Source organism: Brevibacillus sp. RS1.1, from assembly GCF_013284365.1.
Classification (GTDB): Bacteria; Bacillota; Bacilli; order Brevibacillales; family Brevibacillaceae; genus Brevibacillus; species Brevibacillus brevis_D.
Genome location: NZ_JABSVA010000005.1, coordinates 115,344 through 172,713, shown reverse-complemented (window position 1 = coordinate 172,713; position 57,370 = coordinate 115,344). Strand labels below are relative to the sequence as shown.

The following is a 57,370-nucleotide window of genomic DNA, read 5'->3' as shown; positions in this document are numbered from 1 at the left end:
CTTCGCAAAAAAGGATATCGGATGTTTTAAAACAAGCACAAGCAGGCCGTCGTTTCGGGCCTGTTTTTCTTTTGGCATTGGATTGGAAAAATGGGCAACAGACAGAATATTTCTATAATCAACCAAAATTTGTGTATACTTTCCTCCTCGTCGGGACATGACTAGAAACGAGAGGAGGTTTACCAAGAAATGAATGGAAAGCAGTTCGTAAGTATCGTCGCGCTGTTCATCCTGGTCTTGACGGCCTTCGCAAGCGATGGATACAGCTATAATGTTGTGGGAGACTACGGTGTCTCATCCACTTTTGGAATCAAGGAAACGAAAGAGGGGCAACGTGTCGTCAAAAAACGGACGGTATCTGCCAGTTCTCTTACTCAAGTGATTGATAAAGCGGATGTATTTCACGATCAATATCCAAAAGTACGTGTAGTGGCGACAGGCTACTATGCCGGATACGAATCGACGGGCAAAAATCCATCTCACCCGTCCTATGGCATTACCTATTCAGGTGTAAAAGTACGTAGAGACGACTATTCCACGATTGCAGCTGATTTGCGCGTTTTCCCGCTGGGGACCATTTTGTACATTCCCGGTTATGGATATGGTGTGGTAGCTGACAAGGGTGGAGCGATTCGCGGCCATAAGATTGACCTGTATTTCGAGACCAAGCAGGACGTATTCTCGCAATGGGGGAAAAAGTCGGTGGACGTGTATATCGTAAAAAAAGGCGAAGGCAAAGTAACGGAAGCTTTTCTGAATAGCTTGAATGAAAAAGGAATCGCAGCCATGGCGGAACCCGTCAGCGGCCAACAACAAACTGAATAGCAACGAATGAAAACCAATGGATGCCGCATCGGTGGCATGAAAGAAAAAAGAAAAAACGTTCAAGGCACAAGCTTTGAACGTTTTTTGTGTCATTTTGTATGAATCAAATCAACCAGCTTCTCCAATCCTTCCAAAATGCGAGGAGAAGGGCGGCAATAGAGGCCTTCTTCCAACAAGTGGACCTGATTGTTTCGAATCGCGGTCATATTCACCCACTCTGGGCGATTGGTGATCAGATCAGGCTTGATTCGCTTCAGTTCAATTCCGCACCAGACGACGCAAATATGATCCGGATTGCGTTCCATAACCATTTCCCGCGTAGCCTTGACGTTCGCGACAGGATAGTCTGCAAAAATATTGATGGCACCCGCAATGTCACTTACATCGGTCAACCAGTTTTCCTGACCCGGTGTGTAGATGGGATTCGGCCACCATTCCCAGTACAGCTTCGGGCGTTGCTCGTACGTCGCTGCCTTTTGCCGGATGCTTTCAATGGTTTCGTCAAATTGGATCGCAAGCTGCTCGGCTTGCCTCTGTGTTCCTGTCGCCTCACCGACGAGTCGGATATCATGAGCGATATCCCCGATGCGGGAAGGGTTCAGGACGATATGCGGAATGTCTCTGTTGCCCAGAGCTTCTATATTCTTCTCCATGCCAGGAACAGAGAGGGACGCTACGACCAGATCCGGTTGGAGAGCAGCGACCCGGTCCATATCGATTGTCAAATCGGGTCCAACCCGGGGGAGATGCTGCCACTCCAGCGGCCAGTCAGAGTGATCATCCAAACCGACGACATGCTCATGCAGGCCTAAATAATACAGGATTTCGGTATTGCTGGGACAGATGGAAACAATGCGCATGGGAGCCCTCCTTTAAAAAAACGGATGGAGCAATAACGCAATCATGACGCCTAACCAACCGCCGATCAATACCTCGATCGGTTGATGACCGAGCAGTTCTTTCAGTTTTTTCGCTTTTTCCTGGCTAGGGCGTACTTTTAACGATTTCATACCTTCTAGCAGGTGGTTGAATTCATCGACCAGCTTGTTTAAGACAACGGCTTGCATACCGGCATGGCGGCGGACACCTGCGGCATCAAACATCACGATCACACCGAGAATCGCGGAAATAGCGAACATGTTGCTGCCAAAGCCCTCACGCAGTCCCACGGCTGTGGATAGGGCTGTCACGGCAGAAGAGTGAGAGCTGGGCATACCGCCTGTACTCATGAGCAATGACCATTGCCACGTTTTTGTGGCAAAAAAATGAAGGGGAATTTTGATAAATTGGGCGATCCCTATGGCTAGCAGTGCTGCCCATAAGGGGAAGTTTTCAAAAAAATCCGCCACGGAAAATCCATTCCTTTCTACTGTGCGCTTATCTCTAGGATTATTGTAACAGAAGGGCGTTGTCTTAATCCGTGAAGTTTTTGTTTGGATGTAAAGTGACTGCCAATCTGTGTTACCATGAAGATGGAAGGTTCGAAACGGAGGCATGCATCCATGGGATATCCTGAGCAGTATTTGCAGTTCATTGAAAAATTCAATGATGGAGAATACTATGAATGCCACGATCTGTTGGAAGACATCTGGATGGAAGACAAGTCAGACAAGTTTTTGCAAGGATTGCTGCAATTGTCAGTCGGACTGTACCACCAAGAGTACGGCAATATCAAAGGTGCTCGCTGGATGTTAGGCAATGCACGAAAGTATTTGACTCGTTACCAGCCAGTTCATTGGGGACTGGACGTAACAAGAGTTCTTCGTTACATAGATGAATGCGAGAAATTGTTGCCGGAAAAGGATGTCATTTCTTACACAGAGGCAAAAGCCATGACGTTTCCATCCTTGCGCTTATATGTCGACACATCCTGTTAAACAAATGTGCCCATATAGTATCCTACCACACAGAAAGAGGGAAGAGTATATGAAAGTAGCAGTAGAAAATCGCATACAGCTTGTAAATATCGCGTGTGATGAACTGATTGTCCCGCTATGGAAGGGTGAGGAGCTTTCGCAAGTATACCCGGAATTGGACGAAGCTTTTGGGGGCAGTCTGAGTGGCTTGCAGCAGGACAAGGAAGTTACAGGTGAGGTAAAAGAAATTACGGTTGTCCACGGAATGAACAAGGTAGCCGCAAAAAAACTGTTGATCGTCGGGATGGGTGAACCGGGGAAATTTGATTTCGTCGCAGCCCGAAATGCATGGGGACGTGCAGCCAAAACGGTTGTAGGAAAAGGCAACGGGAAAACAGTCGTGATTGATTTGCCAACAACAGAGCATATGAGTGCCGACCGTCTGGCGCAGGCAGTTACGGAAGCCTTTGGACTTGCCGAATACAATTACGAGGGCTACCGCCAAAAGGCAAAGCGCGAGTTTGACCCAATTGCGACGGTGCAGATTTTGGCAGCAGATGCCGATGCTTCATTGGTACAGGCGGGTGTTGCTCGTGGTTCGGCGCTCGTATCCGGAACGAATCTGGCGCGTACGCTCGTTAATGAACCAGCTAACTACTTGACTCCACGCGCTTTGAAGAACGCAATGGTCGAGGTAGCAGAGCGCTATGGCATGACTGTGGAAGTCATGGAAAAAGCGAAGCTGGAAGAGCTGGGAATGGGCGGAGTGCTCTCTGTTGCACAAGGCAGCGAGCTCGAGCCATATGTCGTCGCAGTTAAATATCAAGGAAGAGACACGTGGGACGATGTCATTGGCTTGATCGGTAAAGGCGTGACGTTTGATACAGGTGGGATCTCCATCAAGCCAGTAGCAGGCATGGAAGACATGAAGTCGGACATGGGCGGAGCAGCTACGATGATCGGCGCATTGGAGGCACTGGGGCAGATTAAACCAAAGGTAAACGTACTGGCTGTCGTCGGTACCGTGGAAAACATGCCATCCGGAACGGCCTTCCGTCCAGGCGATGTCATCACGACCATGAGCGGCAAAACGGTGGAGATCATTACGACAGACGCAGAAGGTCGTCTCGTACTGGCTGATTGCATCACCTATGCAAAAGAGCAAGGAGTGTCTTGCCTGGTGGATGCCGCTACCTTGACAGGTGGTATCGTGGTCGCACTCGGTCATTTCTGCTCTGGTGCTATGACCAACGACAAAGCACTGTTGGATGAGCTGATGAACGCAGCAGACGTGGCGGGTGAGCGCTTGTGGCAGCTGCCTACCTTCGATGAGTATCGCAGCCTGAACAAGAGCCGTTTTGCCGATTTGAAAAACTCTGGTGGACGTTATGGCCACGGTATCATCGGCGGTGTTTTCCTGCAAGAATTCGTTGGCGATACACCGTGGGTACATCTGGACATCGCAGGTACGGCGTACACAGCAAGTGCTGGCGACATGCAACCAGCTGGCGGTACCGGAGCGATGACGCGCACCATTGTTGAGTTTGTTTCAAGCCGGAGTGAATAAGAGGTAGTTCAATTTCCCATTTCAATATAAAAAAGGAGTGTTTTCACATGGCACAAAATCCAAGCAACGAAGTACGCCGTCAACTGCTGGAAGATGCAAAAACGATCGCTGTAGTGGGGCTGTCCAACAAGCCGGACCGCACCAGCTATATGGTATCGCAAGCTATGCAGAACGTGGGCTACAAGATCATCCCGGTCAATCCTGTCATCGCGGGTGAAACGGTTTTGGGTGAAAAAGTGGTTGCCAGCCTGTCTGAGATCGATCAGCCAGTCGACATCGTCGATGTGTTCCGCCGCAGCGAAGACATGATGCCTGTTGCGGAAGATGCACTGAAAATGCAGCAAAAGCCAAAAGTGTTCTGGATGCAACAAGGCATTGCCAACGAAGACGCGGCAAAATTGGTTGCAGATCAAGGCATCGAGGTTGTCCAGGACATGTGCATCAAGGTAGATCACGCCCTTTTGCGGGTTGGAAAATAAGAGACTGAACAATCGGGGAGTGGAAACAACATGTTTATCAACCCAGCGGCTGATACCAAGCGCGATCGCATTCCACCGAATCAAAAACAGACGACAGGCTTTCCTGTCCTGCACTACGGAGAGGTTCCCGAATATACAGATCTCTCTACAGAGTGGAGCTTTCGCCTTTTCGGTCTCGTCGAAGAAGAAGTAACATTGACCTACGAACAAATGATGGCCCTGCCAAAAGGTGGCACCACCAACGATATTCACTGTGTTACAGGCTGGAGCAAGCTGGACAATGAATGGGAAGGCATTCCGGTGGAGGAAGTTCTGAAGCTGGTCAAGGTGAAGCCAGAAGCGAAGTATGTCATGCTGCATGCTGAGCACGGATGGACGGTGAACATTCCGCTTGTCGACTTCATGAAAAATGGCAACCTGTTCGCTACAAAACATAACGGCGAGGATTTGACCCCTGAGCACGGCTGGCCGCTACGCTTTGTCATCCTGCATCTTTACTTCTGGAAAAGTGCCAAGTGGGTGCGTGGGATTGAGTTTATGGAGAAAGACAAGCAAGGGTTTTGGGAGAAGAATGGATATAATATGTATGGAGATCCCTGGAAAGAACAGAGGTTTGCTTGGGATTGATTGGGGAAAAGAGGCGGTGATTATCCGTCTCTTTTTTTGTTTTCATGGGCTTACAATGCGAACCGAGGCGCTGAACGGCCTGAAAAAAGGCGATATTGTCGAGCATATAAAATGCCATCGCAGTCAATGGAAACATTTGAATTTCGGTAACGTGTAGATGGTGATGGTGTGTCTTTGTCTTAATACCCAGTCCAATCTTCAGCATTATAAGACTGGATTCCAAGTCATTCTCATTTGAGAGTAATGTTAGTGTACACAACAAAATTTAAGACTCCTATTAGAATCTGGATGCAAAGGGAAGCAGCAGCAATATATAAAGCTGTTCGTCCTACACTTTTAAATTGCTGATTTTGGTTAAAAAATGAAGCGATCCATACGATTCGTCCGATGGGAAAGAAAATAAAGCTAAAGAAATAAACAATTCCTTTTTCGAATTTGTTCATTTGGATTAACACCACTTAGTTTTTAGAACATTTTACAATATTTGGATTCAATTAACAAACCACACGATTTGTTAACGGTATCGGTCTTCGGAAATTCGTTTCAGAGCATGAGTGCTTAGTTCATCGTTATTATCATGACTCAGTATTTGTAGAGCTTTAAAAGTAGCTTTCTTGTTATAAGCAATACGTTGTCGAACAAAAAATTCGGGATCGCTGGCAAGAATGCTTAGAATCTCAACAGGTACCGATTTATTTTGAGCAACCCAAAAAGACATGTCTGGATATTTTTGAATGACTTCTTGCCAAACATCCAATGGGGCTTCATCCCAAGCTGGAATATAGGAAAGCCTAATCTTCCCAGAAAGAAAAGATATCAACTCCATCACACCATTTTTTGTAATCAAAAAGTTCTGGGTTTTGAATGAGTTGAAACGATCGAGAAACCCATTGTTGGATGTAGTAATTTCGATTGGATGAAGCTTGCTCTACAAAAAGTCGGACTTCCTCAAGGTGTGTTGTATCTTTTACTATTCCCACTGCATAGAAAGACTTTTCGTTTATGCTTTGCTACTTCCGGATTAATTGATAGTGCTAATAGTAAAGGAGCAGTACTTATATCAATAATAAAAAGGTCCCAATCTTGATGAGGAAACAATGATACAAGATTATTATCTATGATTATTGAGCAAGATTAGGCGAATGCCCCAACGAACAAGTTGAACTCATGCGTATCTTAAGGGGTACTGTAATATAGGAGATGGGAGTACACTCTTCAACGGAATCTGTGAAGGGTGTTTTTGTCTCTTATCTGCAAAAAACGAAATTCATTGTCACGAAATCCCTCCGGCTGGATCAAATAAGTGATCTGAAAATAGAAGGGATGTCAACGAAATGAAAAAACAAACGTTTTTTGCCGTTAGTATGATGACAGTGCTGTTGTCAGCAGCAGTTCCATTTGCGAGCATGCCAGCACCAGCTTATGCAGACACTCAGACGAAATTGGCCCCTGAACCAATGAAGAAACTCGCACAATTGGACAAAAATGTCGTAGAGGCTGCCAAACAAGCCATGCAGAAGGAGGCGGGCAGTCTGCCGATCGAGTTGGATGAGATTACAGGGATGAACGCCGATTGCTGGGCGATCTCAGCCAAAGACAACAGAGGCGAGGTTCTGGTTACCAAAAAAGAGGGAACGGTCGTATCTGTACATGTTAACTTCAAGTTCAGCGAAGTGGCTACAGATTTGCAAAATACGATCATGAGCACGTTGAAAAGCATGGATGGTACCCAGGCTTTTAGAATTGATCAGGTAGATCGAATTAGCTCGGATGTAGAAAACAGTTGGGTGTTTAAGGGGGAGAATGTAACGGCATCCATCGACGCGACAACAGGGAAGCTCAGCGTTGTTTCGATAAAATATACAAGCCAAAAAATTAACCCCAAGGTGGTCGATACAGCACAAAAGGCAATGAAGACACTATCAAACGGAAAAGCATCAGCATTGCTCCCTGAGGTTTCGCTCCTGAAAAACTCGGACAATCACCTGGATCAGGTGTGGAGCTTCATGGATCGTGACCATACATATAGTGTCTTCATCGGGGCGAAAACAGGGAAAGTTGTTTCAGCCATCAACTACAATGAATTCAGAGATAGCAACTATCTTTCGGACGAAGATATTCCAAAAGTGTTTGCCAAACCGTTCTATACGAAAGAAAAAGCGATTGCTGCCGCAAATCCAATGGTGAAGAAAATCTTTCATATGGATTTGGCAGGATACAATGTTTCAACGAAATACAACGAGTATACCTTTACGAAAAAGGGAAAACCGACCGTTACGGCATCGATCAATAAAACAGGGGTTTTCTATGATTTTACCGTCACTCCGGAAAACGGCATGATCAACTAAATCGTTGATCCCAACAGGATGTGGAGGTTGGATTGCGGAAGCTCCCGCCAGGCGAAATGTCTAGGCGGGTTCTCTGCTTTATTTGCTATATTCTATATTGAAGTTGTATAAGTAAGTATTTTTTAAAAGGAAAAAATTTACACAAAAACGAAATCACTATACAATTGGTAACAAACCCCATTCGATACAGAAAGAATCATGCGTAAAGTATTTTTTTATTCAAACGAAAGAGCCATAAAGGAGGGAAAGTATGCCAGCTCCTTAATTGGTTACTACTCATTGTGTTATTAATTGGAAGTGGCATTCAACTATTTCTTAATTTGCTTATGGGCGCAGATATTCCGGTAGTACTAAATGAAGGGGAGTTTATTCGGTTTATAAAGTATTCTGGCGTATTGTTTTCACTATTTGTGGTTTTCTTATCGTTACAACGAAAAATCTCTATACTGATCATCAATACTTTTGTTCAAATCATTATATTTGGTTGGTGGTCAACCAGCCTAGAATCATCATTAGAAATGGAAACAAGAGTAGACGAGTTAATTTATAGTAGCCTAACGGGATTGGGCAGTTCGATGCTAATCATTACTTATTCCCTTGTTCTTTTCGTTAAATTACTGAAGGAAACCGTGAAAATCAAACTATAATGACTTTAATACTTATCCACCGATTTCATGTCGATCATCTCTATAATTTCATCATAAGTCATTTTTTTAATCACATTGTAGTCAAGTGCCCTAAAAATAAATTGACGACGTAATTCCTCTTGTTCATTTTTAGGCTCAGGAAGATTTTCTCCAGTAGCTATAGTGTTAAAACGAGGATTAAAAGTTTCCATATTGTCGTCTACATTAAGCTCTACCCAAATCTCTTTCGATGAGCCATCATTTAGTGTGAGAAGGTAACATGCTTTTACGAGATAACCGTCATTATCGGTGTTTCTTTCAGCCATAATATTTTTTACATGTACTTCCTTTGCGGGAAGAATGCCTTTCTTCTGCATTTCCAAGTATGTTGCGAGTTCTTTATGGGTTGTAGTTAATTCTTTCTTTACTCGTTCTTTTTCGTCTGGACGTAAATTCCAAGTGAGATAAAAGTATGTATTCCATAGATCCTCTTCATTCTTTTGTGTAAATAAATGATGCCATTCAATTGTTAGTATTTCCGTCATTCGACTTAAGGTAGTGTCGTGGTTCTCTAATCGATCAAGAATTTCTAGCTTTTTATTATAGTCGACCAATTGAGGCTGGGGACTTGCTTGCATGGATAACGCATTGTTATTAGTAGTACATCCAGCTATTGTAACGACAGAAAGCAACAAGAATACTCTTAACTTTTTGTACAAGTAAATTACCACCCTTTTCTTAGTCTAGCTCTCGCAATATCAGCCATTGTCAGTACGGGGAACGGAACTACTTACGCATAGGCATAAATCCATATGACGATTTTAATTAACAGTAGAGGAAAAGAAATTGCGGTATCTGGTAATACAGGTACAGATACTACTGGACCCCATTTACATATCGATACAAATAATAAAGGGAAGTATGACGGGAAGTATATTACCTATTCAAATACGGATAGACCCTAAATACTTCTGGCCTAGCTACTTTGATGGCCCAACCTTTGCGCTACATGAAGAGCATCAAACTGAAGATGAATGATTACGTAAATTTGACAGTGAAGAATACTTTTTTGAAGACACCCTTATAAAGTATGTAGGGGAAATTGAAAAGAGGCGGGAAACCGCCTCTTAATTTGTATCAAATGAAATAATTTTGCGTGCTGCTCTTCTACCAGGCCCCCCAACAGCTTCATCATATGTATCTGTTACGATTCTGGAGAATACAGTTTGCATAATTACTTTCTTGTGATCAAGTTCAAGATGTGGCCAGTTTTCCTTTTTGCTCTTTGCAAATGTCATGATCATTTTCTTCATGTATGTGGAGTTTGAGGTCATCTAGGCTAATAACATCATTAGCAAAAGCCATCTGCCATTTTTGCCATGAACCATCTAAATTGATCTGGTGCCAGTAAGGCAGCAAGGACTCTGGAATTGGGGGAAGGGAACGGTTTACTTCTCAAATAGGTGGCAAGGAATGGGCGTTCTAGTGGAGGAAGCTGAAAAGCAAGGGATTTACCTTGAATACGAGCATTTTCGGAAAGGCTGATACCTTGGCCGAGTTTGGAAATACTTCGAAGAATCTGAGGACTGGGTGAGCATGCCAAAGGACAGTGCGATAAAGCCACTTGTCACCGAAACTGTGCCTCACGCGGTAAGCTTAGCATTCCTGAAGCACAAAGGGATCACTATTTAACAACAGAGAAATTGATTCTGGTGAAATCCTCTTTGAAAAAAGTTTAGGTTTATGGTGTAGTGACTGAAATAGTCCCAGAAGTTCGGCCACGCTGTTTGCTTTTATAACGAATGAAATATTCGCCAGCAGGTAGTGGTTTACTAGTTGTGAAGCTAAAAGAGCCATTTCCTTTGATGTTTGAAGAGCCATAGGAGGTTGTAGTACCATCTGGGAGGTATGTAACAATTGAATAGTACATGTAAGCTGTTTTCGTACTATGGTTCTGTGTCACATTAACTGTAACATAGCCAGGTGTAGTTACATTGAAGGTTGCAGAATTCCCGCTCGGATCATTTGATCCTAGGTTTGAGTAATCTTCTACTTGTTTGGTTGAAGCAGGTACAACCGTATTAGAAGTTTGTTTAGAACTTCCGGCTTCTGCCCCTGTTGGAATAACAAAAGATGCAGTGAGTAATGCAAGCAAAGCTGCTTGAGCAAACTTTTTCACATCTGTCATCTCCTAGTTTTCGGATCACACTAAATGTTACATGTATATACAAAATTTAACAACATATTTCTGCAAGAAATACCTTATTTAATAGTTAAAACATGAATAAACTGACCCAACAATTGTTTGTTGCAGATACTCTGTAGTTCAACTTAACTTACTATTTCAAGTGGAGAGTGGACAAGCAAGTTGCGGAGACGTTAGGGGGGGAACCTTATCTCGATGAAGATTTCACTGACTGGACCACAGACGGTAATGGATGGGTGCCGAAGTTCTTCACGTCAGGGGGAGGAATGTTAAGACTAATCGAGGAAGCGCGGAAACAAGGCATTTTGATCGACATTGATACCATGAATGAACTTTTAAAACGTTGAAATGGCACCAATATAGGAAAAAAGAGGCCTTCTGGTGAAAGCCTCTTTGAAAAAAGTTTAGGTTTATGGTGTAGTGACTGAAATAGTCCCAGAAGTTCGGCCACGCTGTTTGCTGTTATAACGGATGTAATACTCGCCAGCAGGTAGTGGTTTACTACTTGTGAAGCTAAAAGAGCCATTTCCTTCGATGTTTGAAGAGCCATAGGAGGTTGTAGTACCATCCGGGAGGTCTGTAACAATTGCATAGTACATGTAAGCTGTTTCCGTACTATGGTTCTGTGTCACATTAACTGTAACATAGCCAGGTGTAGTTACATTGAAGGTTGAAGACTTCTTAGTCGGATCATTTGATCCAAGGTTTGAGTAATCTGCTACTTGTTTGGTTGAAGCAGGTGCAACCGTATTAGAAGTTTGTTGAGAACTTGCAGCTTCTGCTCCTGTTGGAATAACAAAAGATGCAGTGAGTAATGCGAGCAAAGCTGCTTGAGCAAACTTTTTCAAATCTATCATCTCCTAGTTTTTGGATTTAATTAAAGGTTACATTTACATACAAAAAATTACAATATTTTCTACTGCGAAATACCAAATAGTTAAAGCATAAATAAACTAACCCAACTATTTGGCTCTCCAACAAAGATAAACAAAAGCGAAACAAACAATTGTTCTAATCAAAGCCATGTCTGTAATTTCAGATGATAAGTGGATTTCAGGCACAGCAATACCTCTTCCTCAACCATATCCTTAATATCGTAGCCAGTTATATATTTTCCATTGTTGTCTTGAAACCTAACTACAAAACTTTGATTGATATAATCTTTAATAATGACCTTAAAACTATCGATTGTTTGTGCGGAAGAAAAGTGAGAAGTTATGGATTCAGTTATTGTTGTATTATTTATTCCTGCTTGCAACGTTACTCCTGTACTCAATTCAGAGTCAGTAACAGGGGAAGTTTGAAACTTGCACAATTGGACAAAAATGTCGTAGAGGCTGCCAAACAAGCCATGCAGAAGGAGGCGGGCAGTCTGCCGATCGAGTTGGATGAGATTACAGGGATGAACGTCGATTGCTGGGCGATCTCAGCCAAAGACAACAGAGGCGAGGTTCTGGTTTCAAAAAAAGAGGGAACGGTCGTATCTGTACATGTTAACTTCAAGTTCAGCGAAGTGGCTACAGATTTGCAAAATACGATCATGAGCACGTTGAAAAGCATGGATGGCACACAGGCTTTTAGAATTGATCAGGTAGATCGAATCAGCTCGGATGTAGAAAACAGTTGGGTGTTTAGGGGGGAGAATGTAACGCCATCCATCGACGCGACAACAGGGAAGCTCAGCGTTGTTTCGATAAAATATACAAGCCAAAAAATTAACCCCAACTTGGTCGATACAGCGCAAAAGGCAATGAAGGCACTATCAAACGGAAAAGCATCAGCATTGCTCCCTGAGGTCTCGCCCGTTGATTCCAACAGGATGTGGAGGTTCGCTCAATGATTTTTTACACACGGGCCTTTGTAGAAGACGAGGACTATTATCAGGGGAAAAGAGGCGGTGATTATCCGTCTCTTTTTTTGTTTTCATTGGGCTTACACTTAGTGACACAAGTTTACACTTCCGGCGTTTTCAGTGAGCAAAAAAATATTCGGTAAAATAGAATTAGAAAATTAATAACTAGGGCAGCAGCGGAGTTTGTCCACAGAAAGCCCAGACCTGAAAGCGAGGGATGAAGTGCATTACACAGCAGACTCATTGAGAGGAGGATGGAATTCTAAGAACTTTGCAAGTGCAACTTAACTGTGCTGTTTTAAGGAACTTATACAAGGAGCATCAAAATAAATACAAATCACCTTTTGGATGGATTTTTTTATCATATTTGGAAGGTAATAAACTAAAAAAATATTAAATCATAACTCAAAGGAGATAATCATGAAAAAGATCAAAAAATTATCAGTAAGTCTTCTAGTTTCCGCTTTGCTGTTGATGCCTGTAGGACAAGCATTTGCATGTGAAGACCACGAAAAGATTGAGTTAGTAAGTGCTGGTATTTATCACTCACTTGCTCTTAAATCAGATGGAACAGTATGGGCTTGGGGGCATAATTTATTCGGACAATTAGGGGATGGCTCCACTAACGAGAGTACAGTCCCAAAACAAGTTTCTGGACTAGATAATGTATTAAAAATTGATGCGGGTTCTGGATCACATTCACTGGCATTAAAGAAAGATGGAACGGTATGGGCTTGGGGGGCTAATGGACAGTGGCAAGTTGGTAGTGCAAATGGAAGCACCATAACTGCACCTGTTCAAATTGAAGGACTTAATGAAGTAAAAGATATCACAGCGGGATCTGAATTTAACTTGGCTTTGAAAGAGAACGGAACGGTATGGGCTTGGGGAAAAAATGAACTAGGGCTAGGTGACAAAGCTTTAACTAAAGCTTCCAAGATTCCTGTTGAGGTTGCAAATCTTGATGATGTGAAAAAAATCAAAGCAGGGAGTTTCCATTCACTTGCTTTAAAAAATGATGGAACTGTATGGGCATGGGGAAACAATCAATACGGCCAATCCGGTCTGGGGAAAAATACTTATAATTCAAAGGTACCTGTGCAAATCGAAGGAATGACGGATATTATTGATATTTCAACAGGTTACAATTATTCCTTGGCCTTGAAAAGTGATGGGACAGTATGGGCTTGGGGAGAGAATTCATATGAACAATTAGGTATTAATAATAAGACCACCCAATATACTCCAGTACAAGTTATGAATCTTGAAAATGTAACAGAAGTTGAAGCTGGTAGTTTTTATTCTTTTGCCAAAAAAGAGGATGGAACAGTATGGGCGTGGGGCGGCAATGGGCATGGAGGATTTGGTAATGGAGAGATAACTAATTACTCCTTACCGGTTGAAATTACTAATTTAAAGGGTTATAAAACTTTATCGTCTGGAAATATTCATTCTTTGGGTGTAAGTGCAGAAGGAGCTGCTTTCGGATGGGGAGGCAATTCTTTCGGACAAATTGGAGATGGAACTAAAAATATCCAAAAACAACCAATTAAAGTTTTAGGTCAATAAATGTTTTTAAAGAGTACTAAATTTATATAGCCCTCCTTCGGAGTGATGATATGCCCCCCTAAAGTTCATAGGTAAAACCACGGGGGGTCCAATATTTACTTTAAGGGGGGCACTTCACAATTTGCTTAAAGCGGTTGGGGACTTTTTTATTTCGGGGTGACCATATGTTTATTTCCCCAATGCTTCTCCAGGTGCTGATAAACCATTTTCGGACGGTCGCTACGTCTTCGATCCTAAAAATGACGGAATGATCTCCAAGCCTGAAGACGAACGATACCATGCGGCTAAGCGAACAGACGATTTCATCAAGCTCATCAACTATTAGCCACATCACATTTAACATAAAAACAAAAAATCCGCCCAGAAATCTGAGCGGATTCAGGTTTTCGAGAAAAACATAGTCAGGGGTACTTTTTTATCATTTCTTGGACGTATCAATAGGTGAAATACTCCAATATATTTATTGGAAAGACGAATTATTTATATACTTCACTGTGTATGTTCCAGGCTGAAGGCAAAAGTTTTTCTCATACGTGCCTATCCCAGTTATCCCGTCAAAGGAATAGATTTGCCCATTGTTCCCTAGCAGATTCACCGATGTGTTTAAAAACCCGCTATTTTGGGAATTTGCTGGAACTTGATTGACATTTAGCTTCCCGCACACAGTTGAATTGAGATTCACCTGAAAAGGGGCATCCTTCCAATAGCTGTTGGCTTCCAAACCATTATGCCAAAAATTAAATAAATAATTTTGATTTGCCTGGTTAACCTTGCTTACTTCATTTGATGCGGCTTGTGTTGAACTAGCTAGTGTAAATACCATCATTACTGCCATCATACCTTTTACAAACCTTTTCTTAAACATCGTACCACTCCTTAGATTAGTTAGGGTTTTCCTTACACTTCCATAAATCTAACCTGTTCACTTTTTGTGTATTAATTTCATTACATCCTCCCTTTCCCTTTATTTGAAAAAAGCATGGGCAATAAGTCATAGAGGTCGAGACAAGCATGTTTTTATATAAAAATACGGATTTATTGGAAAAAAATACAAATCATTATGAAAATTTAAAGATGTGTAGAAACGTTGTCCAGCTCGATTCAAGTTTCGTAACTGGACGAATAGTAGAATGTTACGTTCTCCCGTATTCGTCGATTTTATTTTAGTTGGCTAGAAAATAACCCGTCCCTGTTTTAAGGAGACGGGCAAATACCAGAGTCAGCTTGGTCAGCTTGGTGGAAAAATTCATTCCGAGGATGGTTTTTGCACTATGTTCTCGTAAGCAAAAAGGAGAACGGACGTGCATAGCTGTTATTGAGGATTATAGTAGTAGACACCCCACTAGGCTTGGTGTCTTTGCGCGTTGTTTTTGCTTTTACAGTGAGATCACAGCACGTATCTAAAAATGAATAGTATTTTTTGTTTGATAGGAAGAGAAGAGGAATTATTATGTAATTATGGAATATAAGAGAAGGTTAGAGAATACCCGGTTTTACTATTCCAACAGCAAGTTATGTCAAGGACATTGATACCTATATCACTGCTTCAGTTTCAGATGAGAATCTACTAGGTACTGTTACTGAAGCTACAGAAGACTATGAAGGAAAGGCATTATGGGCCTGAATCTTGGGATAGAATGAAAATACTTCTAAATCGTGAATATATGGATTCCGACATTCATGAATTTGGTCATGGACTTGGCTTAGTCCATCAAGCGTCCAATTCTATAATATAGCAAGGAAAGTTGAGCCTTACTGATCCAACGACATTAGACGAAAATAATTTATCCTGGAAGTACTCGGAGAAAGCAGGTGGAGTTATGAAAAAATTGATCGCTGTTTCTGTTGCTACAATTGCTTTGTTAGTGGGAGGAGCATTTTCTTATAAAGAATTAAGTACTACTGAAAAAGATTATCGAGTTGCTATGAATCAGGCCGATTTTATTTTGTTTGAAAATATCGAAGAGGTTGAAAAGTACTCCGGCTATATAGTGCAAGCTGAATTTACTGGAAAGAGATCATTAAAAGAATGGAATCTTGGCGAAGGTGATGTGAAAACTGCTTCAGAGTCCGAAGTGAAAATACAGAAGGTTCACAAGGGAAGTCTTAAAGAAGGAGATACAATCTCTGTATATGAGCCTGCTTATTTCGAGGGTGATGTTTTTGATACAGTGGAAGGCTATAATCTCATGAATGAAGAAGGTACCTACGTATTATTCTTGAGAGATACAGGCGATAAAGAGGGATATGCAATTATTGGAATGTATCAGGGTAAATATGATATTAGTGCAGGTATGCAGAATACAAAGGCTAAAAAAGCACAACAAACTGATACGTACCGTAGTTTAGAGGAAAGTGAATATTTTGGTGAAAATGTTGAGCAGTTTAATAAATTGAAGAAAGAGGTTTTAGAGAAATATAATTAACCATTAGCTAAATTGTTGCCTCCGAACGATTCGGGGGCTTTTTTCGGTTGTTACTATGTGGATAAGCGTACAATTAACTACAGCTATGTTTCATATCGTACGTTGACGTAAAAGAGACTTCGGATGGGTGGTGCGATCGACCAGCTGGCATGATGGGCTGGGCGTTCCCCCTACACACTAGCAGGTTTCAGCGTCTTCAAAATTTTGAGGCACCATCCTGTTATATAGAAGGTGCCTCATCGTGTTATTTGGTATATTCCATCACTTCAAAGGATTGAATCTTACTGAATGCTACATAATCTTCTCGAGAGGTAAATGGTCCCTTGTTAAAGTCCTTATCGAACATAAATGCTTCTTTACCACGTCCGTCTGCACGGCCATTATACCAGTCAACGAAGTCTTGTACTTCAGATGCAGATAGCTCAAACTCTTTCTCGAGTCCACTGATCATTTTAATAACTAGTAGAGCTTTGTCGCCGGTTGGTTCAGGAGTAGGTTCAGGGTTAGGCTCAGGATTAGGCTCTGGTTCTGGTGATTCACTAATTTTTGCCATCATTTCGATTTCTCCGATTGTGACAAATTTGGAGGAACCGTTGTTCTTTGTTACGTTTATACGATAAGCAAGATACTCAGTGTTGTTATCAAATGTGAATTCGTTTTTTTGGCCCATTACCCAATTTTTAATGTTTGAACGTGTATCTAAAATTATCCAATCTGTGCCATTCCACCCCTCGAAAGTCCAATCTTTAGGGAGTTCCAATAGGCTATCAATATTTTTAACTCGAGGTTTTATCGTATACTTTTGAATCTTAGTTGGAGCAGAGAACTCATATGAAACCCATCCATAAAGCGTACTTTGAGCACTAGACCAACCATAATCTTCATCTGAATCATTAAAAACATTAAAAGGTTGGTGGTTGATAACGCTCCATATACTACTTGAACGTACTACACCGCTTGGTGAATTATTACTTGTCATCTTAGGAACTAAATCATTGGTATATTGATCTTCTGCATGGCCTATGCTTTGACCAGAAAATAAAATGGCAGTGATTAGACCCATACTTACAAAAAGCTTACTACACGTCTTTACAAAATTCATAAAATCCCCCTTGGGCTGTTAAAAATGGATAATATCATATGGGAATAGATTGCATTTTGATGATTTGAGCAAAATAGTAAAAGGAATTAATTATCAGTTCGGAGGAGAGGAGTTTTAATAATCACTTAATGGTTACACAAGTGTATTGATTGGATAAATAGTGGAGAGGCACCCTCCTTATTTTTAGGGAAGTGCCTCATCGTGTTATTTGGTATATTCCATGACTTCAAAGGATTGAATCTTGCTGAATGCCACATAGTCTTTGCGTGAAGTAAATGGCCCCTTGTTAAAGTTCTTATCGAACATATATGTTTCTTTGCCATGTCCGTCTGCACGGCCATTATACCAGTTGATGAAGTCCTTTACTTCGGATGCAGTTAAATCAAATTCTTTCTCAAGTCCACTGATCATTTTAATAACAAGAAGTGCGTTGTCCCCAGTTGGTTCTGGATCTGGATCAGTACCGGGATCGGTGCCAGGATCAGTGCCAGAATTGTTCTTTTCAAACATCTCCAGTTCAGCAATAATACTTGCGTTACCTTGGGCAAATACAGATGACGTAATATTTAGGCGATACTTAATATAGGAGTTATCGTTATTAAAAGAGAATTCTTGCTTTTTTGATGGGATAGTATACCAGTTTCTGATGTTTACTTGTTTATCGAGTTGAACCCATTCTGTACCATCCCAGCCATCAAAAGTCCAATTTGCTGGTGCAGTATTCTCATTCCAATAGGTAATGGAATATTTCTCGATTTTTTTTGGAGTTGGAAACTCATATTCTAGAGCTCCAGGAAGAACGGTGGCATACCAGCCTGTATTGGGATTATGGTCAAAGGCTTTCCATGGATAAAAAGCATCCCAAAGTTTGGAGGAAGAAAAAGCATGACCTGAAGGTGTAGTTTCCCCAGTCATAACTGGAATTACGTTATCTGTATACTCATTATCTGCCGCTTGTACGAAACTATGACCAGAAAAAATAATGCCTAACATTAATACCAGTGCTAAAACATTTCGAGTACCTTTCCATCTTCTCTTTACAAAATTCATAAAAAACCTCCTTGAACTGTTAAATATGGATAATTCCACATAGAAATATATTACAGTTCGTTAAATTGAGCAAAACAGTAAAAGGAATAACTTCAAATCAAAGGAATAATCAGTTAAAAAGTTCAATATATGTTCAAAGAAATAGCAAACCCGTTCCTGTTTTAAGGAGATGGGTTTGCTTGGGATTGACCATACAAGAAGAGCAGATTCACATACACACCTAAACAGCCATATCATAATCAAAGACATTTGCATCGTATAACACCACATGCATTTTTAAACCTTTATTTATGTTTGGAGTGAAGCATTTCAATGAGAGAATGGCTGCCTGTATTCCTGTAAGAAAGGGTGAATCCAATTTGGCCTGCCCATTTTTTCAGCCCGCTGTCGAATATGATACGGGAGGGACATCTCCTTCCAGCATTACTTCTGCTGATTTTAATGGAGACAGTATTATAGACCTGGCTGTAGTGGATATTGGGTCCAATGATGTTTCCATTCTTCTTAACAATGGGTCCGGCGTGTTTTCCGTATTCCAAACGATACCCTTCAATACTTTGTTCCCTGGGTCTTTATTAGGGCAAATTGCAGCAGCAGATTTTAATGGAGATGGCCACATTGATTTGGCTGTAACGGATCAAACTCCCAATGACCGCGTTTTTATCCTTTTGAATAACGGGGATGGCACCTTTGCTGCACCTGTAGCTTATAGTACAGGTGTGTTTCCTGCTGTTTCGCAATCTTTTGCTATTGCTACAGGGGACTTTGATGGTGTAAACGGTGTGGACTTAGCTATAGCAAATGTAGGCCAAATTACAGGAACTAGCTTCATTACTGTCTTGTTGAATAATGGATCAGGTGTATTTACCATGGCGCCAGGAAGTCCTTTTGCCACTACCCCTGGTTTGGCCCCTTTTGATATTGTAGCGGCCGACTTTAATGGAGATGGCAAGCTTGATCTGGCCACTGCCAATCGGGACACGAATGATATAACGATATTTAACGGGAATGGGGACGGTACGTTCCAAACTCCTGGAGTGAGTTTCTCTGTACTTCCAGGGGGAGCATCCCCACTTAGCCTTGTAGCAGCTGACTTAAATGGTAATGGGTCTATCGATATTGCTGTCGCTAATATTGCTACGAGTAATGTAACCGTCTTTCTAAACAATGGGTTCGGTTCTTTTATAGAAGCAGCAGGAAGTCCCTTTTCCTTGGGCACTGATGCCTTTCCTTTTGATATAACGGCGGCTGACTTTAATTGTGATGGAGCCATTGATTTGGCTACCCCAAATGCAGGTTCTGATAACGTTTCTGTACTCATAAACAACGGAACAGGAGGATTCTCGACTCCCTTTCAGTTCCCTACAGGAGCAGGTCCTTTCAGCATTACAGTAGCTGATTTTAACGGAGACGGAAGAGTTGACATCGCTACGGCAAACGAGGGTTCGAACAATGTTTCTGTTTTGCTCAATGGCTGTGTGCAGCCACCAACCTGCCCACCTGACATGGTAGTACCCTGCCCTATCGTAAACTATCCATCACCTGTTGCCACCTGCCCCGGAGTCACTGTTACCTGTTCGCCGCCTTCCGGATCGCTATTTCCAGTGGGAGATACTGTTGTCACCTGTACGGCACAAGATATATTTGGGAATACGGAAGTATGTTCATTTACCATCACGGTTATTGACGAGCCTCCAACCATCACTTGCCCTGAGGATATCACAGTCCCTGTTTTACCAGGGAGAACTTCCGCTACGGTTACCTATGAAGTCACTGCCACTGATACTTGTGGGGTTACCTCAATTACTTGTCATGGGATGACGCGTTCCTTTTCCCCTCCTGCCCCCATTGCAGTTGCAACTTTTACCATGGACTTTCCTGTAGGGATGACGATGCTCACCTGCACAGCCAGGGATCAGTCAGGAAATACGGCCTCTTGCAGCTTTGTGGTTACCGTCACCTTTGGAGTCCCCAACAGTATTCAGCCGGAAATCATTCGCGTAAAAAAAGTGTATGATTGGGTTGTCCTTCAATCTAATTTTAGGCTCATACTGGATTTGAATCATAGTCGTGATGATCAAGGTAATCAAAAATGATGGAACCCGTCACCTTACAAAGGGACGGGTTTTCTTCGTTGTTTATGCTTTAATGGATCCTGCTTCATTTCTTTAACCGGTATGGAACCGTGGCAATTTTTACATCTTGGCGGGCGAATAAATACGCGCGGATCAATAAACTCGTTTGGTTATGAAGTAAGTTATGCCACCAGCGCTTGGTAATAAACTGTGGAATCATGACAGTAACATGGTCTGTTTCTGCCTTTTTCCACTCAACCGTATCAATAAATTTAAACAAAGGTCTTATTATGCTGCGGTAATGGGAACGCAGGACAATCAAACGTATTCCCGGATTCCAGAGCTCCCATTTTTCCTCCATTTTTTTCATGTCTTCATCACTGAACCCGACGTAGACCGCGACAATGTCGTCTGACAAGGATTGCGCATAACTAATAGTGTTTTTCACCACCTGCGAAATCCCTGCCACAGGAATAACGATGACACTCCCTTTGGGTTCGGGCTTTTCTGTTTCTATATCGAGTCGTAACTCATTTGCTAAATCTCTATAATGCTGATTTATTTTCCTAAAGATGAAAATGACGATAGGAAGGAACACAAAAATCGGCCACACCTGTGTGATTTTTGTAATGAAAAAGATCAGGCAAATGGTAAGGGTCGTTAGCATTCCTAACGTATTAATAATGAAAGGTGTGAACCACCCTCGGGGCTTTTTGGAAATCCAGCGTTTCATCATTCCTGCTTGTGACAAGGTAAACGGTATAAAAACACCAAGCGCATACAAAGGGATTAAGTTTTCCGTTTCACCTTTAAACGCAATCACTAATAGGGCAGAAAGAACAGCCAAGAAAATAATCCCGTTTGAAAACCCAAGACGATCTCCTCGAACCATGAACATGTTTGGCATAAATCTGTCCTTGGCAAACATAAAGGCGAGTAAAGGAAAGGCTGCAAAAGCAGTATTAGCCGCCAGGAATAAAATAAGCGCTGTAACAGCTTGTATCGAGTAATACATGATTCCTCGTCCAAAAACAGTAGAAGCGATTTGAGATACCACCGTTTCCTTAGGATTCGGTGAAATACCATACAAATAGGCCAACAGGCTAATGCCCATGAACATAACTCCGAGGATAAGTCCCATCATGATAAGAGTTAATGCTGCATTTTTGGGTGCGGGGTCCCTGAAGTTGGGAATAGCATTGGATACGGCTTCTACCCCTGTTAATGCGGAACACCCTGAACTAAATGCTCTCAATAGAAGAAATAAGGTTATACCTGGAACAACTGCCCCATATGCTGGGGGATGAGTTTGAACATTCCCCACCAGCCATTGATATCCCCCGCCAATAATTAGGACGAGCATCGCGACAACAAACAAATAAACAGGATACATTAAAATCGTTGCCGATTCTGTGATTCCCCGTAAATTTAATACCGTCACGATGGCAATCATGAACAGTGCAATCAGAACGCGATGTTCATGTAGGACTGGAAATGCCGAAGTAATAGCGTCTGTAGAAGCAGACGTACTAACAGCGACCGTTAAAATGTAGTCCACGAGCAAAGAGCCACCTGCAACCAGTCCCGTAGTCGTTCCTAAATTGTCCTTGGCGACAATGTATGCTCCACCGCCTGTTGTATAAGCAAAGATGGTCTGGCGATAAGACAAAATGAGGATGGTTAAAAGACAGACAACCGCAATGGAGATGGGGAGAGAGTACCACATCGCTACTGCTCCCAAAGAAATTAACACGAGAAGAATCTGTTCTGTTCCGTAAGCGACAGAAGACAGAGCATCAGATGAAAGTACCGCCAAAGCCTTTACCTTATTTAACTTTTCTTCGGCAAGCTCACTTGATTTCATAGGTCTACCGAGTAAAAATCGCTTGAATTCTGAGATCATATGTAGTCCCCTTATCTGACATTTCTCGTTAGTTTTCCCTCTACCACCTGAAAATTAGTCAAATGATGAAGGACATTAAAAGAAGGAACCTGAATAGCTGATGATCGAATAATACAAATACCATAATGTCAAAACTAAAAGTTGACATGACACCAACGAGATGAGAGGTGTTCCTTAATGACAACAAGTAAAACGAATCCTAAGGTTGATGAATTTTTAGGCAAGGCGAAAAAGTGGAAGGCAGAATACGAGAAGTTGAGAAGGATTGTTCTGGACTGTGAGCTGACCGAAGACTTCAAGTGGATGCATCCCTGTTACACGCTTGAGAAAAAAAACATCGTTTTAATACATGGATTTAAAGAATATTGTGCGCTACTGTTTCAAAAAGGTGCTTTGTTAAAAGATCCAAACGGGATTCTCATTCAACAAACGGAGAATGTACAGGCTGCGCGCCAAATCCGGTTCACCAGTGTGGAAGAAATCATGGAAATGGAATCTATTTTGAAGGCCTACATTCAGGAAGCCATTGAAGTTGAAAAAGCCGGTTTGGAAGTGGACTTTAAAAAGCATGAAGAATATGCCATTCCTGAAGAATTTCAAAATAAATTGGATGAAATCCCTGCCTTGAAAACTGCTTTTGAAGCATTGACTCCGGGACGGCAAAGAGCCTACCTGCTCCATTTTTCAGCACCCAAACAAGCCAAAACACGAGAGTCAAGGGTGGAAAAATGTATGCAGCAAATTCTCGAGGGAAAGGGATTAAATGATTAATGGAAAGAAAAGAGGCGGAAACTACCGCCTCTTTTTCGTGCTTCGCCAAAGGGCTCGTTACATTTTGAAAAAAAAATACGAAGAAAACCGAACCTTTTTTCGATCGAGAGACAATATAGGGTGTAAGCTGCTCACTCAGGAGGGCCCTCTGAATGCAAAACGAAGAAATGTATCAATTACTTATAAAAATGAAAGAGGGTGATCAACAAGCGTTTCATACGATATATGATGCCACCTTTCAGGACGTATACCGGACCGTCTCCTTTCTGGTTGATCATAAGCAGGATCGGGAAGATATCATGAATGAAATCTATATGCAAATGTGGACCTCACTTGCTAATTACGATACGAACCGTCCTTTCCAGTTTTGGCTGCATGGCCTGGTAATCCGTCAAGTGCAGAGATTTCGGGTCAAGAGCTGGAGGAGATTCCGCATTTTTGAACGCATTCGTGCCTTCTCACACGAAGAGTCTTATTTGGATGAACATACAGCGTTGATGGATGGTACAAACCAAATGATATCTCAGTCCATACGAGAACTGACCGACAAACAGCGGACAGTGATTATCTTTCGCTTTTATCACGACTATACGCTTGAGGAAATTGCGACTTTGCTCGATATTCCGCTGGGTACAGTCAAGTCCAGATATCATGCCGGCCTTCAGGCGCTTCGAAAAAACATAGGGAATCTCCCAGTGGAAAGGATGGAAAAAATCAATGACTATTGAACGCAAAATCCGTGAACATCTGCACGAAGAGGCACAAACGATGGAGTGCCCGCCGGCCATTTCCAAACGAATCGAACAATCCTATTCTCACTATTTGCAACGAAAAAGGAGCGAAATAACGATGAAAAAACGATTAATTGGTGGAATTGTTGCTGCTGCGATATTGATTCCAACCGCAGCATTTGCAGCCCCTGTTGTAATAGACATGCTTACTCGAGCACCAATGACTTCTGAACAAGTCAAGCTGGATGAGGCTGGCAAAGCAACACTTGAGAAGCTGTATCGTGCCATTCCTGAAACAAAATCATTTGAGATTATCAATGCAAGCTACCTTGGAGACCCCAATGATTCAACCAAAAAGGTCCAATTAAGCATCGTCTTGCAGGAAAAAGGGGGAACTGGCAAAAAGATTACCCTCCATACAAACGGTATTACGGATGAGATTCAAGATCTGACGCAAGAGAATTGGGAGCCGAAGGAGAAACCACTCATTTCGTTATCCGATCAGGAAATCAAGGGGAAGGTAGATCAGCTCATTGATAAATTGTATGGTAACATCAAAGATTACGAGGTTGCCATGGAGCAAATGGGCAATCCAGATCCAAAAACATTTATCTTGAATTACACCAAGAAGGGATCAGGAGGAGAGGGTTACCAAGTATTTGTTCAGGGGAATAGCATTAGTCTTGCTCCGGTAGATTTTGAACCATCTAACGCTGAAGTAGAAGGTTATTTCTCTAGAGACGGTAAGCCCGATTATTATGCTGATAACTTCTTAAACGATGAAAAACTGTTCTCTTTACTAAAAATGACCCCGACAGAGTTAAAAGAAGAACTAGCAAAAGGGAAATCTGTTGTGGAGATTGCAGCAGCGAGAAATATCTCGAAACAACAAGTGATTGATGTGATTGCAAGAACACAGGCTGAAGGACAGCTTCAAGATGGAAAAAATAAAGTAACGATCAGCGATGATTTACTGAAACAAACGATGAAAGATGTTGAACCAAAAGTCGTACACGTAATTGAACACAAGACGGAAACGGAATGGAAATAGTCTATTGGGAATGGATTGGAAGAAGAGGCGGGAAACCGTCTCTTTTTGCGTCAAAAATAAAGTTGTGCGTCCGCCTACGGGAAGATTCATGATGGTTACGTATACTGTAACGTACTATTTTGACTACACGCTCAAGTCAATCGAAAGGAGAGGTCGACCGTGGCAATTGGACAGATGACTCGGGTCAGCTTGCCGTACCCCTCTACATGGGAAATTCAAGCGAGCTTCGGTGGAAGACCAACCACGTTGGGCACATTGGTGATATCCAATGTCTCGAATGGCAGGGTCAGCGGTACCGTTAATTTCCGTGGTACTCCGACTCCCATACAAGGAAGTTGGGATGAGAGGTCCAGGCAAATCACGATTGAATCACCTTATGCCAATTTTATTGGCACCTTGGCTTACAAAGAAGAGCCAACAAATGGGTTGCGACATTATGTATTACGGGGAACGGTTCGAATGAAGCCCCCATCTGTACGGGCAGGAGAAGTGGGAACATGGACGGCCGTTACGCATTTGCCGCTGTAAGGAAAGAGGAGGGCCTTATCTGCCGATGGATAGGGCCTTTTTAATATTCCATAATAGGTAGAAGGAGGCACCTTCCTGTTAGAAGAAGGTGCCTCCTTTTGTGATGTGCGGTTACAGGTGACAGCCTATTGAGTGATTCCGAGCATTTGCTTCATATCTTCTTGAGCATCACCAATCAACTGAATATGGAACAAGTCTTGTAATGCTTGCAGAACACCGGGCTGAATGAACTCAGGCAATTTTGGGCCAATCCGTATATCTTGTATCCCCAGGCTAAACAGACCGAGCAGGATGGCAACCGCTTTTTGTTCAAACCAGGAAAGAACGATACTTACCGTCAGCTCGTTCACTTCACATTCGAAGGCATCGGCTAATGCAGCCGCAATCGTAATGGTAGAAACCGAGTTATTGCACTGTCCCAAATCGATATATCTTGGGATGTCGGTACCTGGCACGGTGCCGAAATCTACATCGTTAAAACGGAATTTTCCGCAGGAGGTCGTAAGAATGACTGCTTCTGGCGGTAAGGACGTAGCCAATTCACGGTAATACTCGCCTCCCTTACCAGGAGCGTCACAACCAGCGATGACGAAGAAGCGTTTAATCTTTCCTTCCTTGACTGCCTGAATAATTTCAGGGGCGATGCCCAAGACCGTTTTATGATGATAGCCAGTCGTCAATGTCAGTTCCGATTCGATGGAAACCTCAGGAAGAGACAATGCTTTTTCAATGAGCGGCGCAAAATCGTTTTCTTCGATTTTCGTCACATTTTCCAAACCGGTTATATCATACGAAAAGAAACGATCGGCGTAGCTGCCTCGAATAGGCATCACACAGTTTGTTGTAGCCAGGATAGCGCCGGGAAATTTCTCAAACAACTGGCGTTGATCGTACCATGCTTTCCCGATGTTCCCTTTCAAATGAGGATATTTCTTCAGTGCGGGATAGCCATGTGCAGGCAGCATTTCGGAATGCGTATATACATTAATCCCTTTGCCTTCTGTCTGTTTTAACAGCTCTTCGAGAGCAAACAGATTGTGCCCCGTAACAACGATGCATTTTCCTTCTATTTTGTTTTGCGAGACGGTAATTGGCTGCGGCACTCCGAAATGATCCGTATGAGCCCGATCCAAAAGCTCCATGACCTTTATTGCGGCCTTCCCTACTTTCATGGCCATTTGCAAATGTTCGTCCAAGTTAAAATTCACATTCGTCAATGTAAAATAAAGAGCTTCTTGTGTAATGCCGTCCACTTCAGGATCGATATATCCCAGTTGTCGAGCATGTGTCGCATAAGCTGCAATTCCTTTTAAAGCAAAAATAATGGTATCCTGAATACTCGCAAGATCTTCATTCTTTCCGCAAACGCCGATGACCTTACAACCACCTGTTGGAGTCTGTTCACATTGATAACAAAACATGTATAATCCACTCCTTCGATTCAAGATTTCGCTTTGATTATAAGCGGATTGCCGGGAAGGAGCTGTGATTAAAATCACAACGAAACCAAACTTTGCCTCTTATCATAGTGGATGAAGAAGATTTCCCAAGTGAGGGGTGTTGTTTATGGTACGAAAATGGCAGTTGCCGTTACAGACGTTGAGTCTTACGGTCGGTTTCATGGTATGGGTCATTCTGTCATCGCTCATGCCTTTTATCAAAGAAACCGTACCCATGAGTGCAAGCGAAGTGGCGTGGGTGACAGCGATTCCTGTTCTTCTTGGATCGCTGCTGAGAATCCCAGTTGGATATTGGAGTAACCGATTTGGCGCGAGGCTATTATTTAGCATCAGCTTTCTCTTGCTGCTGGCTCCTGTTTTCTATATTAGCCAGGCGACCACTTATACCGATTTGTTAATCGGCGGTTTATTTATAGGGATAGGCGGAGCGGTGTTTTCCGTTGGTGTCACGTCTCTACCTAAATACTATCCGAAAGAGAAGCATGGTTCTGTAAACGGAATCTACGGTATGGGGAATATTGGTACTGCGATCACGACGTTTTCAGCGCCAGTTCTGGCTAAATCGTTTGGATGGGCAACCACTGTACAGATGTTTATGCTATTGCTTGTGGGATTCGCAGTGCTTACCTTCTTGATGGGGGATAAAAATGAACCTAAGGTAGTGACTCCTCTTGGTCAGCAGATAAAGAGTGTCTACAAAAACGAAAAGCTGTGGTTAATCAGTTTGTTCTACTTTATTACGTTTGGTTGCTTCGTCGCTTTCACCGTGTATCTCCCGAATTTTTTAGTGAGCCATTTCCAACTGGATAAAGTAGATGCAGGTATGAGAACGGCAGGGTTCATTCTTTTGGCGACACTTGCGAGACCATTGGGGGGCTGGCTTGGAGATAAGTGGAACCCCTTCAAGGCATTGATGATTGTGTTTGCCGGGCTCGCCTTGTCTGGTCTTGTCTTATCGTTTTCGCCATCGATTTTGATGTATACAGTAGGGTGCTTGTTGGTAGCGGCATGTGCCGGAATCGGTAACGGTGCTGTGTTCAAATTAGTGCCGATGTATTTCTCGCGACAAGCGGGGATTGTAAATGGGATCGTATCTGCTATGGGGGGATTAGGAGGATTTTTCCCGCCGTTGATCCTAACGCTGCTGTTTAATCTAACCGGGCATTACGCGATCGGTTTCATGGCGTTATCGCAGTTTGCACTGGTAAGCTTGGTCTTGGTGATGTGGATGTTTTACCAAGAGAAGCTGCAGCTCGCCGCCACCATTATGGAAAAGACGGGTGAGGCGATACTGATTACCGATACACGAGGCGTCATTAAAAGTGCGAACCACGCTTTTACGAAAGTGACTGGTTATGAGATGAATGAAGTGATTGGCAAGTCCCCCAATATTTTAAAATCAGGCAGGCAGAATGCCGATTTCTATCAAAAGATGTGGGACTCGATCAAGAAGAATGGCTATTGGCAAGGAGAGATCTGGAATCGCCGGAAGAATGGGGATCAGTATCTCCAATGGTTAACGATTAGCGCGATTCTGGACGATGCAGGTGACGTCGAGTACTATGCTGGCATGTTCAGCGAGCTCGCGGAGCAAAGACATGGATAAAGAAGCTTGAATCACTGATAAAAAAAGTCTTGGACGGACAAGTCCAGGACTTTTTTTGTGCAGGAAAATATGTAGACTTTGCTCACATTTGACAAATATCAGGTGGGCAATCATCACAATAAATCGCTTCTTTTAAATAGGCAAGGTCCTTAATCAAGATATGCCCGTGGGGAAGCAGATCGATGGAATCCTGTTTTTTTAGATCGGAAAGCATCCGGTTGACACTTTCTCGTGTCAGTCCAATGAATTGTGCCAAATCGCGATTGGTAAGGGAAAGGTCGATGAGGATTCCGTCGGGGTGTGGCTTGCCGTACGTGTTACTCATGCGGATTAGCGTGGAATACAAGGCGCCGATTTTGCCATTGAGTAGCAAATCGCGAAATTTGGACTGCATCCGCCTGTTCATCAATCCCATCCAACGCAGGAAGTCTACGCAAAATTGGCCGTTTTTGATGAGCATTTTTTCCAACCCTTGTCGCGGGATGATCCATACCTCACCCTCCATTAACATGGTTCCTGTGGAGGTGTACGTCAATTCCTGTTCGAATAGCCCGGAAACGCCAACTAGCTCTCCTGCACCAAATACTTGCAGTGTTAATTCTTTTCCATCGTTTGTGTTTTTTGTGAGCTTGATTTGGCCCGACGAAATTAAGAATAGCTGATCGGCTCTTTCACCATCCAAAAACAGAACGGCTCCGGGAACGAAATTTTTCCGAACAGAAAACGTTTCAAGGCTATTCACAAAATCGGAAGAAATCTGCTCGACAAACGTTGTACCATTTCCGGTCATGTGGGTCCCCCTTACAACAAGGATACATAGGTAACTCATTATATCATCATAAATTGATAGTTTGGGAAGAGGAAATCGTCCTGATTGTGGCAGGGGTGTGAGATAAATCACAACCTGGGTTTCGAGCCATTGCTACAATGGTCTCGAGCGAAAGGAAAAAATGAGCAGCAGCAGGGAGGGTGTTGTATGAACTATCTATTTGCTTCCAAAGTGGCGAAGCGTGCTTTTATCATCATTGCTTGCTTGTTCGTCCTAAGTTACGTGGGAACACGTTTTTTCACGCATATTGATTTGGCGCTTTACGGCTATATGGTGGGGACCCTTGTCTTTATCGGAGGTTTCCTTTATCGATTTTCTGCGTGGGCAGATCGCCCGCCAACGAATGTCATTTTGAAAAAGGGGCTACGCCTTCTCTTTCGTAAAAGCACGGCGAATACAGCAGTGGATCATCTGGCCATCTATCGCTTTATTTGGAATCGGGGATGGTACCGCTGGACACAGCACATTTTGCTGGGATGGGGATGCATCCTGGCCGCGTTTGTCACCTTTCCGTTAGTGTTTGGCTGGATGTACTTCACGATGACGGACAATGGCTACTACCAGGTCGTGTTCATGGGTGTGGATGTTCTGACCGTACAAGCGGATGGCTGGGTTGCGTTTCTCTTTTACAACGCGTTGAACATTACTGCTTTTATGGTCATCGGTGGAGCAGTCATGGCCTTGTATCGCAGATTAAAGAACATGCAGGCACGGGCTGAACAATCCTTTGTCTACGACTTTTTGCCTTTATACCTGCTGCTGTTTATTAGCGTGACAGGCTTGATGTTAACTGCAAGCAACATGTTCTTAGGGGGCTTTGGGCACCCGGTCATATCAGTCACTCATCAATTTGCAGTGATTGTAACATTGATATATCTGCCATTCGGAAAACTGGCTCACATACCATTCCGTCCCATGAGTGTGTTTGCACGCAATTACCGTGAGCACTATGGCGAGCAGGAAATGAAAAAGTGCAAAGTGTGCAGCAATGAGTTTGTTTCTGCGGAACAGTCGGCAGATGTAATCAACGTGCTGGGTAAAAACGAAATGGCTTTTCAAATGGAAGAAGGATTCCACTTGGCTGAACTTTGCTTGCCGTGCCGCAGAAAATACCGGATGTTCCGCTTTACAGGAGTTCCTACGCACGAGATCAATGCCAGGGAGGCAAATCAACATGCCAAAGGATAAATTTTTTAAAGTAATTGAAAACAAGATACATCCGAATGAGAAATTGGTCAGCACGCACTGCAGCTACTGCGGTATGCAATGCGGGATGAACCTGCGTGTAGATACAACGACGAACAAAATTATTGGAGTGGAGCCACGATACGATTTCCCTGTCAATCTGGGGAAGATGTGCCCAAAAGGGGTGACGGCTTATCAGCAGGTGAACCATCCGGATCGGATACAGCGGCCGTTGATTCGAACAGATGCTTCATTAAAAGGCACGGCGGAAGGTTTTCGGGAAGCGTCATGGGAAGAAGCGCTTGACTTGATCGTTTCCAAGTTCAAGGAGTTGCAGCACAACTATGGAAAAGATACCTTGTCTGTTTACTCTGGCGTATCCATGACGAACGAAAAATGCTACCTAACGGGTAAGTTTGCTCGGGTTGCCTTGCAAACTCGCTATATCGACTACAATGGCCGCTTCTGCATGTCCTCCGCCGCGGCAGGATTGAATCGAAGCTTGGGGATTGACCGCGGTTCTACCATTCCCTGGACGGACATTCACCAAACAGACTGCTTGTTTTTGGCCGGATCAAACGCGGCCGAGTGTCACCCAACCAGCATGTTCCGTATTTGGGAAGTGCAAAATCGAGGCGGCTATCTGATCGTAGCCGATCCAAGGGAAACACCTTTGGCACGTCGCGCTGATATCCACCTGGATCTGCGGCCCGGTACAGATTTGGCGCTGGCAAACGGAATCGTTCATCTCCTGATCGAGAATGGGCATATAGATGAAGACTTTATTCGGAATCATACGAATGGTTTTGAAGAAACAAAAGAAGTCGTTGCTACCTTCACACCGGAGTATGTCAGCGAAATAACAGGAGTTTCGGTGGAGAAGATTGTGCGGGCTGCCGACATTTTCGGGAGGGCACCCGATGCGATTGTGATGTTTTGCCGTGGAGTGGAACAGCAAGCGAAAGGGACAGACAACGTATCGGCCTACACGAACATGTCGCTCGTCACAGGCAAGATTGGCCGCCCAAAATCAGGGGTTGCAACCCTTACTGGTCAAGGAAACGGTCAAGGGGGGCGGGAACACGGACAAAAAGCCGATCAATTGCCCGGCTACCGCAAGCTGGACAATCCTGAACATGTGCGTGAAATAGCGTGTGCCTGGGGCATTCCCGCGGAAGAGATGCCGCAGAAAGGTGTCTCTGCCTATGAGATGTTCCAGCTCATGAAGGATAAAACGATTCGCAGCTTATACTTACTCTGCTCCAATCCGGTTGTAAGTGCGCCAAATCTAAACCATGTTCGGGAGTCCCTGAAAAGTCTGGATTTTATGGTTTGCTGCGACTTTTACTTGTCCGAATCAGCTGAATACGCCGATGTCGTTCTTCCCGTTACGACTTGGGCAGAGGACGATGGAACGACAACCAATCTCGAAGGGCGCATCATTCGTCACCGTCAGGCACAGGAATGGTTTGCCGAATCGAAGCCTGACTGGTGGATTCAGATCGAAATCGCCAAAAGAATGGGGCGCGGAAAATTCTTTACTCACTTGAAGTCTCCTCAGGATATTTTCAATGAAATACGTCAGGTCTCCAAAGGCGGAGTAGCTGACTACTACGGCGTCACCTACGAGAAAATTGATCAAAACAATGGTGTTTTCTGGCCGTGCCGCGAGGAAGGCGACGAGGGACAGCCCCATTTATTCCTGGATAAAAAATTTTATCACCCGGATGGCAAAGCCAAAATATGTGCGCTGCCTTACCGTCCGCCCGCGGAGGAGCCGGATGAAGAATATCCTTTGCGGTTAACGACGGGACGAGTTGTGTTCCACTATTTGTCCGGGAACCAGACAAGACGAATCCCGTTTTTGAAGGACATGTATCCTGATCCGCTGCTTGAGGTTCACCCAAAAACAGCGACACGTTACGGTATTGAACACGATGAGCTGGTCACTCTGAAAACGAGAAGAGGCGAGGCGCAGTACCGCGTGAAAGTGATCGAGGCGATTCGAGAGGATACGGTGTTTGTTCCGTACCATTGGGGAAAAGCGCAGTCTATCAATCTGCTGACCAACCCGGCATTGGACCCATATAGCAAAATGCCAGAGTTTAAAGCGTGCGCCGCGAAAATCATCAAGCACAAACATGGAGGAGTTCGCCATGGGTAAACAAGTCTTATACATCGAAATGGATAATTGCATTGGTTGTCGCAGCTGCTTGGCGGCGTGTACACAGTGTGGAGGTCACGACAGCCGAAACCGAAACTACGTACTGGATGTCGACCCGTTTATCAGCAGACAAACGATTCCACTCATGTGCTTTCATTGTGTCAATCCTGCTTGCGCCCGCAGCTGTCCTGCTCAGGCGATTCAAATTGCAGATAATGGGGCCGTATTGTCAGCATTGGTAGAGAAATGCATCGGTTGTCAAAATTGTACGATTGCCTGCCCCTATGGGATTCCCAAATTTGATGAAGAACAGAATCTCATGTACAAGTGCGATCTATGCTACGACCGTACGAAAGAGGGAATCCCGCCGATGTGCGCTTCGGTTTGCCCGACAAACACCTTGCAGTGGATTGAGGAAGCAGAGCTGGAAGAAAAACGGGCACAGATTCCTTTGGCCAATGGCAAATGGACTGCCAGCCACGACCCGGATGTGCTGGAAGGCGAAACCAATGTGAAAATTAGTCTGCCTGGCATTCTGCAGGGCAAACAGAAGCTATTCTAGAGGGGAGATATACCTTATGGAGAACGAGAAAACCCGCCCCATTCCGTTGAAGGATGACAATTACACGAATAACATCAATCGTTCCAATGAGCGTAGTCTGGATCGACGGAGTTTTATGAAAACAATGGTAGGAGCGGCCGGTCTTTTCGCGGCATCTACTCTGCCATGGGGAGCATTGGCTGCCAAGGAGCTGATGAGTTCATCCAGCAAGTCGTATCCCACACAAAAAATCGCGAATCTCAGCGATATAAAGCCTGGAGATGCGATTGAGTTTGCTTATCCAGGAGAGCATGACAGCGCGTTGTTCGTTTATGTGAAGGAAAAGGAATACAAGGCGTATCAAAATGCATGTACCCACCTGCGTTGTCCGGTATTTTGGGACCGGGATGAGAAAGAGCTACTATGTCCTTGCCATCACGGGAAATTTGATATCGCCACAGGTAATCCGCTCGCTGGTCCCCCAAGAAGACCACTTCCGGAAATTGTGCTTCAAGAGAAAGATGGAGCCGTATACGCTGTAGGGGTGAAGAAATATGAAGAGCAGCTATAGAGGTGTCATCCTATTAGCATTGATCTTGTTCGCCAGCATTGTTTGCACGCAGTACACAGTCAACATGTATTTTGCACAGCGATATATGGAGGTGCTCTTGCTCAGCGGTGCAACGGTAGTGTTGTTCCCACTAGCATGGATGGTATTGAGAAAAGACCAGCGAGATCGAAGAGAACAAGGGAAATAATCTGGGAAAGGGAGTGTGATCAGTTGCCATGAATCCTAGTAAGCAAACGATTGCCGAGCTTCACCAGGAGCTGCCTGCCTTGGTGGATAAAAAAATGGGGATACTCATTCAAGATTTGGCGGATAATGCTGAACCACACAGTCCGGCTCTCTTAGAAAGGCAGCTGGCAAAATGGGAGATCACGGAGGATGAGGAGCATCTGCGACTCTATTTTAATCCTTGCCAGTTTGTTGCGATTCCCATCCAGAATGGACCGGTTGTTTTTTCGCAAGAGGATGACTGTATTCGCATGGTTGCTAAGGACAATCGGGGACAGCTAGCGTATCGCATTTCTTTTGGTAACTAACTCCCACTAGTAGATGGAGGGATTGTAATGGGACCACCGCCTATAGGATGTATGGGGATGATGCAGGAGTTTGAAGGGAGAAGGAAGCTGTGTCCAGCCCTGGAAAAACTGAAAGACGAGCACCTAGCATTAGCTGAGCAGATGAATGAGCTCGTACATCTGGCAAATAACCTGAAAGCTACTGCCGAACCTACGAAACGAAAAAAAGGCTTAACAGAGCTCCATGAGCTGGCGTCCTCGTTTCGGGCGGAACTGGAGAAACACTCCAGACGCGAGGAGGAAGACCTGTATCCCCTGATGGCTAACTATATCGAACGGGAGATGGGACCGATTGCTGTCATGGAGGAAGAGCATGATCTTATTCATGAAAGCCTGATGTCGTTCATGCGAATCGTAGAAAAGGAAAAGTCTGAACCAGTTGAAATAGAAGCGGTCCACACTCATTTGCTGAAGTCAATAGAAATCCTCATGGAACATTTCTTTAAAGAAGAGAGTGTCCTCTTCCCGATGGCAGAATACGTATTGAGTGACGCAGAGAAAGAGCAGTTGCGAGTACTGTTTCAAGCTTAGAAATCATGTAGCCCTCCTACTGGTAAAAGTGGGAGGGTGATTTCGTTTTCCGATTATATCCTATTGAGGGGAAATGTGCGTGTTGATACTGTCATTTGTCGGTTTCAATCAGATAAAATCAATCATTTACTAGTAGGGATTAATTAGAGGAGGAGGTGTTCAAAGTGCCGATTGTTAAACCTTATCTAACCTCATTGAGATTTACGTCCACCATGGGTGCTGGAACCGGTACTGGTGCTGCGTTTGCCATTGCGGCAACTGCATTTACCACTGACGCGGGCGCTGCTGCCACAGCATTTCCTGGTACGTTTGCTTTTTACAATCTCTACGTCAACGGTGTGCTTCAGGCAGGTAATACTTCCACAATCACAACAACAGCGATCACGATTCCAGGTGGAGATGCCGAAAACGGTGGTACACCCATAGTTGTAGAGTTTGTCGTTAACTAAGATGAATAGGATGGTGGCCCCAGGTGGATGGAATGTGCCTGGGGTTCACTATATGTGTAAATCGGAGTGAAGGGTCGAAGCACTTCGAGAAAGGACGAGTGATTTCATGAGGCGCTATGTCACACAGTCATACACCGTGAGGAGACAGTGTCTGCAAATCGTCCAGCCATTAGGTTGTCCCGGGATTTTTCCAGTAAAGCCCTCCCCCACATGTCCTCCCTGTCCCCTATGTCCATGTACGCCTGGTATCATACGAACAGAAACCTATCAGTATACAGCAATATCAGATGGAGTCAAAAATGTGTATACCAACAGTGATGCTGTCATGCCATTCAGTACTTCCGGGATTCTGGATCCGAATGAAGTTTCGGTTATGAATCTATTCATCAATGGAATGCTACAACCTTCCAATTTGTATGTGGTCCAGCCGGGAGTTGTGATTCTGAGTGACATTCCTGTACAAGGGGTTCCTCTTATTCTTCAGTTCATCAAAATGATTCTCTCATAAATGGTAGCTTCCTTCTCGGGAAAAGGTCATGTCATACATACATGCCATTTTCCTTCCATGTTGTGCCCTTGATGGCGTACACGGCGCACATCAAGGAGGGTAGGCGAATATCATGGCGATATCGACTGAAACCGTACAGGAGGTATTTTTCCATGTATCCGAGATACCCATACTACAGTTACAAAACTACTTGCGAAGAGACTCCCCTTACGTTTCCGCCTCAGCATCAGGATCGACAACCGGGGATGGAATACTTGATGGTCCCGCGACCGATTTTCGATAATCCTGACTATATCGGAAGCGGCAAGCTTCGGGGAAAGGTAGCGATTATAACGGGTGGAGATAGCGGGATCGGCCGTGCCGTAGCGGTTGCTTTTGCGAAGGAGGGGGCAGCTGTAGCGATTCCTTATTTGGATGAGCACATCGACGCCGAGGAGACTAAGCAAGTCGTTGAGTATTACGGAGGGCAATGTTTGCTGCTGCCGGGAGACTTGCGCGACGAGGCTTGGTGTCGGGAGGTAGTACGCCAAACGGTTGCTTGTTTCGGCAAAGTGGATGTGCTTGTTTTGAATCAAGGCGTACAGTTTCCACAAGAAAGCATTCTCCAGATAAGTCGCGAGCAACTGGAAGACACGTTTCGCACCAACCTTTTCCCCTTATTTTACATCACACAAGAGGCGTTGCCGCATTTGCAACCAGGCAGTTCCATCATTAGTACGGCTTCGGTTACTGCCTATGCCGGTCATCCGCAATTAGTTGATTATTCAGCAACCAAAGGGGCCATCGTCTCCTTTACCCGCTCCTTGTCCCTTCAATTGGTCAAGCAAGGCATCAGGGTGAATGCAGTTGCTCCTGGACCAATCTGGACACCGCTGCAAGTATCCAGCTATTCGGCAGAATACATCACAACTTTGGGTGTCGACACGCCGATGCGTCGCGCAGGACAGCCGTTTGAGCTGGCTCCGACCTATGTCTACCTGGCCTCGGATGATTCGGGATATGTCACGGGCCAGGTATTGCATGTCAATGGTGGAACGATAACAGGGACGTAGCGGTGAATTAAAAGTCTCTCGTCTTCGATTTGGCAGGCAAGATCGCTTGCTCTGCTTTTTCATAGAAAGCTAGTAGAGTATGGACAAAACTCAATCTCGGCACGATTATATAGACCGCCAAGGCAGACCCAATGCTGATCAAGGCACCCACAATGACATCTGCCGGATAATGAACGCCTACCAAAATGCGAGAAAGCCCGACACAAACAGCAAGCAGCATCCAGAGTGGCCCCGTCGTCTTTCTAAAAAGCCAGTAGGTCATGCAAAAGGAAAAAAACAAGATCGTATGGTCGCTCGGAAATGAATTGTCGACCGCTTTTTGTACCAATTGATTGACATTCGCAAGCTCTGCGAATGGCTGATTATTCGCATGAAGGCTTCCGGCTACTTTCCCGAATAGCTCAGCGATGACAAACGTAAATGTCGCACAAACGACCATGATGCGATTCTCATGTTTTCTCGTAAACCAATACACCAAAGCGCTTAACGCCAGAATAAACACCGTATATTCCGCTACGTAAAAAGACACGGGATTGAGAGCCGGATACTCTTTCCCCAAGTCATTAATCAAGCGAAAATAGTGAATGTTGATTTCCATACCATTCATTTTGGAGATCCCCCTTTACATGTAACAGGAGAATTTTAATCGATAAGAGGGAAATGGGAAATTGATTTACCTTACGAAATATTACAGGGTTGTAAGGTTGGTTCGGTAGCATCAAAAAAGAGACGGCAGAACCGTCTCTTTTTCATTGGGCAAAAGTTTTTTGTTTTTTGTTTTTGCCCGCTGCTTTGGGATAAATGTCTTTTTTGACAGCCTTTAATTTTCCGGCACGATCCATGGTCACGTTGATGGTATGATCCGGGGAAGTGTAAATGACAAGAACCTGTGTCTTGTTTTCCTGGACAGTAGAGGAGTTGATCTGTGAGAACTTGTATTTTTCTGCTTGCTTTCCAAACAAAAGCTTGAGGTGCTCCTTGCCTTTTTTGATCGCTTCCTCATCACCTAAAACTTCTTTCGAAGAGGGGAGTCCGTTTTGAATGTCGAAACTGATCAGCTCTCCTGTACTTGCGTTTACATGGACAACTCCGAAGTCTGGGGTAGTACCGTCTGGTTTGCTCGACAAGATCACTTCCAGACGTTCGATCGGACCAGAAGTGGCGGCAACCTTCTCTTTTACGATGGAGGTGATGTGATAGTTTTTCAGGTCAGGGATGGCTTCTTTGACGTGATTCAGAGTCGCTTTTGCTTTTTGATTCAGATCGTTTATGGAAAGCTCTTCTAACTTGGTCGCAGTTACAGTTGCTTTCTCTTTGTGGGAAGAGGCTGCTGCGGCTTCGTTGGTCAGAATAGGTGTGTTTGGCAAAAGGAGTGCCGCTATCAGGGTGAATGCGAGTACCTTACGCTTGGTCATTTTGATCATCCCCATTATTTGTCAGTTGGGTGTACATGATTTAATACGGAAAGAGATTCGAATAAGTAACGGGAAAAATTGTGAAAAATTTATAACAGACGTGTCGAAAAATAGTTTTGAAATTTTATTTCAAATCTGACAATTCATCTTGATATTTTATTTCAAGCGTCTATAATACAAAATATGTAATCCATTACCACGTCTCACCAGAATGTAAGCGCTTAATAATTCTGCGAACTAAAGGGGTGATATCGTGTTGAATGGCGGGTTGCTGCGCATCCGCGAATCGTTGCACAATATCAAGCGTTCTGAACAAAACGAAGGAGCTGTTCTGCGCCATTCTGATTCCCACTTCCTCCTTAGACTACACAAACTCCTGCCTTTATCCTTTTATCCTATCAGCCAGTAAAGAGTCCATTACCTTCAAAGTATCCACATGTAGCTAGAAGTACGTGAGGCGTTTGGAAATATCGTTAGCTATGCAAGTTTTCATTTATTGCAATTGGGGAGGTTTTCCATGAAAAAGAGAAGGTTTCTCTCAGTACTTGGTTTGATTGGCTTAACCGCGGCATTGCTTATTTCCGGATGTAGCAGCCAGTCCTCCACACAGCAGGGGGACAAAGTTGAGTTGTATATGGGCTACAACTCTGATCCGCCCACGAAGAAAAAGATGGAAGAAATTATCGCAAAATTCGAACAGTCACATCCGAACATCAAAATCAAAACAATGACAGCACCTTATGATGACTTCTATCAAAAGCTGACGACTCAGATCGCGGCTGGGAATGCACCTGATCTTTGGCAGAGCGACGGGACAAAAGTATTTGGCTACGCCCAACGTGGCGCGATTCTCGACATCACCGACTACGTCACGAAAGAAATCAGCAAAGAGGAGCTCAACGGTCTGGAGTTCAACAAAGACTCTGACGGGAAGTATTGGGGTGTGCCGCAGGGCATCCAAGTCGGAGCGCTTTTCTACAACAAGGATTTGTTCGACAAAGCGGGCGTGCCATACCCTACGGCTGACTGGACCTGGGATGATTTAAAGGCGGCTTCCGTCAAGCTGACCCTCGATGCCAACGGGAAAAATGCAGACGATCCTGCTTTTGACAAAAAATCAGTGAAGCAGTACGGCTTCGCGTTTTTCGGTAGCTCACGCGGGGCGTTTAACATCTTGAAAGCGTATGGTGGCGGGGTATTGGACCCGACGTTGAAAAAATCGATTATCAACAGCCCGGAGAACAAAAAAGCGGTCGAGTGGATGGTCGACGGCATGCAGCGCAAGCTCTTCCCGAATCCGGCTGATCTAAAGGCGTTCCAAAGCAACTTCAAAGCGTTTTTGAGCGGGGCTGTAGCGATGCAAATCGATATTTACGCAGCAACAACCTCGATGAATGGTGCAGGGTTGAATTACGATGTCGCTCCTATGCCAAAAGGGCCGGACGGCAAACGCTTCGCACCCGTCATCGCCAACTCATGGGTCATCAACAAAAAAGCAGAGGAAGAGAAGGTCAAGGCCGCTAAAGAATGGATCACCTACTGGACGACATCTGATGAAGCGCAAAAAGAGTGGACAGAAGTAGGCGAAGCGATTCCAGTGAAAAAATCAGTGGCGAATTCCGAAATGTTCCTAAACCCAGTCACGAAGCCGGAAAACAAAAAAGTGTTCCTCGATACCTTGGAGTTCGCAGGCACGATTGATACCAACGCTGTCTTTACCGAGTGGGTGAAGGTGTTCACGGATAATCTGGCGGAGCTGTTCATGGATAAATACGGAACGGACGACTTCATTACGAAAACAGACCAAGGCATTCAAAAAGTTCTGGATGATTTCTTCAAGAAGCAGTAGTCATCTATCAGTGAGGATGTGTGCCAACCATGCTAGAGCTGCAAACCAAGCAACAGGCGAAGCCTGCTGTGAACAAGAGAAAATGGTTGGATAGCGAGGGGAGATGGGGATTGCTCCTGGTCTCCCCTTATCTCATCCACTTTCTCGTATTCGTCGTGGGAACATCGGTCGCGTCATTGTACTTTAGCTTTTCGGATTACGATATTTTAAATCCGCCCAAATGGACGGGCTTGGACAACTACGCAAAGCTGTTTGAAGACCCGCTGTTTTATCGCTCGTTATGGAATACGGTCTATTTTACGATCCTGTACGTTCCGGCCAAAACGTTTTTGGCGTTGCTGTTAGCGGTAGCCCTGAATCAAAAGCTGAAGGGCCTGAAATTTTTCAGGATGGTTCACTTTTTGCCGGTGATCTCCTCATGGACAGTGATCGCGTATGTAGCGGATGCGGTATTTAACCAGCGGATCGGTTTTGCCAATGCTTTTCTAACCAAACTGGGCATCGCCCCGCAAAACTGGCTGATTGATGAATTCTGGGTCATCCCGGTCTTGGTTCTCATCGCCATCTGGAAATCAGTCGGTTACATGATGATTATTTTTCTGGCTGGGCTGCAAGGAATTTCTTCTGACATGTACGAGGCAGCCTCGATTGATGGAGCGAACGCTTGGCAAAAGTTTTGGCGGGTGACAGTCCCGATGATTTCCGGCACGACCTTTCTGGTCATCATCTTGAACACGATTTACTCCTTCCAAAACTTCGAGCAGATTTTTGTCATGACGGGTGGCTCTACAGAGGCAGGCTCGACAGGTGGAGCGAATAACGCCAGTCTCGTCCTAATGCTATTCATGTTCCGTCAAGCATTCAGCTTTTTCAAAATGGGCTACGCCTCTGCTATCGCGTGGGTGCTGTTCCTTATCCTGCTTGCCATTACGCTCATCCAATTCAAGCTGCAAAAGAAATGGGTTCATTATGATTAAGAGGCAAGGAGGTAACCATGCAAAAGCGTTTTCCACTCAATAAAATCGTCGGATACCTGTTTGTCATAGCGAGTGCGTTGATTATGCTGGTACCGTTTTTGACGACTGTGTTTAACTCGCTGAAAACCTACAAGCAGTACATGCAATTTCCGCCAGAATGGCTGCCCAATCCAACACAGTGGAGCAATTATACAACCGTGTGGGAACAGGCGAATTTTAGCAGCTATACGATCAACAGTCTGATTGTTGCGATTCTTTCTGTTATCGGGGCTTTATTGTCCAGCTCGATGATTGCCTTTGCTTTTGCCAGGCTGCGTTTTCCTTTCCGCGACACGCTGTTCATGATTGTGCTGGGAACAATGATGATCCCGGGGATCGTCACGATAGTCCCGCAGTTTATTATCTTTAAAAATTTGGGACTGCTCGACACGTTGGCTCCGCTTTGGATTTTGGAGTGGCTCGGACAGCCGTTTGCCATTTTTTTAATGAGGCAAGCATTTTTAAATATCCCGAAGGATTACGAGGAAGCGGCAAAGCTGGATGGCTGCAATCCGTTCCAGATTTACTGGCGGGTGTTTTTGCCGATGTGCAAGCCTTCCTTGGCAACACTGGCGGTCTTTACGTTTATGGGGAAGTGGAATGAGATTTTGGCGCCAGTCATTTATCTCATTTCGGACGAGAACTTTACGCTGCCGATTGGGATTTTGTCTTTGAGCGGTCAGTACAAGACAGAGGATCAACTGCTGGTAGCAGGGGCCTTGATCAGCTTGATCCCGATTTTGATCGTGTTTCTGTTTGCCGAGAAATATTTTGTGGAAGGCTCCAAAACTTCTGGATTGAAATAGGACGTAGTAAGGGAGGCAAGCATCCGATGCAATACGTACCTTGGGACGATCAATATGCGGACGCTCTGTGCGAGCTGTGGAATCAGGAGTTGGGTGATCGCTTTCCCATGCGGACGGAGCTCATGCGGCAAAACAGCTTCGAGGATCAGAATGTAGTCAAAGCCGGGTCGTGGATTGCGGTAGATGCTGTGACGCAGCGTCCCGTTGGTTTTGTTGTAGCCAAATGCTGGCAGGAAAGGCTCGACATTCAGTTGGGGAAAGGCATTGGCTGGATACAGGTCTTGCTCGTGTCTACAGCTCATCGCGGGCAAGGGGTCGGGCGTGAATTGCTGGCAAGAGCAGAGAATGCATTGCGAGAGCAAGGGGTGGAAAAGGTCTTGCTGGGGCGCGATCCGTATCATTATTTCCCGGGCATACCCGATGAATCTGCGGACGTAAAAGCATGGTTTGAACGACAAGGGTATCATTCGGAGGATCGGTTGGAGAACGATCTGTTAGGCCAGTATCCCGAACCAGCAGAGCTGGAATTGCCAGAGGTACCAGATGGCCGCTATCGACTGTTGACGAGGGAGGACGAAGATGCCTTTTTGGCCTTCTTGCATCGATGCTTTCCCGGACGCTGGGAGTATGAAGCCATACACTATTTTCAGCGGGGAGGAACCGGACGCGAATTCGTTGTGGTGGAGCTGCACGGTGAGATCGTCGGTTTTTGCCGGATCAATGATGCCAATTCCCCATTTATTGCCCAAAACGTATACTGGGCACCTTTGTTTGCAGATGGGCTGGGCGGCATCGGTCCGTTGGGCGTGGATGCGGAGTACAGAGGACGGGGCCTGGGACTGGCGATTGTGGAGGCAGGCATTGTGGCTTTACGAAATCGCGGTATCTCAAACATTGTCATCGATTGGACGACACTGGTCGATTTCTATGCGAGGCTCGGATATCGCAGCTGGAAGCAGTATGCGAAGTACGGTAAAACATTCTCTTAACAAGAGTGGGTCAGTAGGGAGGAGAATTCCATGCAAGCCGAACATATGACGGTGGAACAGAGGGTCGGGCAACTGCTAATGATCGGTTACCCAACGCTGGATATTCCCGAAGAAATGGAAGTGTGGATCAAACAAAAACAGATTGGCAGCGTGATTCTTTTTAGCCGCAATATCGGGACACCGGAGGAGACTTATCAACGCGTACAGAAGCTCCAGAGCTGGGCGTATGAGTCTTGGCATCCCTATCCGCTGTTGGTCGGGACTGATCAGGAAAATGGCGTGGTTTCCCGTCTGCAAAAAGGGGCGACGCGCTTCCCAGGAGCGATGGCTTTGGGGGCCACAGGCAATCTCGATCAAGCCAAGCGCATCTACGAGGCAACAGGTGAGGAGCTACGTGCAGCAGGGATTTCAGTCAATTTCGCCCCGACAGTCGATGTGAACAACAATCCGGACAATCCTGTCATTGGGGTGCGGTCTTTTGGAGAAGCGCCAGAGCAGGTAGCGCGGTTTGGGGAGGCCGCCATTCAAGGCTTGCTTGCGAGTGGTGTCATTCCCGCTATCAAGCACTTCCCTGGTCATGGTGATACGAGCATCGATTCTCATGAAGCCGTTCCTGTGCTTGGGCATGATCGGACGCGATTGGATCAGGTCGAGTTGGTTCCATTCCAGCGTAGTATTGCGGCAGGAGTCCCCATGGTGATGGTTGGACATATCAGTTTGCCCAGCATGGATGAGTCAGGCTCTCCTGCTACGTATTCCAAGGAGATCGTAACGGGAATATTACGTGAGTCACTCGGCTTTGATGGGGTCGCGATTACGGATTGCATGGAGATGGCAGCTATTGCGGGTACCATCGGGGTTGCAGAAGCGGCGGTTCGTAGTGTGCAGGCTGGGATCGATCTGGTGCTGGTTTCCCACACGCATGAAGTTCAGGAAAAGACGTACGATCGACTCGTTGCAGCCATTCATTCGGGGGAGCTGTCGGAGGAGCGGGTCAACGAAGCTGTAAATCGCGTTCTTCAATTAAAGAAAAGATTTCTTTCCTGGGAACAGTGCTTGCGAGCAAAAGGCCCTTCCTTTGACCGTGTCCAGCATGCAGACATGGCGAAAAGTGCACTCGCCCAAGCCATAACCTTGGTGAAAAATCAACATCAGCTACTTCCTTTACAGAGAAGCACGCAACCGCTCGGTGTCATTTTTCTGGGGCTTGCCAACCTTACTTTGGCAGAGGATGGGCAAGCAACTTCTGGCGATCTGGTCGAACCATTGAGAAAATACCGTGAAGTTGAATACTATATGATGTCGACGCTCAACCCGACAGAGGATGAAGGGGAGATGGCGGCGCATGTGATGTCAGCCACGGAGCAAATCGTCGTTTTTACGTACAATGCCCATATCTTTAAAGGCCAATCGCTGCTGGTGAATCGGCTCATTCAACAGGGGAAAAAGGTCGTGGCTGTCGCCCTGCGAAACCCGTATGATCTCTTGGTAATGCCAGAGGTGGATGCGTATCTCGCCGTTTACGACCATACGTACCAAGCCATAGAGCTTGTAGCAGACATTTTGTTCGGCGAACGAAAGGCCGCTGGACATCTTCCGGTCAGCCTGTTTCCATCGGAGAAAAAGCAGCATGGTGTGGGGTAGAAAGAGAAGATGAGTGTAGATGGGTGGGAGGTAACTGGATGAAGTTTCACCTGCGTGATTTAACGACAGAAACAAGGAATCGGAATACGGAAGAGCTGGATAAATTCTCTACGATGGAAATTGTCCAGATTATGAATGAAGAGGATAAAACAGTTGCGTTTGCCGTTGAAAAGGAGCTGGCTTCGATTGCAGCGGCCGTTGATTTGATCGCAGAATGTCTGGAAAACGGCGGAAGACTCTTTTATTTTGGAGCGGGAACGAGTGGGAGATTGGGCTTGCTCGATGCTGCTGAATGCCCCCCGACCTTTGGGACGGACCCCTCATTGGTGCAGGGAGTCATAGCAGGCGGGGAAAAGGCGATCGTCAGGGCAGTCGAAGGAGCCGAAGACGTGGAGCAGAATGGCAGGGAAGATGTGATTGCCTATGGCGTTAAGGCAGGGGATGCCGTGGTGGGAATTGCAGCGAGTGGTCGGACACCCTATGTCATCGGAGCATTGGCGGAAGCAAGAAGGCAGCAGGCAAAAATCATTTCGGTGTCCTGCAACCAGGTGGCGCAGATCAGCCAAGGTGTGGATGTGGCGATTAATGTGGTAGTAGGACCAGAGGTAGTGACCGGATCGACTCGCTTAAAAGCAGCGACGGCGCAGAAGATGGTTCTCAATATGATTACGACCGGATGCATGGTACGGTTGGGGAAAGTGTACAAAAATTTGATGGTCAATGTGCAGGTAACCAATGAGAAACTGAAGGAACGGGCAAAACAAATCGTGGCAGAAGCAACCAACGTCTCCACCGATGAGGCAGACGTGTTATTGCACAAGGCAGATGGTGACGCAAAACTGGCAATCGTCATGCAAAAAACAGGGCTGCAAGCAGAGGACGCAAGCCGCTTGCTCACCCAGTACAAGGGCAATATCCGACGAGTTTTGGAAGGGAATCACAATCAGGAATGATCAGCCTAATCCTTTTGGATGAGGCTTTTTTTGTTTTGGTACGACATGACTGGTAATGAAAATCACTTGTATGATCCATAAAATGTTCATTTGAATATTAGCGAAAAAGAGGATATGATTACATTCATTCTTATATTGTAATTTTTATAAATGAAATGGACAGAGGTGATAGGTATGAAAAAGGGTGATTTTCACCATCTTGATCATGTGAAAGAACAGCAAACATCGAAGAAAACATTGTGGATTACGCTCCTATTGACGTTGTTTTTTACGATCGTGGAGGTTGTGGGGGGCTTGATGTCCAATTCACTCGCGCTCCTGTCTGACTCCGCCCATATGATTTCTGACGTCGTTGCATTAGGGTTGAGTATGACCGCTATTTATATGGCGACACGTAAGCCGACGAAGAAGTACACGTTCGGATTTCTCCGTTTTGAAATTATTGCTTCGTTCTTGAATGGCTTGGCTCTTGCCGTAATTTCGATTGGGATCGTGATTGAAGGGATCAAGCGGATGATTAATCCGCAAGACGTTGATTTGCAGTTGATGCTGACCATTGCATCCATCGGTTTGGTTGTAAACATTGTGTTGACCATCGTACTTTCCCGCAGTATGAAGGAAGAAGACAACCTCAATGTAAAAAGCGCGTTATGGCACTTTATTGGAGATTTGCTCAGCTCTGTCGGTGTGATTACGTCGGCGATTCTCATTTACACCACCGGCTACTACTTGTTTGACCCGTTGATTAGCTTGGTGATTGGGGGCATTATTTTTACAGGTGGTGCCAAAATCATTCGTGAGTCGCTGCTCGTGTTGATGGAATCTGTTCCAGAGCAATTTGATCTCGATCAAATCCGTCAGGACCTTAGTGAAGTAGAGGGTGTGGAGGATGTTCATGAGCTGCATCTGTGGGCGGTATCCACGGAACATTACTCCCTGACAGCGCATGTGTTTGTTCGTGAAGGCATCCAGCCGTATTGTGTCATTTTGGCGATTAATCACATTTTGCAAACGAAGTACGGAATTGACCATTCGACGATTCAAATCGAGCACCCGACGATTCTGGATCACGGGGAATATGGCAAACAGTTTTTGCTTAACCAAGTATAAATGACCATGAGAAAAAGGCTGTCTCCAAGCAAGCTCAGGAGATAACCTTTTTTTATTTATCTCCCCATTAAAGAAACTGATTACATAGGGTGAACGTCTTACTAGAAAGGGGAGGTTTTTTTATGAGAATCACAACCAAATTGCCACAGTATCATGAAAGTGTACATGTTGAGTTGATGAAAAATGAATGGGTTCCACTGAATGAACCACAGAGTTTGGGCAGGGCAACTCTTTTATCGATTCCTTTCATGCTGATCAATGCACTCATCGTTTTTGGGATCATCCATATTTTTTCGCCAATAACCTTGCAGGAATTGGGGCTGACATCTGACTCGCTATCCATATCCATATCCATTGACTTCGGTGTGATATTCTCTCTACTCGCCTTGGTCATTATTCATGAATGCTTGCATTTGATTTTTATCCCGAATTTCTTGAGATCAGAAAAAACATGGATGGGGCTAACATTGTTTGGCGGGTTTGTAGCAACAGAAGAAAAGATTCCAAAAGCAAGATACATCCTGATTACCGTCGCTCCATTCATTCTCATTTCGGTTATGTTGCCTTTTCTTCTAGGTTTTTTGGGGCTGTTCACTACTGTATTAAAATTTATGATTTTGATAAACGCAATCGCCTCATCGGTCGATATGCTGAATCTTTTCCTGGTGATGAAGCAAGTTCCGAAACAGGCAAGCTTGATCAGTAACGGACAAAAGACGTACTGGAAAGCGCTCGGAAACGATTAAAGCCAAAGGAGAAGCAACGAACAAATAAGCATAATTCCTGCATTTATCGCCATGACGGGTTTATGCTTTGCCCGAAAAAGATGGGCATGGATAGCACCGAGCATGAGGATGGCGAACAGGATACAAGCGAATGTTAATACTTCAGGAATCCAAAAGGAGCTAACTACGCCGATGACCCCGACCAGCTCAAGTGAGGCAATCACGTCCATAAACCAAAGGGGGTACCCATATTCCTTCCAGTGCTGAAGCATAGAGTTTGCGCGGAGAAACTTCATTAACACAGAGATGGAAAACATCAAAGCCAAAATCAGTGAAAGAATCATGATGAATGTGTTCAACGATTTACACTCCTTTGTTCATTCGAAATCCATTGCTTAACGAGGAGTATAATGGGAGTGATCCATACAATATGTAGTCCAGCCTACAGTGAGCAGGAGGAAGTACAGGGTGATCGAAAAGGAGAAATTTTTATCCCGCATCAATTTGTTTCAGTCGTTAAGTGAAGCAGAGCTAGCCCAATTGGAACCGGCGACTCCTATGGAAGTGGTCAAAAAAGGAACGATAATTTCCTCCCCTCATCTGGAGCTAAAAAGGCTGTTTTTGATCAAGGCTGGGAAGGTTCGCCTATACAAGCTTTCGGCTGACGGCAAAGAGCTAACGATTGATTTGCTCGGCACGGGCCATGTGTTTGGCGAGATCGGCACGTTTACGATTAGTTCAACCAATATGTACGCCGAAGCGTGGGAAGATTCGGTGATTTGTTCGATTGATAAAGGACAATTTGAAGAGCTGATGCTAGAGAAGCCGAGGCTTGCCTTGCATTTTATCGAGATTGTCTCGAATCGCTTGCAAGAGGTAGAAGAAATGATGGAGCTCATGGCGTATGGAAGTGTGCGACAGCGTCTCGTATATTTGCTCGGCAGGCTGTGCGAGAAATACGGAGGAGAGCGCCAGGCTGACGCACCAGAATGGATCGAGCTGGCGGTGAACCTGACGCATCAGGAGCTGGCGACGATGATGGGGTGTATTCGTGAAACAGTAACAGAGACACTCCATGAGCTAACTGTAGAAGGCATCGTGAAGAAAGCGGGACTGCGTAAGCCGTTATGGATACAGCGGGAGCGGTTGAGGGAAGCGCTGGGGCAGGTGTAAACGAACAAAATCCCGTTGCCCTGTCAAAAAGGGAACGGGATTTCGCTGCTAGAAGCAGCTTATTCGACGATAATTTTGACAGTGTCAGAGACAGCGTCGTATTTGTTTTTTGCTTCGATGGTAAGCATGTATTCACCAGCTTGATCCGCACTGAATAAGATTACTTTTTTGTTTCCCTTGCTGGTTCGGGTTGTTGAAAGCTCTGTAACTTTTGTGTTGTAAGTAAATTTCGGTGTGTACTTCGAAGAGTAATTGATCAGAATGGGAACCTCAGTCCCTTTTTTTACATGTACGGAACCGGGAGTGACAGTCATTGTAATTTTATTTGGATTAAGTATTTCGAGAGTGGCGGTTTCTTTAATTGTTATTTCGCCATCTTTCAATTTTAGTTTTGCTTGGAACTGAACAAAGTACACACCTTCCGAGGATAGTGTCAAGTTACCTGTTGTTGTATACGTTGCATTAGACTTTCGGTATGTAGTCTGAACACTGGTGATCGCATTGTTTATACTATCGCCTCCGACAGAGGCCACTTTAAATACTACATTCGTGAGCTCACCACCTGTTAGCGTGTTCACCGTTAATTTCACACGCTCCCCAATGCTATAGCTTTCTTTCAAACTGGTAAACTTTGTTACATATCCTTTTGGGTCCATCGGTTGAGAAGCGAAGGCGTTGCCAGACAAGGTAAATAGCAGAACAATTGCCAGTGCAAAACGTAAAAAAGTCTTCATCTTTCCACCCCTAAACAAAATAGTAATTTTCCAAACTTAGTACATTATCTAATTATTTACTTATTTTTACAATGGTATTTTCTATCGTTCAAGAAGAGGGGATTTCCATCTCTCATTCATTCACAAATGTATTCTTTACTCGTAGGGACAAGCGGAAATAGGGAATCCAGATCATTGCGGTAATGCCAGTCTGGAGCAATTTTAGTCCTGATTGCTTGACAAGCTGACTTGTGTCTCCGAAAAGACTATCAAAGCTCGCCCAAGCCAACAAATCGATCATGTTCAAAATGAGATAAAAAAGAATCAGGCCAACAAATAAATGGGGAGCACGTTTCTTTTTCTGGAAATAAAAAACGAGAAGGGTCAGTGAAAATGCGAGTAAACCTATCTCTAACAAAATGTTGCCGTAGTAATACAAAGTGAACGACAGACTCTGCTCCATAAACGGTTGGAGTTCTTCCATTGCTTCAGCATGATCTTGAAAAATGCCGATAATGGATGCAAGCACGGAAAATGGGCTGAGAACGACCATAATGGTCGGCCAGATTAACCAACCGCCCAATCCGTTTGGCTTCTTTACAGTTTCTTCTACTTGGATATTCATTCGTGTTTTCTTACCTCTCTGTTTGTAATGTTGTGTGTACCAAATAATGGTATAGAATGAAAGGCGGAAGGTCAATTGTGAAAACTACGATTTTTGCAAAGGAAGTTGGCAGGGCTAATTCCAAGATACGATAGAAGGAGGGAAGAAAAGCATGAACAAAATCCGTTACGATCGCAGAAAATACACGCAGGGTCATACACCAATCGAAAGGCTGGAGCGATTATCCAAAGAGTTAGGCGGACCGAGTATTTCTATCAAGCGAGATGACATGCTTGGCTTGACAGCAGGTGGAAACAAGACGCGAAAGCTGGAGTATTTGGTGGCGGAGGCAATCGAGCAAGGGGCAGATACGTTGATTACATGCGGAGCTGTCCAATCCAATCACTGCCGGCTGACACTTGCGGCGGCAGTTCGCGAAGGTCTGCACTGCCAGCTCGTGCTGTCCGCGCCTGGGACGGGGGACTACCAACCGCAAGCGAGTGGCAATCATCTGTTGTTCCATTTGCTCGGAGCAGAAAAAATCGAGGTTATTCCCGCAGAGGCAGATTTGCTTGCAGCTATGGAAGAGCTCGCTGAAGGTCTGCGAAAACAAGGCAGAAAACCATATCTGATCCCTGTGGGAGGCTCCAACGAAGTCGGGTCCTTGGGGTACATGGCGTGTGCGGAAGAAATCGAGCAGCAGGCTTGGGAAACGATGACTCCGTACGATTATGTCGTGACGGCAACGGGAAGCGGCGGTACCCAAGCAGGCTTACTTGCGGGATTTATGGCGCGTCAGTCTAACACAAAAGTAATCGGGATCAATGTCAGCCGCGATCGGGCTGCACAAGAAGCCAAGGTGATGGGGTTACTGCACAGTACAGCTGCACTGATCGGTTTGAAAGGGGACATACGGGCAGAAGCTGTGCTTTGCGACGACAGGTTTGTCGGGCCAGGCTATGCAATTCCGACGGATGGCATGATCGAGGCCGTTCACCTGGTTGCTCGGACTGAGGGGATTTTGCTAGATCCTGTCTATACCGGAAAGGCGATGGCAGGGTTGATTGGCTTGATTCGCGAAGGGCATTTTAACAAGAGTGATCACGTATTGTTCCTGCATACGGGTGGTTCCCCTGCACTCTATACGGTTCCACAGTTGTTTTTGCCGTAAAAAGACAGGCAGGGGTAGCGATGACGTACATTTCCGTTCAGAGCTACCCTTGCCTGTTCAATTATTTGTTCAGAATACCTAAATATTCGCTCCATGGCCCTACATCAGCCGTGTACCTTTTTGCCATGACCCGTACGATTTGCGCCGTATGCGTTAAATCGTGAACGACCCACGTAGAGAGCAACTCCCGTACTTTTACGACGCCAAAAGCAGGATGGAGTCCGGTTAATTCCAGATGCTTCTCCGGTTCCACGAGCGTTCGCAGCTTGGCTATGTTTTGGGCCCGAAGCGTTTTGAAGTCCAGCAGCTTTTGTTCGAACGGTCTAACCGAGTTGTCCTGTAAGTGGGCGTACCGATCAAAGGGAGGAAACGGTTTACTCTCTCCCTCTTGCAGAATGATTTCCAGACGTGGGAGCCAATTCGTTTTCTCAGCTTCAATAAGATGTTCGATCACGTCGGTGGCATTCCAGGTGTCGTCGCCTTCGTTGTGCAGCAACCACCCATCCGATAAGCCCGATAACAAGGATTCCAATGCTTGTGGCGTACGCGCTAGAACCTCAATCGCTTCATCCAGATTAAAATTCATGCTACGACTCCTTTCAGTAGGGAATCCGGAGTTATTCGCTTTTCACCAACGTCATCCCTTCCTATTTGTTTGGAGAAGGGTGGCTAGAGATCACAGATCATGTCTGCATCTTTAGCCTTTTCTATTTGTCCATTGTACCTTGATTCATTAATAAACAACTAATTACTCAAGGAAATTGTCATTGTTCCTCTTATTCCTTTACCAGCGCTTTGGTTTGTGTGAAGTACAATTTTATTAAAACCATTTGGAATGGATGTATTAGGATAATTGTAATTTTGGCCTGAACCAGGTATAGGAATTTCTTTTCGCAATGTTGAATCTTGATAAAATTGGAGTACCGCTGGTTCAGTAGAAAAATTTGCGGATCCTGCTATAGAAATACGGCTGTTAATTGTATCACCTTTCCAAAGAGTTTTTGAAAAAGGATAACCATACGGAGCATAAAGGTAGTATGGGCCTGAAAATAGAGTTTGAACCGGAACAAACTCAATCCGGTCAATAAACAGATTACCCTGGGTTTGACTGGTGTATTGTCCGAGACGTACATCGATCTCTCCTAAAGGTAGGGAGATGGGATCAGGAAGAGAGATTGTAAGCAACCTATAGTTTCCATTTTGTCCTGGCACGTATCCTTGATCTTGAACGTTTTTGGTACTTGGAAATGTAAAATTACCGCCTTGAATAGTCTGCTTTCCTGCATTGACTGATTGCCAAATATCAATGCTTGAATCTGAAGGATTTGCATAACGCACGCGAATGTGATACTGACCAGCTAGTTTATTTGTGATGGGTACAACGAGGGAGGGCCCGAGTGGAAGCTGAACCGCGTTGGTCCCGTTCAATCTTTCCTGTACAACTTTAAGTGAGCTACCATCCTCAATATAACCTTTTTCAGCTGGAATTCCTTTAATCGTAAATACTCCAGTTGTTGGATCTGATAGGCCTATTACATTTTCGGAATATAGATTTTTGAAAACAAATGCATTCATCAATGCATCTTGGCAACCAAGCTCATCTGTCCATGGAAAGACAAAATGAACTTTATGGTTATCAGGTGCTACAACTCTCTTGTCATATCCATAACTTCCTCCATTAGTTATACTAGTCCCATCTGCAAAATCCATCATGATTCCAACATACGGGCTCATAACCCGTGGTGTTACTCCAATTAAAGGATTGTCTCTTGAAATGTTGATAGGGTCATTTGCAGCTCCACCGGAATCACCGTAAGTATATGTTTGTGATTGATTGTATCCTCTATCTAATACTTGTTGAATCTGATCCACTCGATCCCATGTTCTCGTTGAAATTTGCATCAGTTCACCAGGGAAATTTCCATACAGGTACGTGCTTGGATCACCAGCGGATGGATAGCCTCGCCAGTCAACCCTTCCTACTAGATCAGAAAATAAGAATCTCGTTTGTTCTAGATCAGTTTGTGTTGGATAAACTTCCGGACAGTCATTAGTAGGCCATTTATCAAAAGTAGGCCATAATGCAGCAATATCAAACCCATATAATGTTGACGTGTAGATAAAGTCGGCAGAGCTAATTTGACTAGATTCATCGTCTTGTATGTTTTGTAATCCTGTTACAAAAAGAGTATAAACATTCTCACTATGCTTCACGATCCACTGTTTTAGATAAGTCAGAAAGTTAGTTTTATCTGAATCACTAATTCCCCAATCTGTTTGTTTAGAAATCGCCTCTTTTAAAAGGCCCAGATGCATGGTTGCTGCTTGAACATATAAAGGAAGTGCATAAGCTGCATAGTCTTTTAGTGTAAATTGGGGTATATCATGAACAAATTGGAGGTGAATTGTATTTACTGTGCTCCCTATAGTTGAGGTCTTCGGATCGGTTAAATTTTTGACTTCTGTAGCTAAAACATCCAGTTCATTTTTCCAACCTTGTAGAAGTGCCTGTAATTTGTTCAATGTGTCTGTTGTTAACGCTTGGTTAATTAAATCTTGAATTTGTTGCCGCAAAATATCAAATAAATCGGGTTGTGAGGGGGGCCAAATCAAATCAATAATAGGAATAAAGAAGCCTATTACAGGCCCTACAAAAGGAACAAAGGAAGAAGCATAGCCTAATATAGTCGTGACTAAGGCACGATAATCTATATTATTGTCTGTTGCTAGCTGAAGGTAATCTCGTGTAATTTGTCCATTATAAACATCATGCCAAACATCTTTTAATAATTGCTCCCAATCAAATCCGTCTGCCTTGTTAGCTAGATTGTTCAACTGTTGATAAGCAGATGTCGATAGTGTGTTATAAGGACCAGTTGATAAAGGATTCTTTCCTTGCATTGCATAATTCCCCCCTTTTTGATAAATAAGCACTACGTTAATTGGTTTCCTTATTTTAACATTTTTGGCGTATGCTCGTACAGCCGCTGGCTTTCATTGGCAAAAAAAAGAACCTGTGACATACTGGAGCTATCACGGTCATCGGAGGAAATCAACATGGTAGATGTGGTTGCATGTGGGGAGCTATTGATTTTACACCTGTGCAGCAGAAGGAAAAGCCGGGCAGCATTGCATTTGAGCAAAACCCTGGAGGAGCGCCTGCCAATGTACTTGCCGCTCTGTCGCGCTTTGGGAAACGGACTTCCTTTATCGGTGCGGTAGGAAACGATGTGTTTGGGCGTTTTTTGCAACAGACCTTAATCCGACTGAATATTGGCACAGAAGGGCTCGTACTCACGGAGGAAGCGCCTACGACATTGGCTTTTGTCCATCTCGATGAGACAGGCGATCGCTCTTTTCACTTTTACCGCAATCCGGGTGCTGACATGATGCTGCGGGAGCAAGACCTGAACAAGGCGCTGATTGCCCAGGCAGCGATTTTTCATTTCGGTACGCTGTCCTTGACGCATGAGCCAGCCCGATCAGCAACATGGAAAGCAGTCGAGTACGCCAAACAGCATCAGCGGCTCCTATCATTTGACCCGAATATTCGAGCGTCCTTATGGGAGGATCTGGAGGAAGCGAAGGCGTTGGCCCTCAAAGGAATGGCGCAGGCAGATATCGTCAAGCTGTCTGAGGAAGAGCTGGCTTTTCTCGTGGGGAGCGAGGATGTCGTAGAAGCGACAGCGAGGATGCTTGGGCAATATGATCTGCAAGCTGTTTTTGTCACGTTGGGGGAAAAGGGGTGTTTTTACCGCACTCGAAATTATTTCGGCACAGTTGGTGGCTTTCAAGTAACCGCGATTGATACGACTGGCGCGGGAGACGCGTTTGTGGGCGCGCTGCTCTATCAGCTTCTTGAGGTGGGGGAAAGTATGCTGGATATCCTACAAGCCACGTTAGAGGACATGGTGCGCTTTGCGAATGCCGCAGGTGCACTCACGACAACGAGATCAGGTGCCATTCCCGCCATGCCTACGCTGTCCGAGGTAAAAAGCTTCATGGAAGCAACACGGTAGGAGGAAAGAATCATGATTTTTGTGGAAGTCATCCTGCCCGTCCTACTCATTTTTCTTAGCGGCTATATTTTGCAGCGCATTTTCAAAATGGATTTGAAGCCCATTTCTTCCCTGGCGATTTACATCTTGTCGACTGCACTCGTCTTTCGTACGTTTTACAAAACAGAGCTCGACTTGCAATTATTTTATATCGTGGTGATTTCGCTGCTTTTGCTGGCTGCTCTCGTTGTGATCACGCAATTGACGGCACGCATGTTCAAATACGACAAGCAACAGGAAAGCGCACTGATGCTCGCGACCGCCTTCATGAACAGTGGCAATTACGGTACGCCGATTATTTTGTTTGCCTTCGGGGAGGCCGGCTTTACGTATGCGGTGCAAATCATGGTTTTCCACTCGATCATGATGGGCGTATTCGGCGTGTATTTTGCCTCTCGAGGCGGGAATGGAATGGGGACGGCCATCAAGGCGATCTTCAAGCAGCCGTCCAATTACGCTGTGGTTCTCGCGATTTTGCTACAACAGCTGCAAATTCTCATCCCACAAAGCTACTACCAGGCGATTGATCTCGTTGCACAGGCGGCGATTCCAGTTGTGATGCTCATCTTGGGCATGCAGCTCGCCAATGTATCTACCAAAGCGTTAGAGTGGCAGGGACTCAGTGCTGCGAGCGTCATTCGACTAGTGGCGTCACCACTTTTGGCGTACCTCATTTGTCTGTTATTCCCGATTGATCCGCTTCTGCAGAAGGTGTTGGTCGTTCTGGCAGCCATGCCTTCTGCCGCCACTACAGCGATCTATGCGATCCAATTCAACATGCGACCGCAATTCGTCTCCAGCAGCGTGTTGGTTACGACGGTGATCAGTATAGGAACATTAACGTTTTTGCTAAACATTTTGCACTAGTCCTGATGTAGACAAGGGAGGATGAAAACATGAACAAGACAGAAGTATTGCGGCTTTTTGACAAAGAGATGAGGGTGGAAATCAACTATCCGCCCCTCCGCCGGGAGGAGACAGAACACCTCGTTCGTCACGTCTCACCCACCCCGGATGATTCCGGAGTCGTCTTGTTTTCCAGGCTGTCTGAAGAAAATGCAGAGGAAGTTATTAAGCAGGAACTCGAATATTTCTCGAGTCTTCAGCAATCCTTTGAGTGGAAGCTGTTTGACTATGACCAACCGGCTAATTTGCTTGAGAGGCTGAAAGGTCATGGTTTTACAGTTGATGAGGAGGAAGCGACGCTTGTGTTGGAAGTGGCGCAGGCAGAGGAGCTACGAAGCCTTGTCATTCCGCCAGAGATACGGCAAATCACCGACGCGGCGGGCATTGATGATATCATGCACTTGAAGGAGCAGGTATGGGGCAGTGCTAACGAGGAGCTTGCTGCGAGATTAAAACGGGATTTGGCCGAAAATCCTGAGCAGCTGCTCGTTTACGCTGCGTACAGTGGCGATCAGGCAGTGAGTGCTGCTTGGATGTACTTGCATGAGAATACGTCCTTTGGCAGTCTGTGGGGAGGCTCTACTTTGCCCGACTTCCGAAGCAAAGGCTATTATACGGCCCTCGTAGCAGTCCGGGTACAAGCAGCACAGAAACGCGGTTATCCGCTGTTGATGGTGGATGCGAGTCCGATGAGTCGACCGATTTTGGAGAAAAAAGGCTTTGAATTTCTCGCCTATTCTTATCCTTGTTTTTATGAGTATAAATAGAATCGTGGTAAAGGAAGCTGCCCGTTGTTTTGAGGGGCAGCTTTTGTAGTTGCAGAGATACGTATATGCAAAAAAAACATTTTGCACTTGAAGCTTACGTAACGTAATGAATTATGATGTAGATACCGGTAAAAGCCTCGCGCGAAAACGTACGCTAAGCTTAAAAATGGGAGGGAGTTGAAGAGAATGACGAAACAAACACGAATTGGTAGGACAGATTTAGTTGTCAATCCAATCGGACTTGGAACAAGTGCTGTAGGTGGCCACAATATTTATCCGAATTTAAATGAAGAAGTAGGAAAAGATTTGGTGCGGGCTGCGATCAACCATGGAGTAAATTTTTTAGATACAGCGTTTTTTTATGGGACAGGACGTTCAGAGGAGTTAATAGGTGAAGTGATAAAAGAAGCA

62 protein-coding genes (2 of these 62 only partly in view) are annotated in these 57,370 nt (G+C 44.7%); 41 read left to right on the top strand and 21 right to left on the bottom strand.

The window, feature by feature from the left end:
- Positions 1-30, top strand: the 3' portion of a protein-coding gene (locus HP570_RS17985; RefSeq protein WP_015892990.1) for a YuiB family protein. 231 nt of this gene lie to the left of the window's left edge; the window shows 30 of its 261 coding nt (coding positions 232-261); its start codon lies off the left edge, out of view; the stop codon is at positions 28-30.
- Positions 31-189: 159 nt separating this feature from the next.
- On the top strand, positions 190-825 hold the full coding sequence (locus HP570_RS17980; protein WP_015892989.1) for a 3D domain-containing protein: 636 nt from the start codon (positions 190-192) through the stop codon (positions 823-825).
- Positions 826-914: 89 nt separating this feature from the next.
- On the opposite strand, the gene HP570_RS17975 is transcribed toward HP570_RS17980, so the two are convergent.
- Positions 915-1,685 (bottom strand): cobalamin-binding protein, encoded by a 771-nt coding sequence (locus HP570_RS17975; protein WP_087343247.1) that lies wholly within the window; start codon positions 1,683-1,685, stop codon positions 915-917.
- Between the two features lie 12 nt (positions 1,686-1,697).
- Positions 1,698-2,174, bottom strand: coding sequence for a divergent PAP2 family protein (locus tag HP570_RS17970; RefSeq protein WP_015892987.1), 477 nt, complete (start codon positions 2,172-2,174; stop codon positions 1,698-1,700).
- A gap of 153 nt (positions 2,175-2,327) precedes the next feature.
- On the opposite strand from HP570_RS17970, the gene HP570_RS17965 reads away from it, so the two are divergent.
- The 4 genes from HP570_RS17965 to HP570_RS17950 are packed head-to-tail and all read left to right on the top strand — an operon-like array spanning position 2,328 to position 5,354.
- Positions 2,328-2,702, top strand: coding sequence for a DUF309 domain-containing protein (locus tag HP570_RS17965; RefSeq protein WP_064201398.1), 375 nt, complete (start codon positions 2,328-2,330; stop codon positions 2,700-2,702).
- Positions 2,703-2,751: 49 nt separating this feature from the next.
- A complete protein-coding gene (locus tag HP570_RS17960; protein ID WP_173626632.1) occupies positions 2,752-4,248 on the top strand; it encodes a leucyl aminopeptidase in 1,497 nt (498 codons plus the stop codon).
- A gap of 47 nt (positions 4,249-4,295) precedes the next feature.
- Positions 4,296-4,727: a CoA-binding protein gene (locus HP570_RS17955; protein ID WP_173626631.1), complete on the top strand. Its 432-nt coding sequence runs from the start codon at positions 4,296-4,298 to the stop codon at positions 4,725-4,727.
- Positions 4,728-4,757: 30 nt separating this feature from the next.
- Complete coding sequence (locus HP570_RS17950) at positions 4,758-5,354, top strand: sulfite oxidase-like oxidoreductase (RefSeq protein ID WP_173626630.1); 597 nt, start codon at positions 4,758-4,760, stop codon at positions 5,352-5,354.
- A 514-nt stretch (positions 5,355-5,868) separates the two neighbouring features.
- On the opposite strand, the gene HP570_RS17945 is transcribed toward HP570_RS17950, so the two are convergent.
- The gene (locus HP570_RS17945) at positions 5,869-6,111 is read right to left on the bottom strand and encodes a hypothetical protein (RefSeq protein ID WP_173626629.1); all 243 of its coding nucleotides are present in this window, start codon (positions 6,109-6,111) and stop codon (positions 5,869-5,871) included.
- A 577-nt stretch (positions 6,112-6,688) separates the two neighbouring features.
- Here HP570_RS17945 and HP570_RS17940 point away from each other — a divergent pair.
- A complete protein-coding gene (locus tag HP570_RS17940) occupies positions 6,689-7,702 on the top strand; it encodes a hypothetical protein (RefSeq protein ID WP_173626628.1) in 1,014 nt (337 codons plus the stop codon).
- Between the two features lie 652 nt (positions 7,703-8,354).
- On the opposite strand, the gene HP570_RS17935 is transcribed toward HP570_RS17940, so the two are convergent.
- The 3 genes from HP570_RS17935 to HP570_RS17925 all read right to left on the bottom strand — a co-directional run bounded on the left by HP570_RS17935 (position 8,355) and on the right by HP570_RS17925 (position 10,516).
- Positions 8,355-9,047, bottom strand: coding sequence for a hypothetical protein (locus HP570_RS17935; RefSeq protein ID WP_173626627.1), 693 nt, complete (start codon positions 9,045-9,047; stop codon positions 8,355-8,357).
- Positions 9,048-9,455: 408 nt separating this feature from the next.
- Entirely contained in the window at positions 9,456-9,626 is a 171-nt protein-coding gene (locus HP570_RS17930) for a hypothetical protein (protein ID WP_173626626.1), read from the bottom strand.
- Positions 9,627-10,069: 443 nt separating this feature from the next.
- Complete coding sequence (locus HP570_RS17925) at positions 10,070-10,516, bottom strand: hypothetical protein (protein ID WP_173626625.1); 447 nt, start codon at positions 10,514-10,516, stop codon at positions 10,070-10,072.
- Positions 10,517-10,683: 167 nt separating this feature from the next.
- On the opposite strand from HP570_RS17925, the gene HP570_RS17920 reads away from it, so the two are divergent.
- Positions 10,684-10,881: a hypothetical protein gene (locus HP570_RS17920; protein ID WP_173626624.1), complete on the top strand. Its 198-nt coding sequence runs from the start codon at positions 10,684-10,686 to the stop codon at positions 10,879-10,881.
- Between the two features lie 63 nt (positions 10,882-10,944).
- Here HP570_RS17920 and HP570_RS17915 read toward each other — a convergent pair whose 3' ends face one another.
- Positions 10,945-11,391, bottom strand: coding sequence for a hypothetical protein (locus HP570_RS17915; RefSeq protein WP_173626623.1), 447 nt, complete (start codon positions 11,389-11,391; stop codon positions 10,945-10,947).
- Positions 11,392-11,834: 443 nt separating this feature from the next.
- Between HP570_RS17915 and HP570_RS17910 the strand changes: the two genes are divergently transcribed.
- Both HP570_RS17910 and HP570_RS17905 read left to right on the top strand, forming a co-directional pair.
- Positions 11,835-12,374, top strand: coding sequence for a hypothetical protein (locus HP570_RS17910; protein ID WP_254495359.1), 540 nt, complete (start codon positions 11,835-11,837; stop codon positions 12,372-12,374).
- A gap of 432 nt (positions 12,375-12,806) precedes the next feature.
- Positions 12,807-13,955, top strand: coding sequence for an RCC1 domain-containing protein (locus HP570_RS17905; protein WP_173626622.1), 1,149 nt, complete (start codon positions 12,807-12,809; stop codon positions 13,953-13,955).
- A 460-nt stretch (positions 13,956-14,415) separates the two neighbouring features.
- Here the strand turns inward: HP570_RS17905 and HP570_RS17900 are convergent, their stop codons facing one another.
- Complete coding sequence (locus tag HP570_RS17900) at positions 14,416-14,820, bottom strand: hypothetical protein (RefSeq protein ID WP_254495357.1); 405 nt, start codon at positions 14,818-14,820, stop codon at positions 14,416-14,418.
- Between the two features lie 955 nt (positions 14,821-15,775).
- Here HP570_RS17900 and HP570_RS17895 point away from each other — a divergent pair.
- Positions 15,776-16,381, top strand: a complete 606-nt coding sequence (locus HP570_RS17895) for a hypothetical protein (RefSeq protein WP_173626621.1) — start codon at positions 15,776-15,778, stop codon at positions 16,379-16,381.
- Positions 16,382-16,625: 244 nt separating this feature from the next.
- On the opposite strand, the gene HP570_RS17890 is transcribed toward HP570_RS17895, so the two are convergent.
- Both HP570_RS17890 and HP570_RS29675 read right to left on the bottom strand, forming a co-directional pair.
- Positions 16,626-17,483, bottom strand: coding sequence for a discoidin domain-containing protein (locus tag HP570_RS17890; protein WP_173626620.1), 858 nt, complete (start codon positions 17,481-17,483; stop codon positions 16,626-16,628).
- A gap of 204 nt (positions 17,484-17,687) precedes the next feature.
- Positions 17,688-18,533, bottom strand: coding sequence for a hypothetical protein (locus HP570_RS29675; RefSeq protein WP_254495355.1), 846 nt, complete (start codon positions 18,531-18,533; stop codon positions 17,688-17,690).
- A 320-nt stretch (positions 18,534-18,853) separates the two neighbouring features.
- Between HP570_RS29675 and HP570_RS17880 the strand changes: the two genes are divergently transcribed.
- Entirely contained in the window at positions 18,854-20,629 is a 1,776-nt protein-coding gene (locus tag HP570_RS17880; RefSeq protein ID WP_173626619.1) for an FG-GAP-like repeat-containing protein, read from the top strand.
- A 64-nt stretch (positions 20,630-20,693) separates the two neighbouring features.
- On the opposite strand, the gene HP570_RS17875 is transcribed toward HP570_RS17880, so the two are convergent.
- Positions 20,694-22,511, bottom strand: a complete 1,818-nt coding sequence (locus HP570_RS17875; protein WP_173626618.1) for an APC family permease — start codon at positions 22,509-22,511, stop codon at positions 20,694-20,696.
- Between the two features lie 177 nt (positions 22,512-22,688).
- Here HP570_RS17875 and HP570_RS17870 point away from each other — a divergent pair, with 177 nt between their 5' ends.
- From HP570_RS17870 to HP570_RS17855, 4 genes are all read left to right on the top strand, one after another.
- Positions 22,689-23,282, top strand: a complete 594-nt coding sequence (locus HP570_RS17870) for a YdeI/OmpD-associated family protein (protein ID WP_173626617.1) — start codon at positions 22,689-22,691, stop codon at positions 23,280-23,282.
- Between the two features lie 152 nt (positions 23,283-23,434).
- Positions 23,435-24,010: a sigma-70 family RNA polymerase sigma factor gene (locus HP570_RS17865; protein ID WP_173626616.1), complete on the top strand. Its 576-nt coding sequence runs from the start codon at positions 23,435-23,437 to the stop codon at positions 24,008-24,010.
- Positions 24,000-25,064 (top strand): hypothetical protein, encoded by a 1,065-nt coding sequence (locus tag HP570_RS17860; RefSeq protein WP_173626615.1) that lies wholly within the window; start codon positions 24,000-24,002, stop codon positions 25,062-25,064. The genes HP570_RS17865 and HP570_RS17860 overlap by 11 nt, the downstream gene beginning before the upstream one ends.
- 159 nt (positions 25,065-25,223) lie before the next feature.
- A complete protein-coding gene (locus HP570_RS17855) occupies positions 25,224-25,592 on the top strand; it encodes a hypothetical protein (protein ID WP_173626614.1) in 369 nt (122 codons plus the stop codon).
- Between the two features lie 125 nt (positions 25,593-25,717).
- Here the strand turns inward: HP570_RS17855 and hcp are convergent, their stop codons facing one another.
- Entirely contained in the window at positions 25,718-27,013 is a 1,296-nt protein-coding gene (gene hcp, locus HP570_RS17850) for a hydroxylamine reductase (RefSeq protein WP_173626613.1), read from the bottom strand.
- Between the two features lie 145 nt (positions 27,014-27,158).
- Here hcp and HP570_RS17845 point away from each other — a divergent pair, with 145 nt between their 5' ends.
- Positions 27,159-28,658: a nitrate/nitrite transporter gene (locus tag HP570_RS17845; RefSeq protein ID WP_173626612.1), complete on the top strand. Its 1,500-nt coding sequence runs from the start codon at positions 27,159-27,161 to the stop codon at positions 28,656-28,658.
- 82 nt (positions 28,659-28,740) lie between these two features.
- Here HP570_RS17845 and HP570_RS17840 read toward each other — a convergent pair whose 3' ends face one another.
- The gene (locus HP570_RS17840) at positions 28,741-29,448 is read right to left on the bottom strand and encodes a Crp/Fnr family transcriptional regulator (protein ID WP_173626611.1); all 708 of its coding nucleotides are present in this window, start codon (positions 29,446-29,448) and stop codon (positions 28,741-28,743) included.
- A gap of 186 nt (positions 29,449-29,634) precedes the next feature.
- On the opposite strand from HP570_RS17840, the gene HP570_RS17835 reads away from it, so the two are divergent.
- The 10 genes from HP570_RS17835 (at position 29,635) to HP570_RS17790 (ending at position 37,060) form a co-directional block, all read left to right on the top strand.
- Positions 29,635-30,675, top strand: a complete 1,041-nt coding sequence (locus HP570_RS17835; RefSeq protein WP_173626610.1) for a hypothetical protein — start codon at positions 29,635-29,637, stop codon at positions 30,673-30,675.
- Positions 30,662-32,836: a molybdopterin oxidoreductase family protein gene (locus tag HP570_RS17830; protein ID WP_173626609.1), complete on the top strand. Its 2,175-nt coding sequence runs from the start codon at positions 30,662-30,664 to the stop codon at positions 32,834-32,836. Before HP570_RS17835 ends, HP570_RS17830 begins: the two co-directional genes overlap by 14 nt.
- On the top strand, positions 32,829-33,398 hold the full coding sequence (locus HP570_RS17825) for a 4Fe-4S dicluster domain-containing protein (RefSeq protein WP_015892957.1): 570 nt from the start codon (positions 32,829-32,831) through the stop codon (positions 33,396-33,398). The genes HP570_RS17830 and HP570_RS17825 overlap by 8 nt, the downstream gene beginning before the upstream one ends.
- Positions 33,399-33,414: 16 nt before the next feature.
- Positions 33,415-33,948 carry a Rieske (2Fe-2S) protein gene (locus HP570_RS17820; protein WP_173626608.1) on the top strand — a complete coding sequence of 178 codons (534 nt, stop codon included), beginning with the start codon at positions 33,415-33,417 and terminating at the stop codon, positions 33,946-33,948.
- Positions 33,932-34,135, top strand: coding sequence for a hypothetical protein (locus HP570_RS17815; RefSeq protein WP_048034491.1), 204 nt, complete (start codon positions 33,932-33,934; stop codon positions 34,133-34,135). Before HP570_RS17820 ends, HP570_RS17815 begins: the two co-directional genes overlap by 17 nt.
- 28 nt (positions 34,136-34,163) lie before the next feature.
- The gene (locus tag HP570_RS17810) at positions 34,164-34,481 is read left to right on the top strand and encodes a hypothetical protein (RefSeq protein ID WP_173626607.1); all 318 of its coding nucleotides are present in this window, start codon (positions 34,164-34,166) and stop codon (positions 34,479-34,481) included.
- Between the two features lie 57 nt (positions 34,482-34,538).
- The gene (locus HP570_RS17805; protein ID WP_041749606.1) at positions 34,539-35,051 is read left to right on the top strand and encodes a hemerythrin domain-containing protein; all 513 of its coding nucleotides are present in this window, start codon (positions 34,539-34,541) and stop codon (positions 35,049-35,051) included.
- Positions 35,052-35,215: 164 nt separating this feature from the next.
- A complete protein-coding gene (locus HP570_RS17800) occupies positions 35,216-35,500 on the top strand; it encodes a DUF4183 domain-containing protein (RefSeq protein WP_015892952.1) in 285 nt (94 codons plus the stop codon).
- Between the two features lie 106 nt (positions 35,501-35,606).
- A complete protein-coding gene (locus HP570_RS29820) occupies positions 35,607-36,008 on the top strand; it encodes a DUF4183 domain-containing protein (protein ID WP_173626606.1) in 402 nt (133 codons plus the stop codon).
- Between the two features lie 152 nt (positions 36,009-36,160).
- The gene (locus HP570_RS17790; RefSeq protein ID WP_015892950.1) at positions 36,161-37,060 is read left to right on the top strand and encodes an SDR family oxidoreductase; all 900 of its coding nucleotides are present in this window, start codon (positions 36,161-36,163) and stop codon (positions 37,058-37,060) included.
- A 7-nt stretch (positions 37,061-37,067) separates the two neighbouring features.
- Here HP570_RS17790 and HP570_RS17785 read toward each other — a convergent pair whose 3' ends face one another.
- The 3 genes from HP570_RS17785 to HP570_RS17775 form a co-directional block, all read right to left on the bottom strand.
- On the bottom strand, positions 37,068-37,667 hold the full coding sequence (locus HP570_RS17785) for an undecaprenyl-diphosphatase (protein ID WP_173626605.1): 600 nt from the start codon (positions 37,665-37,667) through the stop codon (positions 37,068-37,070).
- A 142-nt stretch (positions 37,668-37,809) separates the two neighbouring features.
- Positions 37,810-38,475 carry a hypothetical protein gene (locus HP570_RS17780; protein WP_173626604.1) on the bottom strand — a complete coding sequence of 222 codons (666 nt, stop codon included), beginning with the start codon at positions 38,473-38,475 and terminating at the stop codon, positions 37,810-37,812.
- Positions 38,476-38,668: 193 nt separating this feature from the next.
- Entirely contained in the window at positions 38,669-38,815 is a 147-nt protein-coding gene (locus HP570_RS17775) for a hypothetical protein (RefSeq protein WP_173626603.1), read from the bottom strand.
- 177 nt (positions 38,816-38,992) lie between these two features.
- Between HP570_RS17775 and HP570_RS17770 the strand changes: the two genes are divergently transcribed.
- From HP570_RS17770 to HP570_RS17735, 8 genes are all read left to right on the top strand, one after another.
- Positions 38,993-40,324 carry an ABC transporter substrate-binding protein gene (locus tag HP570_RS17770; protein ID WP_173626602.1) on the top strand — a complete coding sequence of 444 codons (1,332 nt, stop codon included), beginning with the start codon at positions 38,993-38,995 and terminating at the stop codon, positions 40,322-40,324.
- A gap of 29 nt (positions 40,325-40,353) precedes the next feature.
- Positions 40,354-41,301 (top strand): carbohydrate ABC transporter permease, encoded by a 948-nt coding sequence (locus tag HP570_RS17765; RefSeq protein WP_015892946.1) that lies wholly within the window; start codon positions 40,354-40,356, stop codon positions 41,299-41,301.
- A 17-nt stretch (positions 41,302-41,318) separates the two neighbouring features.
- A complete protein-coding gene (locus tag HP570_RS17760; RefSeq protein ID WP_015892945.1) occupies positions 41,319-42,146 on the top strand; it encodes a carbohydrate ABC transporter permease in 828 nt (275 codons plus the stop codon).
- Between the two features lie 26 nt (positions 42,147-42,172).
- Complete coding sequence (locus tag HP570_RS17755) at positions 42,173-43,135, top strand: GNAT family N-acetyltransferase (RefSeq protein WP_173626601.1); 963 nt, start codon at positions 42,173-42,175, stop codon at positions 43,133-43,135.
- A gap of 30 nt (positions 43,136-43,165) precedes the next feature.
- Positions 43,166-44,779, top strand: coding sequence for a glycoside hydrolase family 3 protein (locus HP570_RS17750; RefSeq protein ID WP_173626600.1), 1,614 nt, complete (start codon positions 43,166-43,168; stop codon positions 44,777-44,779).
- 38 nt (positions 44,780-44,817) lie between these two features.
- A complete protein-coding gene (gene murQ, locus HP570_RS17745) occupies positions 44,818-45,732 on the top strand; it encodes an N-acetylmuramic acid 6-phosphate etherase (protein ID WP_015892942.1) in 915 nt (304 codons plus the stop codon).
- A gap of 174 nt (positions 45,733-45,906) precedes the next feature.
- Positions 45,907-46,842 (top strand): cation diffusion facilitator family transporter, encoded by a 936-nt coding sequence (locus HP570_RS17740; protein ID WP_087343181.1) that lies wholly within the window; start codon positions 45,907-45,909, stop codon positions 46,840-46,842.
- Between the two features lie 122 nt (positions 46,843-46,964).
- Positions 46,965-47,588, top strand: a complete 624-nt coding sequence (locus HP570_RS17735) for a DUF3267 domain-containing protein (protein WP_173626599.1) — start codon at positions 46,965-46,967, stop codon at positions 47,586-47,588.
- Here the strand turns inward: HP570_RS17735 and HP570_RS17730 are convergent.
- The gene (locus tag HP570_RS17730) at positions 47,585-47,926 is read right to left on the bottom strand and encodes a DoxX family protein (RefSeq protein WP_173626598.1); all 342 of its coding nucleotides are present in this window, start codon (positions 47,924-47,926) and stop codon (positions 47,585-47,587) included. The two genes, HP570_RS17735 and HP570_RS17730, sit on opposite strands and share 4 nt — an antisense overlap.
- Before the next feature lie 109 nt (positions 47,927-48,035).
- Here HP570_RS17730 and HP570_RS17725 point away from each other — a divergent pair, with 109 nt between their 5' ends.
- Positions 48,036-48,740, top strand: coding sequence for a Crp/Fnr family transcriptional regulator (locus HP570_RS17725; RefSeq protein WP_173626597.1), 705 nt, complete (start codon positions 48,036-48,038; stop codon positions 48,738-48,740).
- A gap of 59 nt (positions 48,741-48,799) precedes the next feature.
- Here HP570_RS17725 and HP570_RS17720 read toward each other — a convergent pair whose 3' ends face one another.
- Together HP570_RS17720 and HP570_RS17715 are read right to left on the bottom strand one after the other, a co-directional pair.
- A complete protein-coding gene (locus HP570_RS17720; protein ID WP_173626596.1) occupies positions 48,800-49,474 on the bottom strand; it encodes a hypothetical protein in 675 nt (224 codons plus the stop codon).
- Between the two features lie 112 nt (positions 49,475-49,586).
- Entirely contained in the window at positions 49,587-50,078 is a 492-nt protein-coding gene (locus HP570_RS17715; protein ID WP_173626595.1) for a DUF2569 domain-containing protein, read from the bottom strand.
- 151 nt (positions 50,079-50,229) lie between these two features.
- Between HP570_RS17715 and cuyA the strand changes: the two genes are divergently transcribed.
- Positions 50,230-51,228, top strand: a complete 999-nt coding sequence (gene cuyA, locus HP570_RS17710; protein ID WP_173626594.1) for a D-cysteate sulfo-lyase — start codon at positions 50,230-50,232, stop codon at positions 51,226-51,228.
- A 61-nt stretch (positions 51,229-51,289) separates the two neighbouring features.
- On the opposite strand, the gene HP570_RS17705 is transcribed toward cuyA, so the two are convergent.
- Entirely contained in the window at positions 51,290-51,814 is a 525-nt protein-coding gene (locus HP570_RS17705; protein ID WP_173626593.1) for a DinB family protein, read from the bottom strand.
- A 158-nt stretch (positions 51,815-51,972) separates the two neighbouring features.
- Positions 51,973-54,129, bottom strand: coding sequence for an insecticidal delta-endotoxin Cry8Ea1 family protein (locus tag HP570_RS17700; protein ID WP_173626592.1), 2,157 nt, complete (start codon positions 54,127-54,129; stop codon positions 51,973-51,975).
- A gap of 173 nt (positions 54,130-54,302) precedes the next feature.
- Here HP570_RS17700 and HP570_RS17695 point away from each other — a divergent pair, with 173 nt between their 5' ends.
- The 4 genes from HP570_RS17695 to HP570_RS17680 form a co-directional block, all read left to right on the top strand.
- Positions 54,303-55,247 carry a PfkB family carbohydrate kinase gene (locus HP570_RS17695; protein WP_254495354.1) on the top strand — a complete coding sequence of 315 codons (945 nt, stop codon included), beginning with the start codon at positions 54,303-54,305 and terminating at the stop codon, positions 55,245-55,247.
- Between the two features lie 12 nt (positions 55,248-55,259).
- Positions 55,260-56,153 carry an AEC family transporter gene (locus HP570_RS17690; protein ID WP_173626591.1) on the top strand — a complete coding sequence of 298 codons (894 nt, stop codon included), beginning with the start codon at positions 55,260-55,262 and terminating at the stop codon, positions 56,151-56,153.
- A 29-nt stretch (positions 56,154-56,182) separates the two neighbouring features.
- Positions 56,183-56,959 carry a GNAT family N-acetyltransferase gene (locus HP570_RS17685; RefSeq protein ID WP_173626590.1) on the top strand — a complete coding sequence of 259 codons (777 nt, stop codon included), beginning with the start codon at positions 56,183-56,185 and terminating at the stop codon, positions 56,957-56,959.
- A 186-nt stretch (positions 56,960-57,145) separates the two neighbouring features.
- Positions 57,146-57,370, top strand: partial view of an aldo/keto reductase gene (locus HP570_RS17680; protein ID WP_173626589.1) — the beginning only. The gene runs 708 nt beyond the window's last position; the window shows 225 of its 933 coding nt (coding positions 1-225); it begins with the start codon at positions 57,146-57,148; the stop codon falls past the right edge of the window.

Bases quoted from the DNA above. Each gene is read 5' to 3' on its own strand.
- HP570_RS17905 (WP_173626622.1), top strand. From the start codon at position 12,807: ATGAAAAAGATCAAAAAATTATCAGTAAGTCTTCTAGTTTCCGCTTTG.
- HP570_RS17700 (WP_173626592.1), bottom strand. From the start codon at position 54,129: ATGCAAGGAAAGAATCCTTTATCAACTGGTCCTTATAACACACTATCG.
- HP570_RS17980 (WP_015892989.1), top strand. From the start codon at position 190: ATGAATGGAAAGCAGTTCGTAAGTATCGTCGCGCTGTTCATCCTGGTC.
- cuyA (WP_173626594.1), top strand. From the start codon at position 50,230: ATGAACAAAATCCGTTACGATCGCAGAAAATACACGCAGGGTCATACA.
- HP570_RS17845 (WP_173626612.1), top strand. From the start codon at position 27,159: ATGGTACGAAAATGGCAGTTGCCGTTACAGACGTTGAGTCTTACGGTC.
- HP570_RS17810 (WP_173626607.1), top strand. From the start codon at position 34,164: ATGAATCCTAGTAAGCAAACGATTGCCGAGCTTCACCAGGAGCTGCCT.
- HP570_RS17790 (WP_015892950.1), top strand. From the start codon at position 36,161: ATGTATCCGAGATACCCATACTACAGTTACAAAACTACTTGCGAAGAG.
- HP570_RS29820 (WP_173626606.1), top strand. From the start codon at position 35,607: ATGAGGCGCTATGTCACACAGTCATACACCGTGAGGAGACAGTGTCTG.
- HP570_RS17955 (WP_173626631.1), top strand. From the start codon at position 4,296: ATGGCACAAAATCCAAGCAACGAAGTACGCCGTCAACTGCTGGAAGAT.
- HP570_RS17870 (WP_173626617.1), top strand. From the start codon at position 22,689: ATGACAACAAGTAAAACGAATCCTAAGGTTGATGAATTTTTAGGCAAG.
- HP570_RS17950 (WP_173626630.1), top strand. From the start codon at position 4,758: ATGTTTATCAACCCAGCGGCTGATACCAAGCGCGATCGCATTCCACCG.
- HP570_RS17940 (WP_173626628.1), top strand. From the start codon at position 6,689: ATGAAAAAACAAACGTTTTTTGCCGTTAGTATGATGACAGTGCTGTTG.
- HP570_RS17840 (WP_173626611.1), bottom strand. From the start codon at position 29,448: ATGACCGGAAATGGTACAACGTTTGTCGAGCAGATTTCTTCCGATTTT.
- HP570_RS17820 (WP_173626608.1), top strand. From the start codon at position 33,415: ATGGAGAACGAGAAAACCCGCCCCATTCCGTTGAAGGATGACAATTAC.
- HP570_RS17780 (WP_173626604.1), bottom strand. From the start codon at position 38,475: ATGACCAAGCGTAAGGTACTCGCATTCACCCTGATAGCGGCACTCCTT.
- HP570_RS17975 (WP_087343247.1), bottom strand. From the start codon at position 1,685: ATGCGCATTGTTTCCATCTGTCCCAGCAATACCGAAATCCTGTATTAT.
- HP570_RS17720 (WP_173626596.1), bottom strand. From the start codon at position 49,474: ATGAAGACTTTTTTACGTTTTGCACTGGCAATTGTTCTGCTATTTACC.
- HP570_RS17815 (WP_048034491.1), top strand. From the start codon at position 33,932: ATGAAGAGCAGCTATAGAGGTGTCATCCTATTAGCATTGATCTTGTTC.
- HP570_RS17760 (WP_015892945.1), top strand. From the start codon at position 41,319: ATGCAAAAGCGTTTTCCACTCAATAAAATCGTCGGATACCTGTTTGTC.
- HP570_RS29675 (WP_254495355.1), bottom strand. From the start codon at position 18,533: ATGAATTTTGTAAAGAGAAGATGGAAAGGTACTCGAAATGTTTTAGCA.
- HP570_RS17925 (WP_173626625.1), bottom strand. From the start codon at position 10,516: ATGACAGATGTGAAAAAGTTTGCTCAAGCAGCTTTGCTTGCATTACTC.
- HP570_RS17765 (WP_015892946.1), top strand. From the start codon at position 40,354: ATGCTAGAGCTGCAAACCAAGCAACAGGCGAAGCCTGCTGTGAACAAG.
- HP570_RS17835 (WP_173626610.1), top strand. From the start codon at position 29,635: ATGAACTATCTATTTGCTTCCAAAGTGGCGAAGCGTGCTTTTATCATC.
- HP570_RS17895 (WP_173626621.1), top strand. From the start codon at position 15,776: ATGAAAAAATTGATCGCTGTTTCTGTTGCTACAATTGCTTTGTTAGTG.
- HP570_RS17875 (WP_173626618.1), bottom strand. From the start codon at position 22,511: ATGATCTCAGAATTCAAGCGATTTTTACTCGGTAGACCTATGAAATCA.
- HP570_RS17890 (WP_173626620.1), bottom strand. From the start codon at position 17,483: ATGAATTTTGTAAAGACGTGTAGTAAGCTTTTTGTAAGTATGGGTCTA.
- HP570_RS17805 (WP_041749606.1), top strand. From the start codon at position 34,539: ATGATGCAGGAGTTTGAAGGGAGAAGGAAGCTGTGTCCAGCCCTGGAA.
- hcp (WP_173626613.1), bottom strand. From the start codon at position 27,013: ATGTTTTGTTATCAATGTGAACAGACTCCAACAGGTGGTTGTAAGGTC.
- HP570_RS17860 (WP_173626615.1), top strand. From the start codon at position 24,000: ATGACTATTGAACGCAAAATCCGTGAACATCTGCACGAAGAGGCACAA.
- HP570_RS17900 (WP_254495357.1), bottom strand. From the start codon at position 14,820: ATGTTTAAGAAAAGGTTTGTAAAAGGTATGATGGCAGTAATGATGGTA.
- HP570_RS17965 (WP_064201398.1), top strand. From the start codon at position 2,328: ATGGGATATCCTGAGCAGTATTTGCAGTTCATTGAAAAATTCAATGAT.
- HP570_RS17695 (WP_254495354.1), top strand. From the start codon at position 54,303: ATGTGGGGAGCTATTGATTTTACACCTGTGCAGCAGAAGGAAAAGCCG.
- HP570_RS17775 (WP_173626603.1), bottom strand. From the start codon at position 38,815: ATGGCGCAGAACAGCTCCTTCGTTTTGTTCAGAACGCTTGATATTGTG.
- HP570_RS17785 (WP_173626605.1), bottom strand. From the start codon at position 37,667: ATGAATGGTATGGAAATCAACATTCACTATTTTCGCTTGATTAATGAC.
- HP570_RS17715 (WP_173626595.1), bottom strand. From the start codon at position 50,078: ATGAATATCCAAGTAGAAGAAACTGTAAAGAAGCCAAACGGATTGGGC.
- murQ (WP_015892942.1), top strand. From the start codon at position 44,818: ATGAAGTTTCACCTGCGTGATTTAACGACAGAAACAAGGAATCGGAAT.
- HP570_RS17685 (WP_173626590.1), top strand. From the start codon at position 56,183: ATGAACAAGACAGAAGTATTGCGGCTTTTTGACAAAGAGATGAGGGTG.
- HP570_RS17740 (WP_087343181.1), top strand. From the start codon at position 45,907: ATGAAAAAGGGTGATTTTCACCATCTTGATCATGTGAAAGAACAGCAA.
- HP570_RS17690 (WP_173626591.1), top strand. From the start codon at position 55,260: ATGATTTTTGTGGAAGTCATCCTGCCCGTCCTACTCATTTTTCTTAGC.
- HP570_RS17930 (WP_173626626.1), bottom strand. From the start codon at position 9,626: ATGACATTTGCAAAGAGCAAAAAGGAAAACTGGCCACATCTTGAACTT.
- HP570_RS17830 (WP_173626609.1), top strand. From the start codon at position 30,662: ATGCCAAAGGATAAATTTTTTAAAGTAATTGAAAACAAGATACATCCG.
- HP570_RS17915 (WP_173626623.1), bottom strand. From the start codon at position 11,391: ATGATAGATTTGAAAAAGTTTGCTCAAGCAGCTTTGCTCGCATTACTC.
- HP570_RS17960 (WP_173626632.1), top strand. From the start codon at position 2,752: ATGAAAGTAGCAGTAGAAAATCGCATACAGCTTGTAAATATCGCGTGT.
- HP570_RS17750 (WP_173626600.1), top strand. From the start codon at position 43,166: ATGCAAGCCGAACATATGACGGTGGAACAGAGGGTCGGGCAACTGCTA.
- HP570_RS17825 (WP_015892957.1), top strand. From the start codon at position 32,829: ATGGGTAAACAAGTCTTATACATCGAAATGGATAATTGCATTGGTTGT.
- HP570_RS17755 (WP_173626601.1), top strand. From the start codon at position 42,173: ATGCAATACGTACCTTGGGACGATCAATATGCGGACGCTCTGTGCGAG.
- HP570_RS17770 (WP_173626602.1), top strand. From the start codon at position 38,993: ATGAAAAAGAGAAGGTTTCTCTCAGTACTTGGTTTGATTGGCTTAACC.
- HP570_RS17705 (WP_173626593.1), bottom strand. From the start codon at position 51,814: ATGAATTTTAATCTGGATGAAGCGATTGAGGTTCTAGCGCGTACGCCA.
- HP570_RS17735 (WP_173626599.1), top strand. From the start codon at position 46,965: ATGAGAATCACAACCAAATTGCCACAGTATCATGAAAGTGTACATGTT.
- HP570_RS17880 (WP_173626619.1), top strand. From the start codon at position 18,854: ATGGCTGCCTGTATTCCTGTAAGAAAGGGTGAATCCAATTTGGCCTGC.
- HP570_RS17865 (WP_173626616.1), top strand. From the start codon at position 23,435: ATGCAAAACGAAGAAATGTATCAATTACTTATAAAAATGAAAGAGGGT.